The following is a 57671-nucleotide window of genomic DNA, read 5'->3' as shown; positions in this document are numbered from 1 at the left end:
CAAAATAACAAAAGAATGCTAGCTTAATTTTAAGCTAACATCCTTAATTTTATAATGAAGATATTTGTTACTGTACCATCCTCTGTAAATGATGTAATCCCTGTTCCATTAACATTTTAGGTTTAGTTTCATAAGTTTTTCACAGATTTGAGATCAATATAATTTCTTTATATGTAAAAAAAGAGGATATCTCTTCTAATTAAAAATTATTATAAGAAATCCTCTTTTCTACTTAATAAAAATTACTCTTCTATATCAACTTTTATAGCTAATTCTTCTAATTGAGCATCATCAGCTACTCCTGGAGCATTTGTCATTGGACATATAGCATTTTGATTTTTAGGGAATGCTATCACTTCTCTAATATTATCAGCTCCTGTAAGCAGCATCATTAATCTATCAAATCCAAATGCTAATCCAGCATGTGGTGGAACTCCATATTTAAACGCTTCTAGTAAGTATCCAAACTTATCATTAGCTTCTTCATCGCTTATTCCTATAGCATCAAACATTTTCTTTTGGATATCCGCATTAGATATTCTAACACTTCCTCCACCTAGTTCATATCCATTTAATACTATATCATAAGCTTTAGCTCTTAAATTAGTTTTATCTTCACCAGTTAATCCTTCTACGTCTTCATCTAATGGAGATGTGAATGGATGATGCATTGCTATCATTCTTCCTGTTTCTTCGTCTTTTTCGAATAATGGGAATTCAGTTACCCATAATAGGTTATATTTATTTTTATCCATTAAGTCAAGTTTTCTACCAACTTCAAGTCTTAATTGGCCTAATGCATCATAAACTACAGCATTTTTATCAGCTATAAATAATAATAAGTCTCCAGCTTCTGCTCCCATTTTTTCTAATATAGCGTTCATTTCTTCTTCTGAGAAGAATTTAGCTATTGGAGATTCTATTCCAGCTTCAGTTAATTTTATCCAAGCAAGACCCTTAGCTTTGTAAAGCTTAGCATGCTCTTCTAACTTCTTCATTCCTTTTTTTGAGAAGGCTTCAGCTCCACCTTTAACGTTTATACCTCTAACACTACCTTTTTCATCAGAAGCAGCATTAGCAAATACTCCGAATCCACATTCTTTAACTATGTCAGATATATTTACAAATTCTAATCCAAATCTAGTATCTGGTTTATCTGAACCAAATCTATCCATAGCTTCTTTATAAGTCATTCTTTGGATAGGTAATTGAACATCCACATCTAATACTTCTTTGAATATTTCTTGAAGCATTTTTTCCATGATTCCCATTACATCTTCTTCATCAACAAATGACATTTCACAGTCTATTTGAGTGAATTCTGGTTGTCTATCAGCTCTTAAATCTTCATCTCTGAAACATTTTACTATTTGGAAGTATCTATCCATACCACTTACCATTAATAATTGTTTAAATAATTGTGGTGATTGTGGTAATGCGTAGAATTTACCTGGATTAACTCTACTTGGTACTAAGTAATCCCTAGCACCTTCTGGAGATGGTTTTATTAAGAAAGGAGTTTCTATTTCTACAAAGTTGTTATCTGTTAAGTAATTTCTTACTATTTTAGCAACTTTACTTCTTAATATTAAATTATTTTGCATAGAAGGCTTTCTTAAATCTAAGAATCTATATTTTAATCTTAAATCTTCAGAAACATTATCATTATCTTTTATATATATTGGTGGAGTTTCTGATTTGCTTAAAATTCTAAGTTCAGTTGCTTCTATTTCTATATCTCCTGTTGCCATGTTAGGATTTTTAGATTGTCTTTCTCTAACTATACCTTTAACAGCAACAACATATTCTGAACCTAATTTTTCAGCTTTATTAAATGCTTCTTCACTTACATTTGTATCAAATATTATTTGGCTTATTCCTCTAACATCTCTTAAATCAACGAATACTAATCCACCTAAGTTTCTTTTCTTTTGTACCCATCCATTTAAAACTACTTCTTCACCCACATTGGCAATTCTTAAATCACCACAGTAATGAGTTCTCTTTAATCCTTTTAAGTTCTCCATATTTCCTCCTTCGTCATTTACGCACTAAAAGGTGAAAGATTGAATGATAATATTCATCTCTTTTCACCTTATATTCTATGTCAATTTTAATTATAATCTATTTTTTAACTCATTTACTAATTCACTAAGTTTTACAGTAGTTTGTTCTGATGTTTCCATGTTTTTAAGAGTTGCTGCATCATTAGCTAACTCGTCATCACCTATAACTATTGTATATTTAGCATTTATTTTATCTGAGTATTTAAATTGAGCTTTTAAGCTTTTTCCTAAGTGATCTATATCAGCGCTTATGTGATTATCTCTTAGTTCTTTTATTAAACCAAAACTCTTAGTTTTAGCTGTATCTCCTATTGTTGCTATGTATATATCTGTAGATTTTGGATTTTCTATTTCTATATTATTATTTTCTAAAGTTAATAATAATCTTTCTGCTCCAAGCCCAAATCCTATACCACTAATTCCTTTTGGCCCACCTAATTGTTCAACTAGACCATCATATCTTCCTCCGCCACAAACTGTACTTTGTGATCCTATATCATTTGATATTATTTCGAAAGCAGTTTTTCTGTAGTAGTCAAGTCCCCTAACTATAGTTTTATCAACTACAAACTTTATATCCATCTCTCTTAAGTATTCTTGTAATTTATCAAAATGATTTTCACAATCATCACATAAGTGATCTATCATGAAAGGTATGTCTGTTATATTTGCTTTACATGTAGGGTTTTTACAATCTATAACTCTCATTGGATTTTTGTCTTTTCGCTCTAAACAAGTTTCACATAATACATCTGATTTAGCATCTAAATATGCTTTTAAAGTTTTGTTATATTCTTCTCTACAAACAGGACATCCTACTGAGTTTATGTTTACTGACAAATCTTTAAGTCCTAATTCATTAAAGAATTGCACTGCTAAAGATATAACTTCTGCATCTATTGATGGTGTATCACTTCCTAGTGCCTCAATACCAAATTGGTGGAATTGTCTTTGCCTTCCTGCTTGTGGTCTTTCGTATCTAAAGCATGGAGTTATGTAAAATAATTTTGTTGGTTGTGTATCAGCATATAATTTATTTTCTATAAATGATCTGATAGTTCCAGCAGTCCCTTCTGGTTTTAAACTTATTTGTCTATCACCTTTATCAGTGAAAGTATACATTTCTTTTTGAACTATATCTGTTGTGTCACCAACACTTCTTGTGAAAACTTCTGTATGCTCAAATATAGGAGTTCTCATTTCTTCATATCCATATAATGCACATATTTCTCTGAATTTCTTCTCAACATAGTGCCATTTATAGACTTCCTTTGGTAATATATCTCTTGTTCCTCTTGGCGCTTTACTTAGCATTTTTCTCTACCTCCTCATACTTTCTTTTTATCATCTCGTCAATTCTTTGAATATATTGTTCTACATTCTTGACATTTTCTACCCTTTCAATCCTATCTTCATCAGGATATACAAATTTAGTTATAGAACCAGCCCCTAATGCATAATTACTTTGTTTTTCCTCCATAATTTGCATATTATAAATACATTCATAACCTTCTTTAGCATAACCTATATTTTCTAGATTACCTAGCATATGTTTTTGTCTGTACATATAATAAGGGTTTAATCCCATATCCTCTGCATATTCCTTAGCTAAATTAATCATTTTTACCATTTCTTCATACTGAGCAAGTTCATAATCTTCTAGATTTTCTTTTAGCTTTGATGTTCTTTTTACTGCTAAGGTATGAACAGTTAGACTTTCTGGAGATAGCTCTTTTATTTTATCTAAAGTATTTCTAACCATACTTAAATCTTCATCTACTAACCCTAGTATTATATCCATATTGATATTATCAAATCCGACTTCTCTAGCCAAATGGAATGTGTCAATTATATCTTGTATACTATGATTTCTACCTATTTTTTGTAAAGTTTCATCATTCATACTTTGTGGATTAATACTTATTCTGTCTACATTATTTTTCTTTAAGACTTCTAACATTTCTCTATTTATAGTATCAGGTCTTCCTGCCTCTACTGTAAACTCTTTGATTTCACTTAAATCAAATCTTTCAAATAGTCCTTTTATTAAAGTATCCATTTCATCAGGAGTTAAAGTAGTTGGAGTACCTCCACCAATATATAAAGTTTCTATTGATTTATTTTGTTCTTCTAATAACTTAGCTACACCTTCGACTTCTTCAAGTAATTTAGCTACATATGTAGGTTTTAATCCTCCAAATTGCTTTAAAGAGTTCGCAGGGAATGAACAATAATAACATCTTGTAGGGCAAAATGGAATACTCACATATAAAGATACTTTATTTTCATCTATTGGGTATATGAATTTTCGCTCTCTTCTTGCAATATCAAGAGCTAAATCAATTTTATCATCACTTATAAAATAATCTCTAGTTAATTTTTCTCTTATTTCTTCATCACTAAAATTATCATCAAGTAGTGAATGTACTATTTTTACAGGTCTTATACCTGTAAGTATTCCCCATGGTGGAGTAATCTTAAACTTCTTTTCTAGAATTTTGAACATACTCCTTTTTATAGTTTCCTTTATAACCTTTTTTTCTTCTCTCTTACTTAACCCCTCTAAGCTTCTATGTTCTACATGTTCATATATTACTCCATAATTTTCACAATAAACAGTTTTGGAAAAAATATTGTTATTATGAGAAAATAAAGTATTCTCTACAACCATCATGCAATCTCTTTCGTCAATGAATCTAAGCTCTGAAGTAAAAAGTTTAACTAGTTCGCTTACTTCATATTTAAAATCATGACCTTTTAATACAATACCTATCATTTTCTAGCTCCTTTTGAAATCCTCGCAAGTGTATTTATCTCATAAAAGGATTTGTCATTTTTTCTATTTTTAAAGTAGAATTTGGACCATGACCTGGATAAACCGTTATATCATCATCTTGATTTTGTAATCTTTTTAATGATTTTTCCATTTTTTTATAGTCACCGCCATAAAAATCTGTTCTTCCTATACTCCCCGCAAATAAAGTATCTCCTGTAAGCATATGTTTATCAATTTTTATACACATACTTCCTGGAGTATGCCCTGGAGTGTGAATAAATTTTAATTTCATATCTCCAACTTTTAATGTATCATTATCTTTAACATATATATCAGCATCTAATTCCACAGTATTTGAAGGAAGTGAAGCACTTAAATTTTTTCTTTTATCTATTAATATTTCTTTCTCTTCTTCATGGGCTACTATTTTAGCATTTGTTGCTTCTTTTAAAGTTAAAACATTTGTTATATGATCTCCATGACCATGAGTTAGTACAATATATTCTACATTTAAATTTTGTCTTTTTACAAAGTTCATTATATCAACAAGATTTACCCCTGGATCAACAACAATGCATTTTTTTGTATTTTCGTCTCCAACTACATAAGTATTTTCACCCATGCGACTTTCAACGATTTTTTCTAATATCATAGCTTCCCCCTCCTTAGAATTCTTTTCTTGATTCTAGTAATATAGTCACAGGTCCATCATTAGTTAAATCAACCATCATATGAGCTCCAAACTGTCCTGTGCCTACATTAATCCCTTGTTTTTTTATTTTTTCAACAAATTCTTCATATAAAGGATTTGCCACTTCTGGCCTTGCTGCATCAGAAAAGCTAGGTCTTCTACCTCTTCTTGCATCCCCATAAAGTGTAAATTGAGAAACGGCTAAAACTTCACCATCAACATCTTTTAATGATAAATTCATTTTTCCGTCTTCATCTTCAAATATTCTTAAATTAGTTACTTTATCTACCATATAATCAACATCTTTTGATGTATCATCATGAGTAACTCCAAGTAAAACCATTAGTCCTTGATTTATTTGTCCAACAACTTCTTCATCTACTGTTACTTTGGAAGATGAAACCTTTTGTACAACTGCTCTCATATTTTCCTCCTAATTTCTTACCCTGAAAACATCATCTACACCAGGTATAGACTTAATTTTTTTCATTAAATTTGTTAGTTCAGAAATATCATTTACTTCAATTAATAAGTTAATTTGAGTCATTTCGTCTTTTGATTTTCTTGCATTAATTCCATTTATATTAAGTTTTTGCATCGCTATTGTATGAATAACATCATTTAGCATACTTTTTCTATCTGTTCCAATAATTTTAATTTCGCCTTCAAATTTAGACTTTTTAGGAGCATCCCAACTTACATCTACAAGTCTTTTCTTGAAAAATTCATCGTTCATTTGGCAGTTTGGACAATCTGATCTATGTATCGCCACACCTCTACCCTTCGTAACATATCCTACTATTTCGTCTCCAGGTAATGGATTACAACATTTAGCAAATCTAACAAGTATATTATCTAGACCTTTTACTATAACCCCAGAACTACTCTTCTTTCTTTTTTCCTTGTATTCCTTGTCAGTTATATTATATTTTGATAAATCTTCATTTTCTTTTTGTCTATTTTCTTTTTCTTTTTTCTTTTCTTCTTTAAGGTAAAAATCTCTAACCTTTGGAACAACTTGGCTAACTACTATTCCGCCATATCCTATAGTTGCAATAAAATCTTCCAAGCTTGGTTGATTAAATTTCTTTGCTATTTGTTCCATAAACTTTTCTATAGAAGAGTCTTTTAAAGGAATACCATATTTTTTAAATTCTTTTTCTAATATTTCATATCCTCTTTCAATATTTTCTTCTCTTCTTTCTTTCTTAAAGAATTGTCTTATTCTATTTCTTGCATTTGGAGTTTTAACAATCTTTAACCAATCACGGCTCGGTCCATTTGAATTTGATGATGTAATGACTTCAACAATTTCCCCATTTTGCAATGTATAATCAATAGGAACTAGTCTACCATTTATTTTAGCTCCTACACATTTATTTCCTACCTTACTATGAACCCTGTATGCAAAATCTATTGGTGTAGATTCCGCTGGTAGCTCAATAACGTCCCCCTTAGGAGTAAATACATAAACTTGACTATTAAATACATCTTCTTTTAATGAATCTAAGAACTCTTGAGGATCTTTTACATCTTTTTCCCACTCCATCATTTGTCTTAGCCATTTTAATTTTTCTTCCATCTTTTCATCATTACTCATTGTACCTTCTTTATATTTCCAGTGAGCTGCTATACCATATTCGGCAATATTATGCATTTCATGAGTCCTAATTTGAATTTCTACAGGCTCACCTTCTGGTCCAATTACTGTAGTATGAAGAGATTGATACATATTAGCTTTAGGCATTGCTATATAGTCTTTAAATCTTCCTGGCATTGGTACCCATAAAGTATGAACCATACCGAGAACTGCATAACAATCCTTTATTGTATCTACGACTATTCTAACAGCAGTTAAATCAAAAATTTCTTCAAAAGTCTTATGCTTATTTTTCATTTTTCTATAAATGCTGTAAAAATGCTTTGGTCTTCCATAAACTTCACAATCTATATTAACTTCGTTAAACTTTTCTTGTAATAAATTTACTATTCTGCTTATATATTCTTCTCTTTGACTTCTTTTCATAGAAACTTTATCTACTAAGTCATAGTATCCATCTGGGTCTATATATCTTAGTGCTAAATCTTCCAATTCCCATTTAATTTTAGAGATTCCTAACCTATGAGCTATTCCACCATAGATTTCTAAAGTTTCTTTTGCTTTATATTTAGCCTTTTCTTCTGGCATATATTTTAGAGTTCTCATATTATGTAGTCTATCAGCTAACTTTATAAGAATTACCCTAATGTCTTTTGCCATGGCTAAAAACATTTTTCTTAAATTCTCAGCTTGCGTTTCTTCTTTTGATTGATATTTAATTTGACCAAGTTTTGTAACCCCATCAACTAAATCAGCAATCTCCTTACTAAACATTTCTTCTATATCATCATAAGTATAGTCCGTATCTTCTATCACATCATGTAAAAGTCCTGCTGATATAGTTTCTATATCAAGTTCCATATCTACAAGAATATTTGCAACAGCTATTGGATGAATTATATAAGGTTCACCTGATTTTCTTAGGATACCTTCATGGGCAGATTTTGCCAAATAGTAAGCTTTTTCTACAAGAGTAGTATCTGTATTAGGAGCATATTCTTTTATTTTATCTAGAATCTCCTGTAATTCCTTATCATGCATATAACCACCTATTCTCTAAAGTATAAATTTTATTATATATGAAAATAGTTGGTAAAAACCAACTATTATTATTGTCTAGTATTTTATAAGAGAATTAACATTATATTTTGCTAATTTTGCTCTTCCGTCTAAGTCTTCTAATTCTATTAAAAATTGCATTGAAACCACTTCTCCGCCTAGCTTTTCTATAAGTTTAGCTGCTGCTTCCATAGTTCCACCTGTAGCTAATAAATCATCTACTATTGCAACCTTTTGCCCTGGCTTAATAGCATCTTTGTGTATTTCTAGTCTATTAGAACCATACTCTAAATCATATTCATAACCTTCAACTTCCCATGGTAATTTCCCAGGTTTTCTAACTGGTATAAAACCAATTCCCATACCATAAGCAACCGGTGTTCCCATTAAGAATCCTCTTGCTTCTGGTCCTACAATTAAATCAACTTCCTTATCCTTTAAATCTGCTATTATTTCATCAATTGCAAATTTAAGTGCTTTACCATCTTGTAATAATGTTGTTATGTCTTTAAAGCTTATTCCTTCCTTTGGAAAATCTTCAATTACTCTTACTATTTGTTTTAAATCCATTTAAAACTCCTCCTAATGGCTTTTTACATACTCTTGTTTTAATTCTTTTAGATTATTAAGTATTACACTTTCATCCAAATTAAGCTTTTTATCAGGTTTTTCTAATAAATATATGGCTATAGTATTTTCTTCATAGTTAATTTCAAAATTCAATAAATTTAATTCTTTAAAAACTTTAAGTATTATAAATATTTTTAAAGGTAGAAGTTTAAATACTTTTTTTAATTCAGTTAGCTTTAATTGTAATTCTTTACTTACAAGCATTTGCTTATAAATATTGATAAATTCTTCTCTATTTGGAACTATATTATCCATAATGTTTTTTAAATATATTTTATCTTCACTACTATAATACTTAATAACAGATTTATTATTTAAAATGTTCTTATTTAGATTAGAATATTCTCCTTTATTATACAAAAAATCATAAAGAATAATACTATTATATCTTTTTAAGTCTATTTTATCAATATTAGGTGAAAATATAAGTTGTACTTTCTTATTTTTTTCATAAATATAATTATAATTTATACCATAGTCCAAATCTGTTAGTGAAACATCTGATAAAGCTCGGTAAAATCCATTTAATGTATTTGTTATAATCAATGTATCTTCTTTTATATAATCAAAAATATTTATATCTTTATCACCATCTATATTAATTGATAGATTCTCTTCACTTACATGAATATTATATAAACTATCACTATCCCTTGGACTTATCTTTTCAAGTAACTTAATTGATAAATTATTTGATATTACTGACTTAGGATGAGATAACCTTATATCTTTTAATAAAAATTGGACTTTGCGTTCATTGTTAAAATTATTTTCATCTATTTGAAATAAAACATCTATCTTATCGCCTTCTTGAAAATCATCAGCTAAATAAGCCATATTAAATCCTACACATTCATAAGATTTTTTATTTTCACAAATTAGTTTTAGGTGTTGTTTATTTTTTCCCATTTTATAAATATTAGTCAGTAATAAATCTCTCATAATAAATCTTGGTGATGGGTTGCTTAATCCAAAAGGTTCTAACTTATGTAAATCGTCTACTAATTCTAGTGTCGCACTGTCTTCTTCAAGTTCATATTCAACTTTTATATTTTCAATTAAATCTTCTTTACTTAAATTATAATCTGCTATTTCGTTTACTCTTCTTCTTAATTCTTCTATATTTTCTGCATTTAAAGCTAATCCTGCTGCCTGCTCATGTCCACCAAATTTATTCATTAAGTCTTTGCAACTTACTAATGCATCAAATATACTAAATCCTTTAATAGATCTTGCTGAACCAGTTGCTTCACCATCTTCTATAGTAAGTAATATTGTAGGTTTATAATATTTTTCTGTTAGCTTAGATGCAACTATTCCTATTATTCCATGTTGCCATCCTTCTTTCGCTACTACAAGTACCTTGTCATCTTTATACTTTTCATCACTTGCTAAAACATCTTCAGCCTCTTTATACATCTTACTTTCTATCATTTGTCTTTCAATATTTTTTGATTCCAATATATTTGCTATTTCTTTTGCTTCATCTTCCAAATCAGTAGTAAATAGTTGTACTCCTAAATATGAGTATCCTAGTCTACCAGAGGCATTAATTCTAGGGCCTACTGAATAACCTATGTGAGATGACCCTATTTTGCTAGTTTCAATACCACATACTTTAATCAGTTCTCTTAAACCTAAATTTTTGCCCTCTTTCATTAGTTTTAAACCATTTTTTACAATTATTCTATTTTCATCTATAAGTGGTACTATATCACATATTGTTGCTAGAGTTACTATTTCTAAATAATCAAACATAGATGTCTTAAACTCTTCTTCATCGGTTAAAGCTTGAATCATTTTAAATGCTACCCCGCATCCACAAAGCATGTCAAATGGATAATTACACTCTTCTTGTTTTGGATTTACTATTGCATAAGCATCAGGTATATCACTTTGGCACTCATGGTGATCTGTTATTATAACATCAATTCCAAGCTCATTAGCTAATTCTACCTCTTTAACTGATGTTATACCACAATCTACTGTTATAATAAGGTCACAGCCATCATCGTTTATTTTCTTTATTGCCTCTTCATTTATACCATATCCTTCTTCCAATCTATTTGGAATATAATATTTCACTGGAAAACCTATAGATTTAAAGTATATATATAGAATAGATGTAGAGGACACTCCGTCTACATCATAGTCACCATAAATATAAATTCGTTCTTTATTTTCAATAGCTTTCTTTATTCTATCTGTAGCCCTCTTCATATCCTTCATTAAAAAAGGATCTCTTAAATATTCTAAAGATGGATTCATAAAAATTTCTGCATTTTTTTCGTCATTTATACCTCTATTATTTAATATTTGGCTAATTTCCGAGGAAATATTTATTTTCTTACTCAAATCTGTCGTTTTAACTTTTCCTTTATGTTTTAATGTCCATTTTTTATTATATATCAAAAGCTCTCACCTCATATTTTCTTTGTACTTATACTTAAATATTATAATATTATTAACTTATATGCCATAATCTAATACTAAAAATTTTATCGCAATAAAAAGGAGCAATTCATATATTGCTCCTTTTTACTTTATATAATTATTATTTAAATTATAAATTACTTATGCTTTTTACCCATTTCTACATAATGTAAAGCTGATTTTTTTAGGCTTTCTTTTTCTTCATCAGTTAATTCCCTTATAACCTTTGCAGGTGATCCTAATAATAAAACTCCTGGTGGGAATTTTTTACCCGTTACCAAGCTACCTGCTCCAACCATAGTAAATTCTCCAATTTCTGCATTGTCAAGGATAGTTGAACCCATTCCAATTAAGCTGTAGTCACCTATTTTACATCCATGAATAATAGCCGCATGTCCTATAGTTACATGTTTGCCGATAACCGTTGCTTCTTCTTCTCCACAATGAACTATAGTTCCATCTTGTACATTTGAATTTTCTCCAACTATAATTGGACTATCATCACCTCTTAAAACTGCCTTATACCAAATACTTGCATTTTTTTCGACTATAACATTGCCTATTATGTCAGCAGTTTCTGCTACAAAAACAGAATCATCAATAGTAGGTTTTATCCCTTCAAACCCTTTTATCATTTCTATTCTCCTTCCAACATTAATTTTGCTTGAATCATTATAGAACATTCAGTTCTTTTCTTTTGCATTTCACAACCTAATTCATATGGTTTTCTAATATCATTATTAAAGTTTATTGCGTTAGCATGACATCCACCTGAACAGTAGAATTTATTCCAACATTTTTTACAATCTTCTTTAGAGTAAACATGAGCATCTCTAAACATATTACTTATTTCCTGAGGTATAACTATCTCCTCATCCATTATATTAGCTAATTTAAAATCATCATTTCCTACAAACTGATGACATGGGTATATGTCTCCATTTGGTGTTACTGCTAAGTATTCATTTCCAGCACCACAGCCAGTTATTCTTTTTATCACACATGGTCCTTGATTTAAGTCTATTACAAAATGGAAGAAAGTAAAATCATCACCATCTAACTTTCTTTTTGCATACTCTTTTGCTAATTTTTCGTATTCATTAAAGACTTTTTCCATGTCTTCTTCTCTTAATGCATATGGATTACTTTCATCTCCAACAACTGGCTCTACTGATGTTAATTCAAATCCTTCATCAGCAAAATGAAGTACATCTTCAGAGAAATCTAAGTTATCTCTAGTAAATGTCCCTCTAATATAATAGTATTTATCTTTATCTCTTTTTTCTACTAACTTTTTAAATTTAGGCATGATAACATCATAACTTCCCTTATCATTAACTGTCGGTCTCATGTTATCATTTATTTCTTTTCTTCCATCTAAACTTAATACTGCATTATGCATATTTTCATTTATATAATCAATCTTCTCATCATCTAATAATATTCCATTAGTAGTTATAGTAAATCTTATGTTTTTATTATTTTCTTTTTCAACTTTTCTACCATAAGCAACTAATTGTTTTACTACATCAAAGTTCATTAGTGGCTCTCCACCAAAGAAGTCTATTTCTAAATTTCTTCTATTCCCTGAATTAGCGATAAGATAATCTATGGCTCTTTTACCTGTTTCAAAGCTCATCATTTCTTTTTCTCCACCAAAATCACCTTGTGAAGCAAAGCAGTATTTACATTTTAAGTTGCAGTCATGTGAAACATGTAAACATAATGCTTTTACTACTTTTTTTCTATTTACAAAGCTTGGGTGAGTTTCATATGTATCTTCTGTAAATAAAAGACCTTCTTCTTTTAAAGATTTTACCTCTTCATACGCTTCTTCTATTTGTTCTTTAGTATAATCCTTATTTAAGGACTCTACTATTTCTTCCATAGATTTTTCTTCAAATAAATCTACAAGATTGTACGCAACATCATCTAATACATGAACACTTCCTCCGTTCACATCTAAAACAATATTGTATCCATCCATGGAAAATTTATGTATCATACTCATAATATGTCCTCCTAATTTTTAATACTCTTATTATATACCTATCATAAAATATATGTAAATTTTTTATAAAAATAATTTATATACAAACAAAGTGAGGGTATTACCTGTAATACCCCCACAATCTAGAATAATATTATTTAAATTATCTTTCACACTCTTGGTTTGCAACTGTACAAGAAGTTTTACAAGCAGATTGACAAGATGTTTGACATTCTCCACATCCACCTTTAACTGCACTTTCTTTTAACGTAGCATTTGATAAAGTTTTTATATGCTTTTTAGCCATTTTACTACCTCCTGTTTCTGATTAACTGCTAATAATTATACCATAATTTATCATATTTTGGAACTTATTTGAAGTTTACACCTAATACTCCGCCTATTCCTCCAGCTATGGAGACAAGTATTGCTTTATATAGTATTGTAATATCAAATATGTAATTTTCTTTAGCTAAGTAAAACATAATTATAAGTAATATTATGTAAGATATACCTACTATAAAACCATATATAAGTCCCTTTTCCTGTATATGTTTACAAGCATAAAACCCACCAAAAGCTGCTGAAATTGTGGTTATAAATGAGGTAACTATTGAAACTGAATCTGCAGATACACTAGTATAAGTCAATAATAAGTTATAAACTAATAAAACTATTAATGTGATTATGTAAGCATAGCCTAGCCCTTTTAATATATGTATTGTTTTGGTCATAAAAAAACCTCCCCTCGAAATATATATATTCCTTAGGGAGATTTAAAATTACTAATTATTAATTTTCTTTTTTCTCAACAGAAGCTATAGCCCATTTTTTAAATGGCATTTTAGTTCTATTTGGTCCTACTTCTAGAACAACAAACTCATCTTCAACTTTAGCTATAGTTGCTAACATTCCACCTATTGTAGTAACCATTTGTCCTACTTCTAGACTTGATCTTAATTGATCTAATTGTTTTTCTTTTTTTCTTTGAGGTCTTATGAATAAGAAATAGAAAATTGCAAATAACGCAACCATATAAACAATAGATATTATCATGTTTTTATCCATAGTTTTCACTCCTTCATATGTTTATTACTTCTTTAAATAAAAGTATAATAAACATTATAGCTCAATTTCATTATAATTAATACCCATATTTGGCGAAAAATTCATCTTTGAAGTCTAATAATCTATCTTCCATTATTGCTTGTCTTACATCTTCCATTAATTTAAGTAAAAATCTTAAGTTATGTGTAGATATAAGTCTAGCTGCAAGTATCTCATTTGCTTTAACTAAATGTCTTATATAAGCTTTTGTATAGTTTTTACAGCAATAGCAATCACACTCTGGATCAAGTGGAGTAAAGTCTCTTGCATATTTAGCATTTCTCACTACAACTTTACCTTGACTAGTCATCGCAGTACCATTTCTCGCTATACGAGTAGGAAGTACACAGTCAAACATGTCTATTCCTCTTATTACACCTTCTAATAAATCATCTGGTGAACCAACACCCATTAGGTATCTTGGTTTATCTTCTGGCATTAGAGGTACTGTATAGTCAAGAACTTCATACATTAAAGGTTTAGGTTCTCCAACACTAAGTCCACCAACTGCATATCCTGGTAAATCTAACTCTAAAATTTCTCTAGCTGATTGCTCTCTTAAATCTTTGTACATACCACCTTGGATTATTCCAAATAATGCTTGGTTTTCTGTATTTTTATGAGCTTCTTTACATCTCTTTAACCATCTAGTAGTTCTTTCTAATGAATTTTTAACATATTCTCTATCCGCTGGATATGGAGCACATTCATCAAATGCCATCATTATATCTGAACCTAAGGCATTTTGTATTTCCATAGCTTTTTCTGGAGATATGAAATGTTTAGATCCATCTATATGTGATCTGAAGTGAACTCCTTCTTCAGTTATTTTTCTAAGTGGTCCTAGAGAAAATACTTGGAACCCACCACTATCTGTTAATATTGGTCTATCCCAGTTCATAAATTTATGAAGCCCACCTGCTTCTTTCACTAAGTCGTGACCAGGTCTCATATATAAGTGATATGTATTACTTAATATTATTTGAGATCCTATTTCTTTTAATTCTTCTGGTGTCATTGCCTTTACTGTTGCTTGAGTTCCAACAGGCATAAATATTGGTGTTTCTATAACTCCATGCGGAGTGTGTAATCTACCAAGTCTTGCACCACTTTGTTTACAAGTTTTTATAAGTTCATATCTTATTGCACTCATGTTTATTCTCCTTAATACTGTCATTATATTCTTAAAATAGAAACTTAACTATTAATCAGTTCTGTATCTTGTTTTTCTACTGAAGTTAATACATCTTTATTTGATGTTCTAGAATTATATACTCTACTCAAACTTATAGATTTTTCATCTGATGACATTAAATACTTTCTTATAGCAAATAATGCAGCAATTGCTATCACTCCTAAAAGTAAGTCTATCATTCCTGATGCTTTTGGAAGTAATATAAGCTTTCTTGCTATGGCATATAATAATACTTCTACTAGAACCCCCGGTATATGTAAGGACAGCATAACTACTAATTCAACACCTATTACTAACAACAAAGCCTCTGCTAAAAAACCATTTAACTGGCTATATTTCACTGGATGGCTGAAATCAACAATATATGCTTGATAAACGCTCCTTACTAAATCCATCATCCCCAATAATACAAGGATTAATATTACTATAGATAATGCTGTTTCAAAATTCTTTGATAGTTTCAATAATCGCTTGTCATGTTTTTCAATCATAATATATCCCCTTTATTATTATTTTATAAACATTGCATCCCCAAAACTAAAGAATCTATAATGATTTTCTACTGCACATTTATATGCATTTAATACATTTTCTTTTCCAGCAAGAGCACTTACTAACATTATTAGTGTTGACTCTGGCAAATGGAAGTTTGTAATTAGGTTATCTACAACTTTAAACTTATATCCTGGATAAATAAATATTTTTGTCCATCCTGATGCTGCTTTCATTCTTCCATTTTCATCAGCTACAGATTCTATAGTTCTAGTACTTGTTGTACCCACTGTTATTACTCTATTACCATTTTCTTTTGCCTTATTAATTTTATCTGCTGCTTCCTGTGTAACCATATAATACTCAGAATGCATATCATGTTCTAAAACATCATCTACTTTTACAGGTCTGAAAGTACCAAGTCCAACATGTAGAGTTACAAAAGCTAAGTCTACACCCTTGTCCTTAATCTTTTGTAGTAATTCATCCGTAAAATGTAAACCTGCTGTCGGTGCTGCTGCTGATCCATTATGCTTAGAATAAACTGTTTGATATCTTTCTCGTTCTTCTAATCTTTCTGTTATATATGGTGGTAGTGGCATATTTCCTAGCTCATCTAAAACTTCTTCAAAAATACCTTCATACTCAAATTTTACAATTCTAGCTCCATCATCGCCCATTCCAACAACTTCAGCTATAAGTTTTCCCTCACCAAATGAAAATCTTGTACCTATTTTAGCTCTTTTACCTGGTTTAACTAAAGTTTCCCAAGTATCATCTTCATTTCTTTTTAAAAGTAAAAACTCTATTTTTCCACCAGTTCCTTCTTTAGAACCAATTAGTCTTGCAGGAATAACTCTTGTATCGTTCAATACAAGACAATCTCCTGGATTTAAATAATCTATTATGTCTTTAAAAATTTTATGACTTACTTCACCTGTTTCTTTGTCTAGTACCATTAACTTAGAACTTGATCTGTCCAAAATAGGTACTTGAGCAATTAATTCTTCTGGTAAATCAAAATAAAAATCGCTTGTTTTCAATGTTAAACGTCCTTTCAAAAATATATTACCTTAAACATACAATTACCATGATAACAAAAAATCCAATTTTTTTCTACTATAAGAATTCGTACATTTATATGTGTAATACTATTATTCTACTTTTCTGGATAATTTATATTTAAATGTTTATAAGCATTTGGCATAGCTATTCTTCCTCTTGGACTTCTATTGATAAAACCAAGTTGAAGTAGATATGGCTCGTAAACATCTTCTATTGTATTTCTATCTTCTCCTATAGAAGATGCCAAGGTATCCAATCCTACAGGTCCACCTTTAAATTTATTTATTATTGTTAATAATAATTTTTCATCCACATAGTCTAATCCTAAACTATCTACACCTATCATTTCTAAAGCTTGGTCTGCAACCTCTGATGTTATATTCCCGTCCGCCCTAACCTGTGCATAATCTCTAACTCTTTTTAGCAGTCTATTGGCTATCCTTGGTGTTCCTCTAGAACGTCTGGCAATTTCCATTGCTCCTCTATGTTCAATTTCTGCACCTAATATATTAGCCGATCTTATTACTATATTTGTTAATTCATCAACTGTATAGTAGTCAAGTTTGCATATAACTCCAAATCTATCTCTAAGTGGGTTTGTAAGCATACCTGCTCTTGTTGTCGCTCCAATAAGGGTAAACTTAGGTAAATCAAGTCTTATACTTCTGGCAGATGGACCCTTACCTATGATTATATCTATACAATAATCTTCCATGGCAGGGTATAGAACTTCTTCTACACTTCTATTTATTCTGTGTATTTCATCTATAAATAGTACATCATTTTCATTTAAATTTGTTAATATTGCTGCCAAATCGCCTGCTCTTTCTATAGCTGGACCTGATGTTATTCTTAGGTTAACACCCATTTCACTGGCTATAATACTTGCCAGAGTAGTTTTACCAAGACCAGGAGGCCCATATAGGAGAACATGATCTAGTGGTTCATTTCTACTCTTTGCAGCTTCAATAAATATAGATAATTGTTCTTTAGCTTTTTCTTGTCCTAAATAATCTGCTAAAAATTTAGGTCTTAAATTATTTTCTATATCCACATCATCATTTTGCATGCTTGATGTAATTATTCTATCTTCATCTTCAAATCCGTACAATTAACTTCCCCCTTCCTTTATTATCTTAAAGATTTGCTCATTAAATAACTTAATGATTTTTTAATAATATCCTCTGTATTTAATCCATCTTTTTTACATTTTTGTACAGCGTCTTTTGATTCTTGTAAAGAATATCCTAATGCTACTAATGCATCAACTGCTTCGTCTTGTGAAACTACGATTGGCTGACTAGTTAATAATGTTGCCTCAAATTCCACATTATTTTTGTCTATTTTATCCTTAAGCTCTAACACTATTCTTTCTGCTGTCTTTTTACCTACTCCTGGAGCTTTTGATAATTTTGCTATATCTTCGCTTAGTATATATGCTCCAATTTGTTTTGGTGAAGCAAAAGATAAAATTCCAAGCCCTACTTTTGGTCCTATTTTTGAGATAGATGTAAGTAGTTCAAACATTCTTAATTCTTCTTTATCATAAAATCCACAAAGGCTCATATCATCTTCTTTTACTATGAGTTTTGTATAAATTTTACACTCATGTCCTAATTGTACTTTCATTATAGTATTAGCCGAAGCATTTATTTTATATCCTATTCCATTGTTATCAATAACAACATGATCTAAACTAATTTCTTCTATAATTCCCTTTATGTAGCTATACATAATTTTCTCCTTTTATTTCATACCTATATTTTTTAATGTCTTTTCTAATTTATTCGCATGTGCATGACATATTGCCACAGCTAATGCATCGGCAACATCATCAGGTTTTGGTATTTCTTTTAAGTTCAGCATTGAAGTAACCATTTGCTGTACTTGATATTTATCCGCCCTTCCGTATCCAACTACACCTTGTTTAACTTGTAATGGTGTATATTCATAAATTGGCTTATCATTATGTGAGCATCCCAGTAAAATTACTCCTCTAGCTTGAGCTACTGTAATTGCTGTTTTTACATTTTTATTGAAAAATAACTCCTCTACTCCAACTTCATCTATATTATAATTTTTTATTAAAAGGTCTATGCCTTTATAAATTCTCTCTAATCTTTTTGTTGTGTTCATAGTTGATGGAGTAGTTATTGCACCATAATCAATAACTCTAAATTTATTATTTTTATATTCAATTATTCCATAACCTACTATAGCTATTCCTGGATCTATTCCTAATATTATCATAAAACTCAAAACCTCCTATGAAGCTTTATACAAAACTTATGTTCTTTAATATTATACCATATGATTGCAAAGTTAGAGTAATATGAAGCATTATAAAAATTTCCATATAAGTTTTCATTGCCTAAAAACTAGACTAAATCATTTTTAAAAAAATTAAATACCCTCATATAAAATTTTATATAAGGGTATTTAATATTTTTATGTAAAGGTATTAAGGATTAGCTTTCAAAGTTTTCTAATCTTGTATAAGCGTCATCTTCACTATTTACTAATATTCCTGATGATAATTCCTCTTGTACTGATTTTGGAAGAGAGTCTACAGATATATCAGTTTTCTCTAATTCTGTTTTTACTCCGTCCTTATCATATTTATATACATATACAAATCCATCTTTTTCTTCTATTGAATATTTATTTGCTTTTGAAGGTTCTTTTGCTTGTGCATTACATAAAATAATTTCATATTGATTCATACTTGCTATTTCTTTATTTGGATATTTCTCTTTAAAATAAGACACTATTTCATCTTTGCTTTTATCTAATAAATCCTTTGGTATGGTCCCAAGCATCTTTGGACTTTCATAAGTACCGCTGCCTGTTATTTGTCCCTGTACCCAAATTTCACAATCCTTATTAAGATTAAATACTTCTTTTGATTCTGTTTTTGCTTGAAGAGATTGTCTAGCTTGTTGGGTCTCTCTAACTTGTATACCAATACCTACTCCACAAGCTAAAACAATTACTCCTAGTAATACTAAAGTTGGTACTTTCCATGAAAATTCTTTTTTCTTTTCGAACATAAAATAACCTCCTTACTTACGTTATTTTTTATATGATGTATTTCCTTCATATTTTAGGAAAAAATAGTAACTTTTATTAAGATATTTTTGTCTCATTTGCCTAGTTTTATACATATTATAGAGTAATATTTTATTTTTAATATTTGGAGGCGATTTCATTGGACGAAAACAACAAAAATTTGGTTAATAGATTAGACTTTATAGAGTTTAAACAAAATATAATTTTTTTAAAACCTCCCCAACATAGCACACAACTTTTCTATGACCTTACATTAGAAGACTTTTTAAAAATTAGAGATTTTACTAAAGAATATTCATTAACAATAGAAAGTGATAAACTTGCTTCTTTGAGTGATTTTGAAAAGAAATTAATTAATATTTGGCAACCGGCAAAATCTTACCCTTTATCAGCATCTTTGATTGCTCGAGTTTTGATGGGAAAAAATTTATATGCTAAGTTAATATCTTAAATAGTTTTCTTAATTTAATAAGTGTAATTTTTTAAGCCATCTCTTAAACTAAGTCTTGGCTTTTATTTCTATTTTTTGACTTTTATTTCTATAAAATCAAAAAATATACTATGTAAATTATTCAATTTTTAAATTTTTAATATCATATTTTTTGTAAATTTAGTCCATACTAATTATTGATTAATTAAAAGGAGGTTTATTATTATGACACTAGTAGGTTGTAATGTTAATAACTGCGCTCACAATACCAATGGTACTTGTTACGCAAATAAAGTATCCGTAAATGGCAAAAAAGCAAGAACTAGTAACAATACTTGTTGTAGTTCTTTTGTAAGTGAGTCTAATTTTAGTAACTTTTCTAATAATGCTTTAGATGGTAGTCAATGTAATTCTCTAAGTTGTAACGTAAAAACATGTGTAAATAATGCAGGTAATATTTGTGCACTGAGAGATGTTGCTATAACATCTAATGCAGATAGTGCAAACTTATCATCAGAAACATATTGTGGAAGCTTTAGATGTAAGTAATTAAAATAATCTTTACATAGAAAAAGATTGGAACCTAAGTTCCAATCTTTTTAATCTTCCATTAAATCTTTATATAAATCTTTATCTTCTCTATTCAAATAAACATACTTAGTGATTATTTTTTCATCATCTTCATATTTATCTAGCACTTTTATTGTATGATCCTCAGTTGCCACTGTAATAACCTCATTTTCATACTCATCAAACATATTATTAATAACTCTTCTCAATTCTCTCATACTTCCGTCAAACAATTCTAAAGAGTCTATACTCAAATAGTGTTCTCTTATTCCTCCCTCAAATGTAGTCATTATAAAATATACCTTTTTACAATACTCACAAGATGCTATTACTTTCTCATTTCTTAATATGTAAGCACCTGTCATTCTTTGTTCTGGTTTCATTTTAAGCTCTGATTCACTAACTTCTTTAAATAAAACTTTTAACTTTTCTTCTTCCTTGCAATCACATATTTTTCTTTTTAAATCCGCTTGTGTTAAATACTTTGTAACAGTAACCATATTTATTATCTCCTATATTTTTATTCAGAAAAATAAAGGCACTAAGCCTTTATTAAAAATTTTATCTACATATACAAGGCATTACTACTTCTCCATAAATACATATTCCGATACTTCTAAATCTACCTCTCTATTATTCTTAATTAGTTTTGTTAAAAAGTTTTCTGATTTAATAATTGATATAGCATCATAATAGTTATAGTTTCTTGTTATGTTTTCTTTTATTTGAGGATATTTTTCTTCTATAAAATTTACTTTTCCTACTTCGTATTTATCTCCATTTATATCTGATAAATGTTTTAAATTAAATCTATATGTACTTCCACATTTAGAACAAACAGCTATAATATCACTGTTAATTTCCTTAGTAGATTCATTTTTATTTTCAACCATATTCGCATAGCAATATAATATTCTATATTTTTTACATTCTGAACATTTACATATCTTCTTGTCTAAATCATTATTGTAAATATATTTTGGTGTGTACAACATAAGTTTTACCCCTTTCTATTTTCCCATGATTTTAATTTCATACTCATAACCTGTGTATATGTAGCTCTTTATAGATGTAAAAAATTCACTTTGCTTATGTCGTTTTCCCTTTTATAATATTGTATCATCATCTTTCATATTTTTAGGAATATTTTGTAATTTTTTTATTATTTTTATTCATAAAAAAACTAGATATTTATTATATCTAGCTTTTTACATTATAAATTCATTAATATTTACTTTTATCATTATTTCTTTCCTCTTCTTTAATTTTATTATGGCAATATATACACTCTTCTTTTACTTCTTGCCAGCACATTTTATGATAAATATTATTACAATTTTCACATACAGTCAAATCTTCTTCACTCATTATCTTACCCCCACATACACAGCACTTATTGTTTTTTATCTCTTTCATATAATCCCACCTTCCCTAATTAAATTATAATCTTATTATTAAATATTTATTAATATTTATTTCATTTTTAACACAAAAAAATACCTCAAACTGCAAATTGCTAATCTAAGGTATTTTTATTATTACTCTAAATATACTTCATTATATTATTATACGAAATATTATTCTTGTTCCCAGTTATGGAAGACATTTTGTACATCGTCATCATCTTCAAGTAAATCTATTAATTTTTCCATAGATTTAACTTGAGCTTCATCAGATAATATAGTTGTAGTTTGAGGCACTAATTTAACGTCAGCAGATACAAATTCATATCCTTTTTCTAATAATGCATCTCTAACAGCATTGAAGTCTTCTGGAGTTGTTACAACTTCGAATCCATCTTCTTCTGTTATTATATCGTCTGCTCCAGCTTCTAAAGCATCATCCATAAGTTGATCTTCTGTTATACCTTCAGCAGCTATTAATATTTGTCCTTTTCTATCGAACATAAATCCAACACAACCAGTAGTTCCTAAGTTACCACCATTTTTATCGAAGTAGTATCTTATATTACCAGCAGTTCTGTTTTTATTGTCAGTTAATGTTTCAACTATAACAGCTACTCCACCTGGTCCATATCCTTCATATGTGTTTTTGAAGTAGTCTTCACCTGCACCTGCACCAGCACCTTTTGCTATAGCTCTATTTATATTATCATTTGGCATATTGTCAGCTTTAGCTTTATCTATAGCTGTTTTTAAAGCTGCATTGTATTCTGGATCTCCTCCACCTTCTTTAGCTGCAACAGTTATAGCTCTTGCATGCTTAGTGAATATCGCTCCTCTTTTTGCATCTTGTTTACCTTTTCTATTGATAATGTTACCTATACGACCCATAGTTCCACTCCTTATTTCTTATGTGTTTTCCACATTAAAATTAAATCTTATTAACACCGTAAATTTTAACATAAAAAATCAAATTAGTAAATGTATGTACTTATTATTGGATTTTTTTATATGTAGTTTATTCAAATATTGGTGGCTTAGAGGCAACTTGTCTCTTATGTTCACTTATTCTATGAAGTCTATCTATTATTTCTAAGTCCTTTTCTGGAACTTCATCTCTTTTACCTTCAACAACTTTATCTATCATATTATAAGTTGTTCCCATTTCATTTTCATCAGTTTGACCTTCCCATAGTCCTGCTGATGGAGCTTTGTTTATTACATCTTCATGTACTCCAAGTTCTTTTGCCCATTCATAAACCTCAGCTTTTGTTAAATTTGCAATAGGTACTAAGTCAACTCCACCATCTCCATATTTTGTAAAGTAACCAGTATGTATTTCTGCTGCATTATCCGTTCCTACAACTAAATATCCAAGATCATTAGCAACAGTATATAATGTACACATTCTAACTCTAGCTCTTAAGTTTGAATCTGCCGTTCTTTCTCCTTCTGGATTAAATAAGTTTTTTTCTTTTAATGCATCTAGAGCTGCATTTCTAATTGCTACTTGTGGCTCACTTAAGTCAAGATCTATATAATCAATTCCGCACCCATTAATTACTTTAAGTGCATCTTCTCTATCCTTTGGATTACTGTTTATGCTCATTATAACACCTATAGAATTGTCCGGACATGCTCTTTTTATAAGGTTAGCAACTACTGCTGAATCTATACCTCCAGAAACTCCAACAACTAATCCTTTACAATTAGCTTCTTTTACTTTTTCTCTTAGCCATTCAACAGTTTTTTCAATTTGTTCAGTTCTCTTCATAATTTTACCCCTTTCACCAAATATTTTTAAATCTATTATATCATATATCTTTATTATATTTTGTATACATTATCTCAAATAATCTTTTAACAGAATTTCATTATTTATTAAATAAAATTTCTCTTTTGGTAAAAACTAATTTAAAGTAGGTGAATTTGTATGAAAAAACAATCCTCCCCTTTTAACCTTAAAAATTCTATAATCGGTTTATTTACTGGATTTATCAATGGTGTTTTTGGCTCTGGTGGCGGAACCTTATTAGTACCAATACTAAACAATATTTTAGAAGTTGAAGAACATAAATCCCACGCTACTGCTCTTGCAGTAATTATATTTTTATCTACAACTAGCTCAATCATCTACATATCAAAGGGTACCTTCGATATGAATTTAACTGCACAAGCAGCTTTTGGTAGTATTATTGGTGGGATTATTGGTGCTAAACTTCTATGCAAGGTAAATGGAAAATTTTTAAGGATTGGATTTGGAATAGTAATGATAATTGCAGCATGTAGGATGGTGTTTTAATGCTTGTTGGTATAATTGGATTTTTTGCTGGAATTATTGGTGGAATGGGAATGGGTGGTGGAACTATATTAATTCCTGCCCTGGTCTTGTTTGCAAGTATAGATCCTAAGTTAGCCCAAAGTATAAACTTGATTTCATCCATACCAATGACTATTGCAGCATTAATTATCCATATAAAAAACAAAAATGTAGAGTTTGAGTTAGTACTTCCCATAGCAATCTTTGGTATAGCAGCTGCTGTAGGAGGCTCTTTATTAGCTGAGTATCTAAACTCACAAATACTTCGAAAAGCTTTTGGAGTATTTTTATTTTTCATAGGATTATATGAAATAAAAAAAGGCATTTATGATAACAACAATAAATAAAAAATTTACTTTGCTAAACTTAATAATTAGAAATTAAAAAGGTACTATATCCTTCAAAAGATCTAGTACCTAAAGTTTCATTTTAGCTCTTTTTCCAATTGAGATACCATGGCAAAATCTTTTATTGCTTCATCATAATTTCCAATATTACAATAGGCATCCCCTCTATTTTGATATGCTCTCAAGTCATCTGGGTCTATTTCTATAGACTTTGTAAAATCAGATATAGCATTATCATATTGTTTCAGTTCATAATATGCTAAACCTCTATAATAATACGAAATAGAACTCTGAAGTAAATTCAATGAAGAAGTAAAATCATCTATAGATTCCTCATATTCCTTAAGCTCTAAATTCACCATCCCTCTTACATCATAGATTCTAAATTCTTCAGTGTTATATGTCAAAGCAGTAGTTAAATCTTCTTTTGCACCTTGCAAATCTCTCATTAATGATTTAGAAGTTCCTCTATTATAATAAATATTTTCATCTTTATAATCTAATTCAATAGCTTTTGTAAAATCTTTTATTGCTTCTTCATATTTCTGTAAATTATCTAAAGCCAAACCTCTTTTATAATATGCCTTTGCATTTTGATCATTTAAATATATCACTTCATTAAGATCTTTTATTGCCTCTTCATAATTGTCTACTTTTAAATTTGCTAGAGCTCTACCATAATAAGCTTGCTCATATTCACTATTTATCTCTAAGGATATGGTGAAATATTCCATAGCTTCGTAGTATTCTTCTAATAAATAATAAGAGAATCCTGCATAATAATATACATCTTCAAAATCTTGGTTAATATCAATTGCTTTTTTATAATCTTCCAATGCTTCCTCATGCTTTTCCAAAAGTGAATAAGCAATTCCTCGATTATAATATAACCTATCATCAAATTTCTCCAACTCTATAGCTTTTGTAAAATCTTCTATTGCCTCTTCATATCTAGTTATTCTACTATAGTTTCTTCCTCTATTATAATAAGCACTAATATCATTTTCGTCCAAATCTAAAGCCTTTGTATAAGACTCTATAGCTTTTGTATATTTTTTCAACCTAGAGTAACAAATCCCCATATTGTAGTAAACAACTTCATACTTTTCATCAATATCTATGGCCTTTTTATAATTTTGTATAGCCTCATAATAATAACCTTGTCTAGATAAGCAAACACCCTTACCCCTATATGCTTCTTTATAGTTATTATCAATTTGAATAGTTTTATCAAAATCTTTTATTGCTTCTTCATACTTTTCAAACTTCACATATAAATTTCCTCTGAAATAATATCCAATAGGTTCATCTTCATATTTTTCAATAATTTTATTTATATAATATATTTTTTCATTATTTTCTCTTTCTATGTTCACATGATTTAAAATATCTTGAATAAATAATTTCTTTTCTAACTCATTTACCTTCTCACTTAATTCTTCTATCTTCATATCTTTCTTTTTTTCAGTAGAGTACTTATTACGTTTTCTTTTATTAATTTTTGTGACTATCATTATGATAAAATACATTAATAAATTGCATAAAATAATCAATCCTATATTTTTTAACATAGCTCCCCCCAGTAATGTATTTTTGAGCAACGGAGTTGCCTAAAGCAGTAGCGAAGGCATCTCGTTTGAGTAACGGATTTATCCAAATTGGTAACGAGAATATATTGTTGACGATATGCTTCTCAATTTTGGCGATATAAGCGGATCGAATTTTCCATTTTTAATTAGTTCACTGCCCCCTGTTATTAACTAATTTAAAGAATTAATTGACCATCCTTTTCAGATAGATAATATTCATCTCCCAAACTTACATCTGCTGTTCCACTTGTTATGTCAATTATTCTATCCTTTAGAGATTCAACATCCTCAACTTTTGAGTATACTATTATTTCAACATCATCTGAATATATAGTATCCTTAACTGTAAAACCAAGATTCATTATTTCATTCTGTATTTTACCAAGTTGAGTATATTCAATTTTAATCTTTACTTCAGTATATTTAACTTTTTCAATAACAATACCTGCTTCTATACCTACTTTGGCACCTTTAGTATAAGCACGAACTAACCCTCCAGCGCCAAGTTTTATTCCTCCAAAATACCTTGTTACAACAACTACTACATCTCTTAAATCTTCCTTTTTTATTACTTCTAAAGTAGGAATACCTGCTGTTCCTTGAGGTTCACCATCATCACTATATCTTTGTATATTCATATTTTCACCAACAGTATATGCCCATACATTATGAGTGGCATCCTTATGTTTTTTCTTTATTTCATTAACAAATTCTATAGCTTCTTCTTCAGTTTTTATAGGTTTTGCATATCCTATAAATGTTGATTTTTCAACTATATATTCATCTACTCCAAACTTATGTAATGTTTTATAGCTACTCATAAATTCCTCCTGTATTACAAAAAAGAAAGGGATTTACCCTTTCTTAAATTTTCTTATTTAATTATATTATATTTTATTTTGCAATTTCTGCATTATTTTTCTTTTCTTCTTTATATTTTTTATATGAAACATCAACTAAGGCTTTTTCTTTATTATGAGATAACATATCCATAGCATCTTTTATCTTGTAGAAACCACCATCTACAAAATCTTCTCTTATTATGTACTCTGGGTTTTCAGCTTCCATGACATACCAAACTATTGCATTACAAACTTGTTGTTGTCTACTTCTTGAGAAAAATTCATACATAGTATCTCCTGCCACTACTAATGGGCACGCATCTACACCTGTTTCATTTTTAACTCTACCTACAGCGCTATCTGCTGCTAATTGCCCTTCAAGAATTTTTCCTTTTGGTAATGTCCATTCATGTCTATCATTTTTCAGTAAAAGTACTTTATTTGCGTAAAAAACAACTCCACCTGCACAACGTCTTACTATCATTTTAAAACCCCTCCTATTAACCTTTGAATTATTTTTCATTACATTTTGTTAAATTGCGGAGATAAATCTCTGATAACAATTAATTATTAAGTTGTATGTTGCTGATACTACTAAAAACTTTCTTTCTCAAGAGCTTCGATTGCTTCTTCATAAGCTCTTAATACATATTCTTTTTCATGATTACTTTGCATTACTAATTTTCTTAAAATTTTTAAACTATTATTGTTGCCAACTACAGATAAAGCTTTTGCACAATACTGTCTAGTTTGTGGATTAGAATCATATAATCCTTTTTCTAAGCATGGTCTACTTTGTGGTGACTGGATTTTTCTAATAGCTGAATATGTAATCCTTCTAACATCTGAATGTCTATGCATTGTTAGAGAGTGTAATAAATCTAAATATTTTTCCTCTTTTAATTCCCCAGTGGTCCATATTAAAATTATTAAATCTTCAGCATTTTTTTCTAATCTGATTCTTTTGTAAAGTTCTCTTTTGAACTTTAACATCCTATCGTCATCTAAACCTAATTCGTCAATAAAATCAAGTCTTTCAGATTTATCTAGCTCTAAGTACTTATCCAGTATATCTTTAGAACTTTCTAGTTTATTCTTAGACATTGACTTTATCTCTAGTTTTGCCCTAATTAGTTGATCCTTTACTTCCATTGTAGATATGTTTCTAATTTTACTTATTTGTGGTACCGTTTTGGACTCTTTATAAAGAAGATAGGTAATAAAATAATCTTCAAGTTGGTCTATATTATTCCAATCTATATTCATTTTATTACTCAATTTATTTTATATAGTCCTTATATATATTATAATCTTCTTCATCTAAATTTACATCAACAGAAATACCATTTTCTTCATAATTAAAATCATTAACATTATATTTATCTTTTATTTTACTAAATATATCTCCTCTTTCATAAGGAAGTATAAGATTTACTTTGTAAGTATCTTTCATTAAGGCTTCTTCAATTAGTTTTAATAATTTATCCATATTTATTCCTTTTTTTGCAGAAATATATACTTTATCTTTTTGATTTTTTGGATAAATATCAAGTTCTAGCTTATCAACCTTGTTATATACTATGATTGTTTTCTTATCACCAACATCTAAATCTTTTAAAACAGATTCTGTTGTTTGTTTTTGAAGTTCGTAACTGCTGTTAGTTGCATCAATAACATGAAGTATTAAATCTGCATATTGTACCTCTTCTAGTGTAGCTTTGAAAGCATCTACTAAGTCATGCGGAAGTTTACTTACAAATCCAACTGTATCTACAACTAAGAAGTCTCTTTTATTAGGTAGTGTCGCTTTTCTTAAAGTAACATCTAGTGTAGCAAATAGCATATTTTTTACAAATACTTCTTTTTCTTCTTCATAATCTTTATGTGTTTTTATTAATTCGTTTAATAGAGTTGATTTTCCTGCATTTGTATATCCAACTAATGCAACTATTGGCATATTTGATTTCATTCTTTGAACTCTTTGAGTCTCTCTATTCTTTGATACTTCTTTTAATTCTCTTCTTATGTCTGCTATTTTATTTAATATAATTCTTTTGTCTATTTCTAATTTTTGTTCCCCTGGTCCTCTTGTTCCAATCCCTGCACCAGTTCTACTCATTTCTCCACCCATACCATAAAGTCTTGGCATTCTATATCTAAGCTGAGCAAGTTCAACTTGTAGCTTACCTTCTTTACTTAGAGCTCTTTGAGCAAATATATCTAATATAAGCGTAGTTCTATCTATAACTTTTCTACCTACAGCTTCTTCTAAGTTTCTTATATGAGCTCCCGATAATTCATCATTGAATATTACCATTGTAGCATCAGTAGCTTCACAGTATGCTCTAAGTTCTTCTACTTTACCTTTTCCAACATAGTATGCTGCATCAACAGCCGGTCTATTTTGAATTAAGCTTCCCACAACTTCTGCACCAGCAGCTTTCGTTAATTCCTTTAATTCTTCCATAGACTCATTTATATCTATGTCGTCTATCTTTTTCACATTAGTCGTTATATTAAGTCCTATTAGTAAGGCTCTTTCTTGCTGTTTTTCCATTCTTACACCTCTTTTATCTTAATGTATGTATATGTTAAAAAATATTTTCTTTGCTATATTTTTTATTTTTTCTAAATATTAATTTTTTATAATTATACCATTAAAGTTAATATTTAGTATAATTAAATTATTAATAGCAGGAGGTTTACCTTATGAGTGAAAATTATAAATTCTTTAATCACAAGGAATGCGAATACTTTCCTTGTCATAAAACAAGTGACCCTGATAATTTCAATTGTTTGTTTTGTTATTGTCCCCTTTATGCTTTAAAAGATAAATGTGGTGGCAATTTTAAGTATACTGATAAAGGTATAAAGGATTGTAGTAAATGCACTCTTCCTCATAGAAGAGATAACTATGATTATATTATGGGAAAATTTCAAGATATTATTAAAATAACTAAAAAAGATGATTAATAAAAAAGGAGATATTAATATCTCCTTTTTTATATTATATAGAATATTTATTTTTCTGCTTTTTTTACTGCATTAAATATATTGCTATAAAATTTGTTGTTATATTTAGATGCTATATGTAACCCATCTCCACTATGATTTAGTAAGTAGCCATCATTATCTATAAATCCTGACGTAGTGTTTATAAATACAGCATTGTCTACTTTTTTGCAGTGAGACTCTATAACACTATTTAGGCCTGATATCTTTTGATTAAATGAATAAGGATTTGCACTTTTAAACGCTCTTCCCACTGGGAAAATCTTTTGCACATAAATAGTCTTATCTGGATATCTTTCAGATAATTTATTAATTAAAATCTTAACATCAGTTCTATTTGACTCATATCCTGCACCATTTACTCCTATTAATAAAACAACTCCATCTACCTTTGAGTTTTTAGGCATACTTGATACTTTATCTATCCAATATCCTGGCATACTTCCACTCTTAGCATGTATATATACATTTTTATTTTTAGATGCTATAGTATCTTTCATAAGATATGTGAATGAATCTCCTACAAACAAGAAATTATTTAAATCTGTTCTTTCTTTATTAAGATCTATATAAGAAGTTTCAACATATCCATAATCACCATTATATTTAATTCTATACCATCCATTACTTTCTATTTTTGTAATATCTACTTTATTTCCTTTTGATAAAGTTCCTATTTTAGTAGATTCTAGAGAGGATTTTTTCATAACATCTACTGATGATATATTTATAGTACCAGTTTTTATAATTACCTCTTCAGAGTTTGAATTTGATGAATTAATTGCTTTAACATTTTTTACATATTTTCCAATAATATACCCATATGTATTCTTATATTTGATTTTATACCAACCATTTGAAAGCTTAACAATTATTTGTAATTTACTTCCTTTTTTTAATGACCCTATTTTAGAATAGGATGTTGATCCACCCTTTCTTACATTCAAACCACCAGTTGTAGTACCCGTATATTTAACTTTTGTAGCTTTTGATGTTGTGCTTGAGCTTGATGAGTTAGTTGATGTGATTTTTATATATTTTGCACTAACATATCCGTAAGTCTTCTTATACTTGATTCTATACCATCCACTAGAAGTTTTACCTTCTACTTGAACCTTATCACCTTTAGATAAAGAACCTATCTTCGAATATTTAGTTCCAGCTCCTTTTCTAATATTTAAAGACTTCGTATTTACTACTCCCTTTTGTGTAGTTTTTGAACTTTTTTCAACTTGACTAGTGATTACTGTATCCTTTTTATTTAAGGCTTGTACTTCTAGTGGTAAAAAATTAGCACTCAAAATTAGTGCAATTGCTAGTAATTTAACCGTAACACCATTTACTTTATTCTTTATCATATTCCCTCCATATTACCTCCAATTTGATTTGTACAATGTTAAAAATATTATCGTTCTTATAAGATTTTATAATATTTCATCTCTGTATTCTACAATATATTGAATAATTTTAACTTTTTTACATATAATATATATTCTCATTCCAATAAATCCATATAAATTATAAGACCATGATTTGGCAATTTTACCAAATCATGGTCTTATAATTTATTTTAATCTTTTATTTAACACTCTATAACTTATTTGTAGCAAAATGCTTACTATAAGTACTATTGCTAAAATCAATATCCCTATGTGGAAAAATATATCCTGTGGCAACATATTAATCACTGGATCTATTCTAGGATCAAATATCCAATAATCATTAGAAAATACTGCCTCATGGAATTTTATAAAGAAATAATTAAAATTAATAACAAGTGGTATTGTTGCAATTATTGGCAATAATATTGTAATTATTGATGTAGCATTTAAAAAATTTATATTTTTATTTTTAATACTTAAAATTACTCCCAATAAAGAAATTATTCCACTTATGTAAAACACACTTTTAATAACTTGAAATATATTTCTTACTTCTTCAAAATGAATTTTTCCTTCTTCAGAATATTTAATTGTAGGCAAGTTAAATTCCCCAACATTTGCATTTAAATTATAGTCAATTAAGTAATCGTAGTTTAGTTTAATTTCCTCTTCACTAAATCCACTCATAGCACTTATGTTTAATTTTTTCACATCATAATAATATAAACTTTTACACTTTAAAGCTAATATTACTGAACCACTGATTATAAAAATAGCCAATGAAAATGAAATCAAGATATTTAATAATCTTTTCATTTATAATCCCCTTAAAATAAATTTTTTATTTCCCTTTATATTTTTTAAGCAACGATATATAAATATACCGTTGCTCATATTCTAAAAATTAAATTTATACTATTTTAGTAGTGAAATCTTCTATATTCCATACATCATCTACTATGTCACTGTAAAATTCAGGTTCATGACAAACTAATAAAACAGTTCCTTTGAACTCTTTTATAGCTTTCTTTAGCTCATCCTTAGCCTCCACATCTAGGTGGTTAGTAGGCTCATCAAGTACTAAGAAGTTTATATCTTTAAGCATTAATTTACAAAGTCTAACCTTAGCAGCTTCTCCTCCACTAAGAACTCTAACTTGAGAAGTTATGTGCTCATTTGAAAGGCCACATTTAGCTAAAGCTTGTCTTACTTCATAGTTTGTTAATACTGGATATTCATTCCATACATCATCTAAAGCAGTGTTGTAATTATCCTTTGAAGACTCTTGCTCGAAATATCCTACTTCTAAATAATCTCCTAATTGTACTGATCCATCAAATGGTTTTTGTATTCCAAGTAATGTTCTCAGTAATGTAGACTTACCTATACCATTCATACCTTTAAGAGCTATTTTTTGCCCTCTTTCTAGTTGAAAGTTTAATGGTTTAGTTAAAGGATCATTGTAACCTAATACTAAGTTATCTGTTTGGAATATAAATCTAGAAGCCGCTCTAGCATTTCTAAAATCAAATGTTGGTTTTATTTTTTCCTTTGGTCTTTCTAAAATTTCCATCTTATCAAGTATTTTTTGTCTAGAGTTTGCCATACCACGTGTGGCAACTCTTGCTTTATTTCTTTGTACGAAATCTTCAAGCTTTCTTCTTTCTTCAACTTGCTTTTCATAAGCACTTTCTTCCTGTCTTTTCTTAATTTCATTAAGTCTTACAAACTCATCGTAGTTGCCTTTGTATCTAGTAAGCTCTGCATTTTCTATATGATAAATTACATTACAAGTATCATTTATAAATGGAACATCATGTGATACTAAGATAAAGCTGTTTTCGTATTCTTGAAGATATCTAGTAAGCCATACTATATGTTCCTCATCTAAATGGTTAGTAGGCTCGTCAAGGATAAGTATTGTTGGACTTTCTAAAAGTAATTTAGTTAAGAGTACTTTTGTTCTTTGTCCTCCACTTAAATCATCAACATCTCTATCTAATCCAACTTCTCCAAGACCTAGTCCGTTAGCTACTTCTTGGATTTTTGCATCTATTGTATAAAATCCACTATTTTCTAATATTGTTTGGATTTCAGCCGTTTCTTCAAGAAGTTTAGTCATCTCCTCATCACTTGCTTCACCCATTTTGTCATACATAGCAAGCATTTCTTGCTCTAGTTCAAACATATGCTTAAAAGCACCTCTAAGAATATCTTTTATTGTATTTCCTTTTTCAAGAACTGAATGCTGATCTAAATAACCAACAGTCGCTCTTGAAGACCATTTTATATTTCCTGCGTCTGGCATAAGTTTTTTTGTTATTATATTTAAAAAACTAGATTTACCTTCACCATTTGCACCAACTAGTGCTATATGTTCACCTTTTTTAAGTCTAAAAGATACATTTTCTAGTATAACTCTAGCCCCGAATCCATGACTGACATTTTCTACTACAAGCATTTTCACACCTCTTCATAAATTTTTTGTCTATAATATCTATACTATTATATTTCATTTTTATAAAAATGTATATTTATTATTTTTACCTTTTTTCAATAAGCAAAATATGATTATATAAAGAAAAAGAGTCATCTTAAAATTTTAAGTTGGCTCTTTTATTAATTAGTTATATTTATCCTTTTTCCTTATCATTTCTAAGTCATCATAAAACATTAGCATACATCCCGCTGTACTTCTCTGAGCAAGATTGAGGGCATTAAATGCTACAAGGTAGAATTTTGTTTTATCATCATTTATGCCTTTGTACATATAATCAAAATTTAAAGCACTTCTAGAGTTAAAATCTATATAGTCACTCACACTATTATAAACTAAAGGTCCTTCCTTTGTTTTGAATCGTTTTACTTTTCTATAATTTAATTTCACATAAGTTTCAAATTGTTTATGACTATCTAACAATTTTCTTTTAGCATGTTGAGGTATTGTCACATCTTGTATTACGTGACACATTGCACCAAAATAAGCCATTCCATTTTCATAATCATTTTTACTGATAAAGTGTAGTGCATTTTTATAGTAAGTATTTGCTAAAGTCATAGCATTTGTTGTATGACCATACATGCCCTTTTTATCTTCAGGATTATAAAAATGAAAATATGATTTGAAATCTTGGTCAGCCCATACTAATCCTTTATTTATATAGGGTTCAAAATTTTTATAAAACTGTGCTTGTTTATTATACCTGTCTTCTCTTAGTACATCTAACGCGCTGTTTTGAATAAATAAATGTACTTCACAGTTTGTATTTATAATTTTCTTTTTAATAGGATTTATTACTCTAAAGGTTTGAGATATTAGTCTACCACAAACTTTTTCTACACGATTATTCATTTATATCACCACTTTAATTAGTCTGAAAATACTCTTCTACTCCGTCAGCAATACTTTGCATCATTTTTCTTTGATATTCTTTATTAGACATCATCTCATCTTCATTATAATTACTCATAAATCCCATTTCTACCAATACTACTGGTACTTTGGACCAATTGAATCCTGTTAAGTCATCTCTTTCAAAGATTCCATTAACTTTAAATCCGCCATTGTCCATTTTACTTTTTATTAAATTAGCACATTCATAACTAGCTTCAAAGATTGATGATGTATATTTACCTTTTTGCGATGGAATTAAAATGGATGCACCTGTTATTGATGTATCGTCAGAACCATCCGCGTGGATTCTAATCACCATATTTGCATTCTTATTATTAGCAAATGTAGCTCTTTCTAAATTACTTATATTTACATCATGACTTTCTCTAGTCATAATAACTTCAAAACCTTTACTTATTAATATATGTTTTAAAACTTCAGATGCTTCTAAATTCAAAATATATTCTGGTTTTTTTGTACTTATACCGACTGTACCAGAAGAAACTCTAGCTTTTTGGTATGGTGATCCAGGTCCTACAGGTTCACTTTTCCAATCTCCCTTGGCTTGGTGACCTGGATCTATACAAATTAAATATTTTTCAGCTTTCTCTTTCTCCTTTGTATCTTCCTTTTTAGTTGAATTTTTACTTTTGTCATCTATTTTTAACCCCGTTATTATAGATGCACTGTTTTTATATAAGTTTTTCATCGGGTCAGAGTTGCCAATAAAGATTATCCCTAAAATCATTATAATAATAAGTGATACTTTATAAAGTTTCATAAGCCTTCCTTTCTTTTTCTATAATATTTTAATATAAATTATTATTTCCTACTTTTGATTGGCTTATTTATCTTCATAGTTTTTTATTTTCTATGTTTAACATATATATTTATATATCTAGTTTTGGAGGTGATTATAAATCTCTATTCAGAGATTAAATAAATGAGTGAAACAAAAAATAATCCAAATAGAAAAAAGAAGTCTAAAAAAAGAAGTAACTGCCAAAAAGAAAACATTAACAATAACTCCAAAGCTCAAAAAAGTTCTGCTTATAGTAATACTCAATCAAGTCAATCTAGCAGTAGTAAAAATACACACTCTAAACTTTGTTGTTTTAGCTCAGTCGACTATATTGTTCTAGCTTCAACTCTAGCTATTGCTTTGGGTGAAGAATTATCTTCAACAGATTTAGGAATATTATCTACCTTTTTTGCTGTTTTGTCTGATGAATTAGCATTAATACAAAGTGTAAACAATTGCAATAATAATACTAATAATCCAGTCTTTACTCCTCCTGTCGCTGATGTTGCAGTAACTTCCTCAAAAAATGACGGTAATAATGGTAAAAAAATCATAAAAAAAAAGAAATAAAAACATATCTTACAATAAAATTACATGTTTTTATTTCTTTTATTTTTTTGTCGTTTAAATTTAGCCATTTTAAATTATCCCTTGTTTTTTTTTGAAATCTTCGCCCTTGTTGAAACTCATTTCCAAGGATTAAAACTCCTATACTGAGCAAGATAATATTAAAGCACCAACATGAACTCATGACAGAAAGAAGGTGTTTTATATTTTAAATAAAATTTTTAAAGATGAAATTGCTTCATCAAAAATAAAAAATAGAATAAATGGTTTAGTTTTAATATTTTTTTATGTTTTTCTATATTTTTTCTCAAATAATTTTATTTATTCACAATCTTTAGAAAAAAATGATTGTGAATACTTAATACCTATGGGAAATATATTACAAATTGATGCAGAATTAAAAAATATCATTGTTAGAAATGAAATTGATAATTGTCCATTAAAAATAGGTGATTCTATTTTAAAGGTAGAAAATAATGATATTACTTCTTATGAAGATTTTAGTTATGCTATTTCTTCATTAAATAGAGATGATGATGCTTCAGTCTTAATAAGAAGAGAAAATTCAGTTTTTTGTTTAAAATGTGATAAAAATGCCTTAGAAAAAATTAATTTTAATAACTTCATATCAGGTTTTGCTACTTTAACTTATATTAATCCTAATACAAATGAATTTGGTGCTGTAGCTCACTCTATTAATATAGGAACTACAAGAAAAATTCCTATAAAAAAAGGTTGTATTTCATTAACAAACAATTTAAATATTAAGAAATCTTGTAAAGGTAATGTAGGATGTATAAATGCCACAAAAAACAATGTAATTGGTGAATTTGATGATAATACTACTTTTGGCATTAAAGGTGTAATTAATAATATGGATTTATCTAATTACAAAAAGTATAAAGTGGCAGAAGTAGATGAAGTTAAATTAGGAAAAGCTCAAATTATCTTACAAAACAAAAGCAACGTATGTAAAAAATATAATGTTGAAATAATTAATATTGAGAAACAAAGAAAGCCTGACTCAAAAGGAATTAAAATTAAAATTACCGACCCTCAGCTTTTAAAAGAAACTGGTGGTATTGTACAAGGAATGAGTGGAACTCCAATAGTACAAGGTAACAAAATAGTTGGTGCTGTATCTCATGCTTTAGAAAATAATCCTACTGTAGGATATGGTGTTTATATTAAATGGATGTTAGAAGAACCTCAATAAAAAAAAGAACTGCTTTTTGTACTAAGACCTAAAAGTTGGACTTAACACTGGAATGATAATTTTCATCCCAGTGTTATTTATTTAATTGTACAAAGTTGAATTATGTTTAATTCTATAAGTAACAGGACTATTCCAATTTAATTTTTCCTTAATTCGATCATTATTATAATAGTTGAAAAATTTTCCATAGGAGAATTATCAAGACAAGTACTTTTTCTAGACATACTTTGAAAAATTTTATTTACTTTAAGAAGTTCTGTATATCTATTCATTTGATATACCCATCCTTGATCAGAATGAAATGTTCTTCTATAAGGGCAATCTTTTGTAATATTAATAGCTTTAAGTAGTGCATCTTCAATAGGTTCAAAAGTTGGTTTTAGTGATAAATTAAATGATAAAATTATTTTTTCTTTCTAAAACATCTTCGCCGAAGGTAGTATATAAGTTAACCCACCTTCTAACTTGAGATTCATTTTGGATATTATATTTAGCTGCTACATGTTTATATCCTCCTTCTCCATTTAAATAAGATTTTACTACTTGCAGTTTAAAACTATAATTATATTTTGTCATGCAAAACACACCAATCATTAGATTTTTGGTCCAACAATTGGGGTGCAGTACATTTAGTAGTTCTTTTTTATTTCTCAAATTTTTTTTTCATATCTTTTTAAATCTTTAATAAATAGTTAATACTAAGAATATAAACTAAAATAATAAATAAATATTTTTTAATTATTTTGTGAGAATATAACTATTAACATAATTTAATATTTTACTTAAAAATCAAATATTTTACTAATTATTGCATAAAATTAATAATTTTACTTTATTATTTATACATTATAAAGGTATAATTATATTGTGTCTTTTACTTGAACTGAGGTCTGTATAAAGGAAATTTTGTAAAAATCCTTAAATATGTTATAATTATTCATTAAAATAAGGAGGTTAATCTTATGGGAAGAGATAATCGTGATGATAAAAATAAAATCAAGAGAAGAAAAGTAAGCTCTTCAGATAAAAGAACTACATCTCAATCCTCGAGTAGATCGAGTAATTCTAGTAGCTCTAGTAGTAAAAGAAAAACTTCTAACAAAAAAAGCTCTGGAAGATTTAAAGGTGTTAAAACAGTAGCTCTAGTATTTTTAGTACTTTTAGTTGTAGGTGTGGCAGCTGGATCTGGTATTGTATTTGCTTCACTTCGAAATACTGAGACTATTAATAAAGCTTACTTAGATAAGAAAACATACCAAACAACAGAAATTTTATATGCTGATGGTAATTTATTAGCAAAAGCACAAACTTCTAACAAGAAGGAACCTATAGATGATTTAAGTGGTATAAGTATAAATTTACAACATGCTCTAGTTGCAGCAGAAGATGAGCGTTTTTATGAACACAATGGTGTAGACATTAAAGGTCTAGCACGTTCTGTATTGAGCACTCTTATGGGTAATAAACAAGGTGGTTCAACAATACCAATGCAGGTTTCAAAGATGTTAATTACATCTCAAGAACAAAGTATTACTCGTAAGATAAAAGATATTTACTATGCTTTTGAAATGAGTAAAACAGTATCTAAAGAAGATATTTTACTTGCTTATTTAAACAACTTCTATGCAGGTAGAGGTCTATATGGTGCTGAGGCTGCATCTCAAGGATATTTCAGCAAAAAAGCAAAAGATTTAACTCCTGGTGAAGCTGCTTTATTAATGGCTTCTACTAATAATCCAAGTAAATATTCACCTTATACAACAGACAAGTTAAACGGTTCTGAAACTAAGGAAGATTTAGAAAACAAATTGTTATTCTATACTAACACTGCAGATGATGATTTAGATGAACCAACTGAAATAGAATTACAAATGATTGATAAGCTATACTCTTGGCGTTTAATTGATTATGACACATATATTCAATTAAAGAAAAAAACTATTGTTGTTAGAAAAGCAGTACCAAGAGAAGCTGCTAAAGAAAAACAAAAAGCTATTTTAGCAAAAATGCTAAGACTTGGATATATTACACAAGAACAATATGATAAAGAAGTAGCTACTCCAATTGAAATAAAGCTACCAAAAGCTAAGGAAACTGTTGTTTCTTCTGTAGAAGATTATGTTTACTCTGAAGTAGTGGATTCTTTAATGGAGCAAGGCTACACTAAAGAAGAAGCACAAAATATGTACTATAATGGTGGACTTAGAATCTACACAACTATAGATTCTGGTATGCAAAAAAACCTAGAAACACAATATAATAATAGAGATAATTTCCCTGGTTCTAGAGATAGTGGTGATGGAATAGTTCAACCTCAATCAGCCATGGTAATATTAGATTACAGAACTGGTCAAATTAAATCATTAATAGGTGGTAGATATGTTAAAGGTAAGAGAACTCTAAACAGGGCAACTACACCAAAACAACCTGGTTCAACTATAAAACCTTTATCAGTTTATACTCCTGCTATAGATACTTTAGAAACTACACAATCTAATGCATTTAGTGATGCAAGAGGCGGATATAAATTCGATAAAAACAAAACATGGAATCCGAAAACTACTACTGCTGGATCTGGTATGATGAGTGTGCGTAAAGCTTTAGCCCTGTCATCAAATACTATTGCAGTAAAAGTTGCTGAGACATTAGGAGATTCGTATTCTGAGGCTACTGATGTAATGATGGATTACCTTAAAAACTTTGGTATAACTACATTATTAGATAGTAAAACAAAAGAAGAAAGTTATACAGATAGATACTTCCCTTCTTTAGTTTTAGGTGGTATGGTTTATGGTATATCTCCACTAGAAATGGCAGCTGCTTATGGTACTTTAGCTAATGGTGGTACTTATATAGAACCTACAGTATTCACTACTATTACAACTTTTGATGGTAATTTACTAGTAAAAGCTAATCCACAAGAAAACAGAGTTGTAAGCGAAGATGTAGCTTATGTTGTAACTGATATGCTTCAAGCTGTTGTTAAAGAAGGAACTGGTAAAAGAGCAGCTATAGAAAATATGGCTGTTGCAGGTAAAACTGGTACTACTAACGATGCCTTAGATGCATGGTTTGTTGGTTATACTCCATACTATGTTGGTGCAACATATATAGGCGACGATGCTGGAACAGGAGAAAAAAGGCAAAGTGTTATGGGCACAAGTTCTACAGCAGCTTCACTTTGGTCAAGTGTTATGACTCCTATTCATAAAAACTTAACACCTGTAGAAAAGTTTACTAAGCCTGATGGCGTTTACTTTACTAAAATAAATCCAGTAGATGGTGGAACTTCATCTTATGGTGTAAATGCTGCATTTATTGAAGGAACATATCCTCAACGTGCAACTACTCAAGCTCCTCCAGTTCAAAATAATAAACCTGAGGAAGAGCAACCAAATACTGATGATGCTGGAGATGGTGATACCCCTCCAGAAGAAGACAATACAGAAACACCAGAAGAGCCAACACCTCCTGAAGATACAGGTGGTAATAACAATGGCGGCAATAATAATGGTGGTAATAACAATGGTGGAGGAAATGAGAATAACTCAGGAGATACACCAGTAGATAATCCAGTAGAAAATACCGAACAAATTAATGAATAAATAAACCAATAAAAAAACTTCCTTATTAATAAGGAAGTTTTTTTATCAAGGTTTTGTCTTAGGATTAAATATTACAGATATTATATATCCAAAGAATATTGCAGCTGCCACTCCTCCAGCTGTAGCAATTACTCCTCCTGTAAATATTCCTAAAAATCCATCTGTTTCTATTCCTTTCATTACACCTTTTGCTAAAGAATATCCAAAACCTATTATAGGTACTGTGGCACCTGATGCACCAAATTTAACTATAGGTTCATATATTCCTAAAAATGTTAAAATAGCTCCTAGACTTACATAAGTAACCATTACATAAGGCGTCTGCATCTTGAAGTAATCCATCATTATCTGAGCTATCACACATATTAGACCACCAACTATAAATACTTTTATATAATCTAATAACATAAGCCATGCCTCCTATTCATTTACAATTACTACTCCATGAGCTACTGATGGTATAGTTTGCTTTTGAAGCGTACTTGTTGGAGATAATAAAGCACCTGTCGATACCAACATAACTTTATTAAATTCTTTTTTAATCAATTTATCGTATATATACGAACAAAATACTGTAGCTGAACATCCACATCCACTGCCTCCGCAGTGTACATCTTGTTCTTCTAAATCAAAAATTTCTACACCACAGTCTGTGTATACTTTAGATATATCTAATTTCATTTCTTTTAATAAATCTATAACTATTTGTTTTCCCAATTTACCCAAGTCTCCAGTAGCTATAATATCAAAACTATTAGGATCGTCTTTTGTATCTTGGAAATATGAATATATGGTATCTATTGCTGCTGGAGCCATAGCTGCACCCATATTATTTCCATCATCAATCCCCTTATCTATAACCTTTCCGGGTATAATATATTTTATTTTAGGTCCTTTACCTTCTTTAGTTAATAAAACACCACCAGCACCTGTAACTGTCCATTGCGCTGTCATAGGTTTTTGATTTCCCAATTCTAGTGGAAATCTAAATTGTCTCTCAGCTGTACAATAATGGCTAGATGTTCCACATAGCACATATTTAGCATATTCTCCATCTATGGCCATTGATCCTAGACACATTCCCTCAGCCATTGTAGAACACGCCCCATATATTCCAAAAAACGGCACACCCAATTCTCTAGCTGCAAATGATGCTGGAAATAATTGATTTATTAAATCACCTCCAAAGAGAAAATCTACATCTTCCAATTTTTTATTTACTTTTTTTACGTTCATTTCCATAACTGTCTGTACCATTTTACTCTCCGCCAATTCCCAAGTTTTCTCACCATATAAGTCATCAGATAAAATTAAATCAAATTTATCTTTTAAAGGTCCTTGTCCTTCTTTAGGCCCTACTATGGATGATGCAGCAATAATAGTAGGCATATTATTTAATCTTATAGTTCTTTTTCCAATTCTTTTTTTATTCATAATTTCACATCCTTCAAATATTAATTTCTAGTTTATTAAAAAATTAATTTAATGAAATAATATAGTAGTCCGCATATTATGGATGATGAAATTCCATATACTAATACCGGCCCTGCTATTTTAAATAAATTTGCGCCTACACCTGTTACATATCCTTCTTTTTTGAATTCCATAGCAGGAGATACAATTGAGTTCGCAAATCCTGTTATAGGGATAATTGATCCAGCTCCAGCTCTTTTTCCTATAAGGTCATACACTCCTAAACCTGTAAGTAATGCTCCTAGGAAAATTAATGTCATTGATGTGGCAGAAGATGCTGCTAGCTTATCTAAATTAATAATCTTCATATAAAAATCATTAATACCTTGGCCAATACAACAAATTAATCCTCCTACTAAAAAGGCCATAATACTATTTTTTAAATAAGTTGGTTTAGGGCTCATTTTTTCTACATATTGTTTATATTCATTTTTATCTGGTTGCATATCAGGCATATACTTTCCCTCCAATTTTTATAAAGAATTAAATGCAATATATATTTATTATTTGAAAAAAAGTAAAAAATAAACTAAATATTTATATATATTAAAAGAGTTCCTTTGATTACTCAAAAGAACTCTTTAGTATTTAAATTAACTTATATAAGATTTTAATTTTAATAAGACTTTTTTCTCTATTCTCGAAACTTGAACTTGAGATATTTTCAAGATTTCTCCAATCTCACTTTGAGTCTTATCTTCAAAATATCTAAGCATAATTATCTGTCTTTCTCTTTTTTCTAATCGTCCTAACACTTCTTTTAATAATATATTATCTACTACTTTTTCTTCATTATTTTCTTCTTTTAAACTAATTTTATCTATTAAGCAAATTGGAGAACCTTCTTCTTCATGTATTACTCCATGTAAATACTCTACAGAAAAATTTGCCTCTATTGCCATTACTAACTCTTCTTTTTCTACCTCTAATTCTTTTGCTATTTCCTCAACAGTAGGCTCTCTACCAAATTTCTTTGTTAATACTTCTCCTTGTGCTTTTGCTTTTATTGCTAATTGTTTAAGAGATCTAGACACTTTTACCATTCCATCATCTCTTAGGTATCTTTTTATTTCTCCAAGAATCATAGGTACAGCATATGTAGAAAACTTAACATTAAATGTTGGATCAAACTTATATATAGCTTTTATTAATCCTATAGAGCCTAATTGATATAAGTCATCTCTCTCATATCCTATATTAGAAAATTTAGATACAACACTTCTGACTAACCCCAAGTTGTTTGATATGAGCACTTCCTTAGCTTCTTCGTCACCATTTTGAGCTTTTTCTAGTAATTCTAAGGTTTCTTCATGACTAAGTAAGTGTCTTTTTTCTTCTTTTTTAGCAACTACACTCATATTCAAACCTCTATTCTTTTTTGACTTTATTTAGGTAATTCTATAGTTTTAGCCATCACTACCTTAGTTCCTTCACCCTTTATAGAAACAACATCTAAGCTATCCATAAAACTTTCCATAAACGAAAATCCCATACCTGATCTTTCAAGCTCAGGCTTAGATGTGTACATAGGTTGCATTGCTTGCTCTACATCTTCTATACCATTTCCTCTATCTTCTACAACTACTTTTACTGTTCTATCATCTATTTGACATCTTAAATAAACAAATTTTGATTCGTCTTCATCATATCCATGTATAATGGCATTTGTTACTGCTTCTGATACAGCAGTTTTAATATCTGAGAGCTCCTCTAAAGTTGGATCTAATTTTGCTGCAAAAGATGCAACTATTACCCTAGATAAACTTTCATTTTCTGACTTTGCTGAAAACTTAACCTCCAAAATATTACTCATTCTAAAAGTTCCCCCTTTTAATTAAGAATTTATTGCATCTTCAAAGGTATCGTAAATATTAATAATTTTGCTCATTCCAGATAAGTTAAATAACTTTTTCACTCTAGAACTCATATTTATAACAGATACTCTACCACCATGGTTGACTATTTTTTTATATCGTCCAATTATTACTCCTATTCCAGAAGAATCCATAAAGTTTACATATTGAAAATCAAATATTATATAATCTATTTGTTTCTTCATTAAAATTGTATCTACTTCTTCTCTAACATCTCTAGCAACATGGTGATCCAATTCTGTAGATAAAATTTCAACTAATAAGGTTTTTTCTTCAAGATAGCATTTAATCATATATTTTCCCCCCTTATGAATGATTTACAACTTAATCAATTCTAGTAAAGTCTTTTGTATCCTTCAAAGAAATTTAACTAGTTTTGTTATATTATGTATATAAATAATATCAAAAATAGCATAACAACCTATTATTACCTATATGTTATATATTTCCATAATTTACTTGTTATATTCTTATAATTTGTATTTTTTTATAAAAATACAAATTTACTTCGCTCATATAGCCAAAGGCTTCGACCGTTATTCAATTCTCAAAGTTTGAAATTATATGTTATTCATGATCAGATAACATATAATTTCATTCAATATAAATAAAAAAGTGCCTAAAAAGTATTAAAATACTTTTAGACACTTGTTACTTACACTAAAGCCATTAAATTTAAAATTGATAGACATTTTCTCCAATTCTAGCCGTTGTGATTTTGGTATGAATTTTTTATACAACCATTTTACCCTATCTAAATTCGCAGTGGTTGCTCTGCTACACACTATATCCTGATTACGTCATTACTTAATAAATTTTAGCAGTTATATCACACTCAAGTAAATTATCTACTATATTTATTGCTGAATTATTTGATATAATTAATTCCTTTATTGTTTGTAAATTAAAGTATAATTAAAAAATTAAGCATGTGATACTTTCACAAATTTTATCACAACTTTTTTCCATATGATTCCTATTATAAGTGATTGTACTGGTATCATAAGAGCAGCTTTCATTATACGAGTTGGCAATAATGCTAAATAGCCTTTCCCCATCATTATAGATAGCCAATAAGTGTCTAATCCTAAATTTAAAACAAGACATACAGTTAAAACTGCACCTATTATTCTAGGCCATGTTTTTGGTTTATTATATAAAAATACACCATATACTATTCCTGTTAAAAATGCTGTTAATGTAAAGCCTGGGAAAAATGCTCCCGAGGGAAATAATGCAACACCTAAAAGATCTCCTATTGTATATGCTATACCAGCACTTAATGGTCCATACATCATTGCTATTATTGCAATTGGTAAAAAACCAAATCCTATTCTAACTATTGGTGTTTGTATAGAACAGAATCTTGTCAAAATAACTTCTATTGCTATTAACAAACTTATTTGTATTAATTTTTTTACATCAAATTTCTTATTCATAAATTTCCTCCTAATTCTAGCTAGACACACAAATAAGTGATCCATGTGTACGGAGGTATTAAAAATGATAATTACTTTATTTCCTTGTACTGCTACTTATCATTAATTTAATATAGTCTATCTTCTTAATTTAAATAACTATCAGGCTTTAATCAAACATAAAAGTGTTATATTTGATTAAAATAAGTAAAATAATTTGTTTCTATAATTACCACAATACTTATGATTAAATTTGTAATGCCAATAGAATTGAATTTTAAAGTGAATTGATATATCCTCTTTTAATGTCTTTCTTCTAGTGTCATCAACATGTGTATACTTTATGTATACATACAAATAGAAAAGATTTCATATTATGATAATTATGTTAACATCTCATATAAATTATATCATAAATTCATAAGGTTTGTACTGTAAATTACATACTTATTATCTACCAAAGTTATCCTTATTTTTATACAAAAAAAGTAACTTAATCTATTGGATTAAGTTACTTTCATTTATATTATTTTCTTCTTGAATTAGCTTTTTCTATATTAATTTTATTACCTTTAATTTTTATATTTTTCATTTTATCTAAAACTTTTTTTGCATTTTCTTTTGGAACTTCTACAAATGTATATTTATCATATATATCTATAGTTCCAACTAATTTACCTGGTATTCCAGCTTCTCCTGCTATAGCACCAACTACATCTTTAGCTTGTACTCTTTGATTTTTACCAACATTGATAAATAATCTCACCATTCCAGCTTCAGCACTTCTACCACGCTTTCTATCGCCTCTATCTCTATCTTTACGGTCTCTTCTTCCAGATCCATCTCTGTAGTTTGAAGTTTCTTCTACTATTTCTTGTTTTTCTTCATCACCTAGTGCAAGTTTAACAAGAGCAGCTGCTATTTCTATAGCTTCTAATCCTTCTTCTTCACAAAGATTTTCTAACCATTGAGTTTGTTTAGATAAGTTGCTTTCTTTTATAGTTTCTTTAACTTGTTTGAAGAATGCAGTTACTTTCTTTTCTTCAACATCAGCTATAGTTGGTATATCATGTCTAACTAATTTAGATTTAGTATATCTCTCAATATCTTTCATTTTTCTAACTTCTTTTCCAAATACGAATGAGAATGATATACCTTCTCTACCTGCTCTACCAGTTCTACCGATTCTGTGTACATAGTATTCTTCGTCTTGTGGAAGGTCATAGTTAAATACTGCTTCAACATCATCAACATCTATACCTCTAGCTGCAACGTCTGTAGCAACAAGTATATCTATTGTTCCTTGTCTAAATTTGTCCATTACTATATCTCTTTGAGTTTGCTTTAAATCTCCGTGAAGTGCATCTGCAAAGTATCCTCTAGCTTGTAATTCACTTACTAACTCATCAGAACCTCTTTTTGTATTACAGAATACAACTGATAATTTAGGATTGTATACATCTATTAATCTACATAATACTTCTAATTTATTAGCTCTTCTTGTTTCTATATAGTATTGTTTTATATTTGGCACAGTTAATTCTTTTCTTACTATTTTTATTAACTGAGGATCCTCTTGATATTTTTTAGTTAATTCTAATATAGGTTTTGACATTGTTGCTGAGAAGAAAGTCGTTTGTCTTTCAGCTGGAGTTTGTTCTAATATTAATTCGATATCTTCTCTGAATCCCATATCTAACATTTCATCTGCTTCATCAAGAACCAACATTTTAACTTCGTCCATTTTTAAAGTTCTACGATTTATATGATCTATAACACGCCCTGGTGTCCCTATAACAACTTGTACTCCGCTCTTTAATGATTTTATTTGTCTATCTATTGGTTGTCCGCCGTAAACTGGAAGTGTTTTTATACCACTTTTATATTTTCCTAATTTCTTCATTTCACTAGAAACTTGAATCGCAAGTTCTCTTGTAGGACATAATACTACTGCCTGTACACTTTTTTTATTAGGGTCTACCATATCTAATACTGGTATAGAGAAAGCTGCCGTCTTTCCCGTTCCTGTTTGAGCTTGACCTATAACATCTTTTCCTGTTAAGATTACTGGTATAGATTGAGCCTGAATTGGAGATGGCTCCTCAAATCCTAGTTCCGCTACTGATCTCTTTATCTCATCACTAATTGGTAAATCTTCAAATTTTATTATATTCATAAATTATTTATTTCCTTTCCGTTATCATAAATATTAACTTTTCTATTATATAGTTTATTTCAATATTATGCAATTATATTTTTACCCAAAAAAAAGGTCCTATTCAGTTAATCACTTATTTTCGCAATTATCTAAATAAAACCTTATATAAATATGTATAATTTTTTTTGTTTAAGCTAAGTATGTAAAGTATATAGTAGTTATATAAATTATGTAAGTAATTAGTAATATCAAACCTTGTAATCTATATATTTTGCTACTTTTAATTGTGGGTAATATTAAAGTTAATAAAAGAATCGTCATAAATACAAAATCTACCCTTATATTTTGAGCTAATATGGGTAAATCATTTATTAATGATGATATTCCTATAACAGAAGTTATATTTAGTATATTAGCTCCTAATATGTTTCCTACTGATATTCCATGGTGTTTTTTTCTTATTGCAGTTAAAGAAGATACTAACTCTGGCAGTGATGTTCCCAATGCAATCACTGTTAAACTGATTACCCCTTGTGGAATTCCTATAAAACTAGCAAGCTTTACTCCATTATCTACTAGTAACTTAGAACCTACAACCATCATTATTAACCCAAGGATAAATAATACACAAGTTTTGAAACTTTCATGTTTACTCGATTTCATACTGTTGCCTGAATCACCTTCCAAGTTTCTAGAAACATTGACCCTATTTTTTCCTGATACACTTTTTATATTTGAATACATATAAAAAGAAAGTATTACGATTAATAGTAATCCATCACCTTGAGTAATAGTTCCATTACTGCCTAAAATCATTAAACCTAGTACAGAAAGTAATAATATGGCTGATTTAGAAAAAAACATGTTTTTATCAACTTTAAAAGGGCTGATAAATGCCACTAATCCTAAAATCAATCCTGTATTACATATTATAGATCCAACAGCATTACCTAAACTCATTGTTGTATGATTATCTATTGATGCAAAAACTGAAACAGTTAACTCTGGTAATGTAGTTGCAAAGCTCACTATAGTAGCCCCCAAAATTAACTCTGATATTCCAGTCTTTTTACCAATTTGTACTGTACACTCTATAAATATGTCTGCACCTTTAGTTATTAAAAGAAATCCAATCAAAAACAAAATTATAACTACAGTCATGTTATTCCCTCCTATATTTATAGCTATTCAGAATTACAATGTTTATTCATTATAAATTTATATATTTTTTACAATTTTATGAAAAATGATGTTTAAATGATAATCTAGGGGGTATCTATTTAGTATAAGAAAACAGATATAATTCACTTATAAATACGATAAATATTACTCACAAATTTTTGTATACAATATACTGTGTTTATGCTAGAATATATTTGTTGTTACTTATAAATTACAACATTAATTAATTATTTACATTTTAAATAGTAATAATCACTTTTAGGAGGATATCTTAATGAACGCATGGCAAGGTTTTAAAACTGGAAGATGGACTAAAGAAATAGACGTTAGAGGATTTATCCAAGCTAACTACACTCCATATGAAGGAGATGCTTCATTCTTAGCTGGAGCTACTCAAAACACAAAAGACTTATGGGCTGAAGCAATGGAATTATTCAAAAAAGAAAGAGAAAATGGTGGAACTCTTGATGTTGACACTAAAACTGTTTCTGCAATAGATGCTTACGCACCAGGTTATTTAGATAAAGATAAAGAAACTGTTGTTGGTTTCCAAACTGATGCACCTTTAAAAAGAGCTATAATGCCTGAAGGTGGTATAAGAATGGTTGAGACTTCTTGTGAAGCTTATGGATTCAAATGTGATCCACAAGTAAGTGAAATATTCACTAAATACAGAAAAACTCATAACCAAGGTGTATTCGACGCTTATACTGCTGAAATGAGAGCTGCTAGAAGATCTGGTATAATAACAGGACTTCCAGATGCTTACGGAAGAGGTAGAATAATAGGTGACTACAGAAGAGTTGCTTTATACGGTGTTGATAGATTAATAGAAGATAAAAACGCTCAAAAAGATTCTTTAGACGTTTCTTCAATGACAGAAGATGTAATAAGATTAAGAGAAGAAATATCTGATCAAATAAAAGCTTTACAAGCATTAAAAAGAATGGCTGAATCTTATGGATTCGATATATCTGGACCAGCTACTAACTCAAGAGAAGCTGTACAATGGTTATACTTTGCTTACTTAGCAGCTATAAAAGACCAAAATGGTGCTGCTATGTCAATAGGTAGAACTTCTACATTCCTAGATATATACTTCGAAAGAGATTTAAAAGCTGGAACTATAACTGAAGAAGAAGTTCAAGAATTAATGGACCACTTCGTTATGAAATTAAGAATGGTTAAATTCTTAAGAACTCCAGATTACAACGACTTATTCTCTGGTGACCCAACTTGGGTAACAGAATCAATCGGTGGACAAGGTATAGATGGTAGAACATTAGTAACTAAAAACTCATTCAGGGTTTTAAATACTCTTTATACTATAGGGCCATCTCCAGAACCAAACTTAACAGTACTTTGGTCAAAAGACTTCCCACAAGGATTCAAAGATTTCTGTTCTAAAGTGTCTATAGATACAAGTTCAGTTCAATACGAAAATGACGACTTAATGAGACCTTACTGGGGAGATGATTACGGAATAGCTTGTTGTGTATCTGCAATGAGAATTGGTAAACAAATGCAATTCTTCGGAGCTAGAGTAAACATGGCTAAAACTTTACTATACGCTATAAACGGTGGTGTTGATGAAAAATCTGGTGTTCAAGTAGGACCAAGATTTGAACCAATAACTTCTGAATACTTAGATTACAATGAAGTAATGGAAAGATTTGAAGCTTGTACAGATTGGTTAGCTAACCTTTATGTAAATACTTTAAATGTAATCCACTATATGCATGACAAATACTCTTATGAAGCATTAGAAATGGCTTTACATGATAGAGATGTATTCAGAACTATGGCTTGTGGTATGGCTGGTCTTTCAGTTACTGCTGACTCATTATCTGCTATAAAACATGCTAAAGTTAAAACTATAAGAAACGAAGCTGGTGTAGCTGTTGACTTCGAAATTGAAGGAGATTTCCCTAAATACGGAAACAACGATGATAGAGTTGATGATATAGCTGTATACTTAGTAGAAAGCTTCATGAACAAAGTAAGAAAACACAAAACTTACAGAGATTCAGTTCATACTCAATCTATATTAACAATAACTTCAAACGTTGTTTACGGTAAGAAAACTGGTAACACTCCATGTGGTAGAAGAGCTGGTGCTCCATTTGCTCCAGGAGCAAACCCAATGCACGGAAGAGATACTAACGGAGCTTTAGCTTCATTAGCATCAGTTGCTAAATTACCATACGAGCATTCTCAAGATGGTATATCTAATACTTTCTCTATAGTACCAGGTGCTTTAGGAAAAGATATGTCTGAGAGAATAACTAACTTATCAGCAATGATGGACGGATACTTCGGAGATGGAGCTCATCACTTAAACGTTAACGTATTTGATAGAGCTACTTTAGAAGATGCTATGGAACATCCAGAAAAATATCCTCAATTAACTATAAGAGTTTCAGGATACGCTGTTAACTTCATCAAATTAACTAAAGAACAACAATTAGATGTTATAAACAGAACATTCCACGGAAAAATGGCTTAAGCTTAATTGATAAAATACAAGTAAAAAGACTAAATTCATTTTTAGTCTTTTTATTTTACCCTTTTCCTATAAAAAATCAATTTTTTTTGGAAATAATAATTAAAAACTTAACATAAATAATCAAAAAACTTTAAAAGCTAAGATATAAAACATATGAAATGCCCTTATTTTATAGATTTATTTATACAGTTAATCTATAATCTTCTTAATTTTAAATTTTATATAGATATTCTTTATCTTTTTTAGTTTTAATCATATAATTACGAGGTGCAATATGACTACAGGAAGAATTCACTCAATAGAAACATTTGGAACAGTAGATGGACCAGGAATAAGAAGTATCTTATTTTTCCAAGGATGTCCATTAAGATGTAAATACTGCCATAACAGAGATACTTGGAATGTTAAAGATGGAACTGAATATACAGCTGAAGAATTAATAGACAACGTATCTAGATACTCTTCTTACTGGAGATCATCTGGGGGTGGAATAACGGCATCTGGTGGAGAAGCTACTTTACAAGCAGATTTCCTTGCTGAATTATTCGCAATAGCTAAAGAAAGAGATATTCATACTTGTTTAGATACTTCTGGATTTGTTGATATAGAAAAAATCGATAAAGTTTTAGACAATACTGACTTAGTATTACTTGATATAAAACATATGAATGAAGAAGAAGCTAAAAACCTAACAGGTGTAGGAATAGAAAAAACATTAAAGTTAGCAAGACATTTAGATGAAAGAAACATACCTATTTGGTTAAGACATGTTTTAGTTCCTGGTATAACAGATAGTGAAGAAAACTTATCTCAAATAGGTGAGTTAGCTGCTTCTCTAAACAATATAGATAGACTAGAAATCTTACCATATCACACTATGGGTGTTCATAAATGGGAGAACATGGGCCTTGACTATGAATTAAAAGATGTTAGAGATGCTGATGCTGATGATGTAGCTAGAGCTGCTGAAATCATAGAAAAACACGGAGTTAAAGTATTCAATAATAAAAAATAATATTTGTTGAAAAATTAGCTTTATAAATAATTCTATAAAATATGAAAGAAGCCTTATTTAATAAGGCTTCTTTTTTAATTTAATATTTAACTCATTACTATCACTATAAAATTTTAACTTCACATATTAACTAATAATAGTCTCAGTATAGTATAATATATTTATTACATAGCATAAAATCAACATACTTTTTTGCAAAAATTAATATATAAACCTATCATAAAAACATAATATTTAATAATAGTAAACACGAATATATTTGTCTAAAAATAAATCTATTTGTACTCCCTATTTATAATTTTTATATACTTTTAATTTTAATACAGTGTTCCGCTATAACCTGCTTTATGTATAAACATGCTACTTGGTGCTTGAACACTTACACTTGCAGGACCTCATGATAAAGACACGCTAGCTATATTTAGCCAATATAAATCTTGTATGTATAAAAGTGAAATAAAATTATCCAGTTCTGATATAGGAATATTACGATTAGGACGCAAAGAAAAATGAGCAACTCCATAATTAACTAATCTAAATTCTTTTGCTTCAGGTGTATACATATGGTATGCAGTACCATATCTGCTACATTCTGAGGGTCTAGTAAATTTATGAATAAATTCCCCATCAACACGATATAATGATAACGCATGCCCTCCATCCAAAATATTCCATACTCCCCCTATAGAAAAAGTAAAAGTATCATTATTAATTAACTATTCAAAGGGCATATTTTTCCATTTAAAAGAAGCAAAACCTTATACTCTTCCCATTTGGCGATTATCAAATGAATAGATATTAAACTTTAATTTTTCTTTAGGTATATTTCGTGATTCAATTTTATTCGTAGGAATACTTACTATTTTTTGATTCGAATCTTTAAATTCAATATCATCATCTAAAGCTCTCATTTCCTTAAATGTATTATATATTTCTAACTTTGTTGAATTATTCATTTTTTCTAATTCATCCATTGGTATACCTGTACTTAATATAAAATCTGTAGCTAACTCTAAAATTTGTTCAGTATTATCTTTAACCTTACTTGATTCAGCATTGACAGTTAATATGTTTGAACAACAAATTACTTGTAACAATAATTAATTGCATAATAAATTTTATTTTTTCATTAGTTATATACTCCTTTATATTTTTAATGTAGTGTACTATCAAATAGTGGAATAGGAAAGTAATAGTTCAATTGATTTCTCTTAAAAGTTTGGTTTGTTATTGATATCTTTTGACTTTCAATTTGCACTTTTCCAAAATTAAACTCATTATATGGAAAAATATTTACGATTATTTGATCATTATTGTTTAAAGTCGAAATATGGTTATCTTTTATATGTTTGGGCTTTACTTTAAATGATAGTTCTAATATACATTTTTTATCATACATTGGCTTTACTAAATCACCAATTAAATCTATATTAGCACCATTTTTAGTAACCTCGCTGAAATGGTAAGTTTGTTCTACCTTACTTGTTTTTTCATCTTTAACAAAAACACTAGCACTATTATCACATAAATTTTCATACTTATCATCATTTAGCGAGTATGATACTATTATATTATTTTTGAATAAATTAAACTTATCCTTGATTTTAACTCGTATTTTTACGTCATATACATCTGACTCATCACTAATATTTGATACTAAGGACACATCAAAATCATCTAGCTCTTTATTAGGTCCATTGCAATAAAAAAATAATACTATAATAATTGTTATTAATAAACACAAAATAATTATTTTTTTGGTACTATTTTAGGCCAATTTATATTATTTCCAAATGCCAAATACCAAAACATCTACTCATAATGTTTTATAAGTTAATATTATCATATACATTTCTTTTTTACAGTATACTTTTTTACATTAAAAGTATAGTATAGTAGTACTACTTTTTAAAATTCTATTACTTCTACTTCCATATTATCTATAGCATCTTGAATTAATTGTTCCACATCTAATGCTTTTTCTGAATCCTCTATTTTTTCTAATCTTGGCTTAGTTACAGGCTTCTTAGGAGCAAATACTGAACAACAGTCTTCTTCTGGTATTATAGATGTTTCAAAAGTATCTATTTTCTTAGCTATATCTATTATTTCAGTTTTGTCCATAGCTATAAGTGGTCTAAATACTGGTAAGCTAACTGATGCATTTGTACAAGTTAATCCTTGTATAGTTTGAGAAGCAACTTGTCCTATACTTTCTCCAGTTATTAAAGCATCACAGTTTCTTTGTATTCCTACTCTTTCAGCTATTCTCATCATAAATCTTCTTGATATTATTGTCATTTCTTCATCTCTACAATTTAATCCTACAGCTTTTTGTATTTCAAGCAAGTTAATTTTGTGAAGTCTTACTTTACCAACATATTTAGCTAATATTCTTGCTAAGTCTTTTACTTTCTCTTGTGATTTTTCACTTGTAAAAGGATATGTGTGGAAATGTATAGCTTCTACTTCCATACCTCTCTTAGCAACCATCCATGTTGCAACTGGCGAATCTATTCCTCCTGATAGTAAAGACATTGCTTTACCATTTGTTCCTATTGGAAGTCCACCGTATCCCGCTACAGTGTCACTATAAACTACCACATTGCTTTCTCTAAGTTCACATTTTATTTTAACTTCTGGTTTATTTATATCAACTTTTATCTTATCTCCAACCTTAGATAATAAGTATCCACCTATATCTATACTCATATCTTGAGAAGTTAATCTAAATGATTTATCTCCTCTTCTACTCTCTACTTTAAATGATTTAGCTCCATTAGCTATTTTTTCTTCTAAAACTACAAGAGCAGTTTCTTTTAATTGTGTATAAGCCGCTTCTACATCTTCCTCGTTATTTCTAAGGACTTTAACTGCTGGACATACTCCAACTACACCAAATACTTTCTTAACCTCTTCACATATTTCATCATACTCGTAGTCACCTAAATCTACATATACTCTTCCATATTCTTTGTACACGTTAAATTTATCTATTGGCTTTAACATATTTTTTATATTTTTTATTAATTTATTTTCAAATATATATCTATTTTTACCTTTAACACCTATTTCTCCGTATTTTACTATAATTGAATTGTACATATTCCACCTCTTATTATCGTCTTTTTATTATTGTTCTCAAGTCATTTATTGAATCTTTTAACACTTTTACAGTTTCTAAAATTTCTTCTTCTTTGTTAAAATCAGATAAACTGAATCTTACTGCACCCTCTATTTCATCTGGCTTAAGTTTTATTGCATTTAATACATGACTTCCCTTTTTCTTAGAAGAACACGCTGATCCTGTAGATACATAAATATTTTTTTGTTCTAAGAAATGAAGTAAAACTTCTCCTCTTATATTTTCAAAAGAAACATTTAATATGTGACAAACTCCATCCTCTGGCGAATTTACTTTTACACCTTCTATATTTTTTAATATTTCCTCTTTTAATAATACTTTTAGACTTTGTATTTTTTCAATTTTACTATCTAAATCTTTATTCATTATTTCTACTGCTTTTCCTAAACCATAAATTCCAGGTACATTTTCTGTTCCTGATCTTACACTAGATTCTTGTCCTCCACCAGTAATAATAGGTTTTAGTTTGCTATTTTCCTTGATATACATAAATCCTATTCCTTTTGGTCCATGGAACTTATGAGCACTTACTGTCATAAAATCAATATTATATCTAGTTGGTCTAAATTTAATTTTTGTGTAAGATTGAACACAATCCACATGGAAGTATACCTTTTGTTCTAAAGTTTTTAAATATTTTCCTATTTCTTCGATAGGTTGGATACTACCAATCTCATTATTAACGTGCATTGTAGAAATTAATATAGTAGAAGGTTTTATTGCTTTTTTCACATCCTCTATATTTATTTTCCCACTTTCATCAACTTCTAATAACGTTATTTCAAATCCTTCTTTTTCTAAATCAGTAAGAGTCGCTAACACTGAAGGATGTTCTATATTAGTAGAAATTATATGATTTTTTGTTTTTCTAAAATTGTAAGCAACACCTCTAATAATAGTATTATTAGATTCCGTTCCTCCTGATGTAAAAAATATTTCTTTATCTTTTACACCCAAACTTCTTGCTATATCTTGTCTTATTCCTTTAATTTTTCTATCTACTTCTATTCCTTTTTTATGTAATGAAGAAGGATTTCCGTATTCTGTAGTAAGGGCTTTCACCATTTCTTCTACTACCTCTTCATAAGGTTTTGTAGTTGCGCTATTATCTAAATAAATTTCCATTTACTACACCGTCCTATTATATTTTTTATTAATATATCAATCAATTACGTAACTTAATTAATTTGTCAAAAATATTAGCATTTTTTATTATACCATTTTTATACCTATTTTTTAATGTTATAC

The 57671-nt window shown here is 29.0% G+C and carries 60 protein-coding genes and 1 pseudogene; 10 read left to right on the top strand and 51 right to left on the bottom strand.

Translation table 11 applies throughout. From position 1 onward, the window contains the following. Positions 1-242 precede the first annotated feature (242 nt). The 20 genes from aspS to QX51_RS08305 form a co-directional block, all read right to left on the bottom strand. Positions 243-2027: an aspartate--tRNA ligase gene (aspS, locus tag QX51_RS08395; protein ID WP_039679465.1), complete on the bottom strand. Its 1785-nt coding sequence runs from the start codon at positions 2025-2027 to the stop codon at positions 243-245. Positions 2028-2117: 90 nt separating this feature from the next. Continuing rightward, positions 2118-3380 carry a histidine--tRNA ligase gene (gene hisS / locus QX51_RS08390; RefSeq protein WP_039679464.1) on the bottom strand — a complete coding sequence of 421 codons (1263 nt, stop codon included), beginning with the start codon at positions 3378-3380 and terminating at the stop codon, positions 2118-2120. Then, entirely contained in the window at positions 3370-4842 is a 1473-nt protein-coding gene (gene hemZ, locus QX51_RS08385; protein ID WP_039679463.1) for a coproporphyrinogen dehydrogenase HemZ, read from the bottom strand. The genes hisS and hemZ overlap by 11 nt, the downstream gene beginning before the upstream one ends. Before the next feature lie 34 nt (positions 4843-4876). Next, the gene (locus QX51_RS08380) at positions 4877-5494 is read right to left on the bottom strand and encodes an MBL fold metallo-hydrolase (protein ID WP_039679462.1); all 618 of its coding nucleotides are present in this window, start codon (positions 5492-5494) and stop codon (positions 4877-4879) included. Between the two features lie 13 nt (positions 5495-5507). Next, entirely contained in the window at positions 5508-5957 is a 450-nt protein-coding gene (gene dtd, locus QX51_RS08375; RefSeq protein ID WP_039679461.1) for a D-aminoacyl-tRNA deacylase, read from the bottom strand. Between the two features lie 9 nt (positions 5958-5966). After that, on the bottom strand, positions 5967-8174 hold the full coding sequence (locus QX51_RS08370; protein ID WP_039679460.1) for a RelA/SpoT family protein: 2208 nt from the start codon (positions 8172-8174) through the stop codon (positions 5967-5969). 75 nt (positions 8175-8249) lie between these two features. Further along, a complete protein-coding gene (locus QX51_RS08365; RefSeq protein ID WP_039679459.1) occupies positions 8250-8762 on the bottom strand; it encodes an adenine phosphoribosyltransferase in 513 nt (170 codons plus the stop codon). A gap of 12 nt (positions 8763-8774) precedes the next feature. Then, positions 8775-11234: a single-stranded-DNA-specific exonuclease RecJ gene (recJ, locus tag QX51_RS08360; RefSeq protein ID WP_039679458.1), complete on the bottom strand. Its 2460-nt coding sequence runs from the start codon at positions 11232-11234 to the stop codon at positions 8775-8777. Positions 11235-11392: 158 nt separating this feature from the next. Beyond that, positions 11393-11890 (bottom strand): gamma carbonic anhydrase family protein, encoded by a 498-nt coding sequence (locus QX51_RS08355; protein WP_039679457.1) that lies wholly within the window; start codon positions 11888-11890, stop codon positions 11393-11395. Between the two features lie 2 nt (positions 11891-11892). Beyond that, positions 11893-13266, bottom strand: coding sequence for a thioether cross-link-forming SCIFF peptide maturase (gene scfB / locus QX51_RS08350; protein WP_039679456.1), 1374 nt, complete (start codon positions 13264-13266; stop codon positions 11893-11895). 142 nt (positions 13267-13408) lie between these two features. Further along, entirely contained in the window at positions 13409-13552 is a 144-nt protein-coding gene (scfA, locus tag QX51_RS19950; RefSeq protein ID WP_074079436.1) for a six-cysteine ranthipeptide SCIFF, read from the bottom strand. A 64-nt stretch (positions 13553-13616) separates the two neighbouring features. After that, positions 13617-13979, bottom strand: a complete 363-nt coding sequence (locus tag QX51_RS08345) for a TIGR04086 family membrane protein (protein ID WP_039679455.1) — start codon at positions 13977-13979, stop codon at positions 13617-13619. Positions 13980-14037: 58 nt separating this feature from the next. After that, on the bottom strand, positions 14038-14313 hold the full coding sequence (gene yajC, locus QX51_RS08340) for a preprotein translocase subunit YajC (RefSeq protein WP_039679454.1): 276 nt from the start codon (positions 14311-14313) through the stop codon (positions 14038-14040). Positions 14314-14389: 76 nt separating this feature from the next. After that, a complete protein-coding gene (tgt, locus tag QX51_RS08335) occupies positions 14390-15505 on the bottom strand; it encodes a tRNA guanosine(34) transglycosylase Tgt (protein WP_039679453.1) in 1116 nt (371 codons plus the stop codon). 44 nt (positions 15506-15549) lie between these two features. Continuing rightward, on the bottom strand, positions 15550-16038 hold the full coding sequence (locus QX51_RS08330) for a phosphate-starvation-inducible PsiE family protein (protein WP_039679452.1): 489 nt from the start codon (positions 16036-16038) through the stop codon (positions 15550-15552). A gap of 18 nt (positions 16039-16056) precedes the next feature. After that, a complete protein-coding gene (gene queA, locus QX51_RS08325) occupies positions 16057-17082 on the bottom strand; it encodes a tRNA preQ1(34) S-adenosylmethionine ribosyltransferase-isomerase QueA (RefSeq protein WP_039679451.1) in 1026 nt (341 codons plus the stop codon). Positions 17083-17198: 116 nt separating this feature from the next. Beyond that, the gene (gene ruvB, locus QX51_RS08320) at positions 17199-18215 is read right to left on the bottom strand and encodes a Holliday junction branch migration DNA helicase RuvB (RefSeq protein ID WP_139045019.1); all 1017 of its coding nucleotides are present in this window, start codon (positions 18213-18215) and stop codon (positions 17199-17201) included. Positions 18216-18235: 20 nt separating this feature from the next. Further along, positions 18236-18838 carry a Holliday junction branch migration protein RuvA gene (gene ruvA, locus QX51_RS08315; RefSeq protein ID WP_039679450.1) on the bottom strand — a complete coding sequence of 201 codons (603 nt, stop codon included), beginning with the start codon at positions 18836-18838 and terminating at the stop codon, positions 18236-18238. Positions 18839-18850: 12 nt separating this feature from the next. Beyond that, the gene (ruvC, locus tag QX51_RS08310; RefSeq protein WP_039679449.1) at positions 18851-19354 is read right to left on the bottom strand and encodes a crossover junction endodeoxyribonuclease RuvC; all 504 of its coding nucleotides are present in this window, start codon (positions 19352-19354) and stop codon (positions 18851-18853) included. Between the two features lie 218 nt (positions 19355-19572). Beyond that, positions 19573-20154, bottom strand: coding sequence for a hypothetical protein (locus tag QX51_RS08305; protein WP_039679448.1), 582 nt, complete (start codon positions 20152-20154; stop codon positions 19573-19575). Between the two features lie 158 nt (positions 20155-20312). Between QX51_RS08305 and QX51_RS08300 the strand changes: the two genes are divergently transcribed. After that, positions 20313-20624 carry a hypothetical protein gene (locus QX51_RS08300; protein ID WP_039679447.1) on the top strand — a complete coding sequence of 104 codons (312 nt, stop codon included), beginning with the start codon at positions 20313-20315 and terminating at the stop codon, positions 20622-20624. 204 nt (positions 20625-20828) lie between these two features. Further along, entirely contained in the window at positions 20829-21152 is a 324-nt protein-coding gene (locus QX51_RS08295) for a DUF1540 domain-containing protein (protein ID WP_039679446.1), read from the top strand. Between the two features lie 50 nt (positions 21153-21202). Here QX51_RS08295 and QX51_RS08290 read toward each other — a convergent pair whose 3' ends face one another. The 5 genes from QX51_RS08290 to nadE form a co-directional block, all read right to left on the bottom strand. Next, on the bottom strand, positions 21203-21673 hold the full coding sequence (locus QX51_RS08290) for a hypothetical protein (protein ID WP_039679445.1): 471 nt from the start codon (positions 21671-21673) through the stop codon (positions 21203-21205). A gap of 84 nt (positions 21674-21757) precedes the next feature. Further along, entirely contained in the window at positions 21758-22168 is a 411-nt protein-coding gene (locus tag QX51_RS08285; RefSeq protein ID WP_039679444.1) for a hypothetical protein, read from the bottom strand. A gap of 229 nt (positions 22169-22397) precedes the next feature. Beyond that, positions 22398-22589: an RING finger protein gene (locus QX51_RS08280; RefSeq protein WP_039679443.1), complete on the bottom strand. Its 192-nt coding sequence runs from the start codon at positions 22587-22589 to the stop codon at positions 22398-22400. Between the two features lie 161 nt (positions 22590-22750). Continuing rightward, positions 22751-23467 carry a YebC/PmpR family DNA-binding transcriptional regulator gene (locus QX51_RS08275; RefSeq protein ID WP_039679442.1) on the bottom strand — a complete coding sequence of 239 codons (717 nt, stop codon included), beginning with the start codon at positions 23465-23467 and terminating at the stop codon, positions 22751-22753. Between the two features lie 127 nt (positions 23468-23594). Then, positions 23595-24350: an NAD(+) synthase gene (gene nadE / locus QX51_RS08270; RefSeq protein WP_039679441.1), complete on the bottom strand. Its 756-nt coding sequence runs from the start codon at positions 24348-24350 to the stop codon at positions 23595-23597. Positions 24351-24509: 159 nt separating this feature from the next. Between nadE and QX51_RS08265 the strand changes: the two genes are divergently transcribed. Beyond that, positions 24510-24878 (top strand): sulfite exporter TauE/SafE family protein, encoded by a 369-nt coding sequence (locus tag QX51_RS08265; RefSeq protein ID WP_039679440.1) that lies wholly within the window; start codon positions 24510-24512, stop codon positions 24876-24878. After that, on the top strand, positions 24878-25243 hold the full coding sequence (locus QX51_RS08260; RefSeq protein ID WP_039679439.1) for a sulfite exporter TauE/SafE family protein: 366 nt from the start codon (positions 24878-24880) through the stop codon (positions 25241-25243). The genes QX51_RS08265 and QX51_RS08260 overlap by 1 nt, the downstream gene beginning before the upstream one ends. 77 nt (positions 25244-25320) lie before the next feature. On the opposite strand, the gene QX51_RS08255 is transcribed toward QX51_RS08260, so the two are convergent. The 5 genes from QX51_RS08255 to hflX all read right to left on the bottom strand — a co-directional run bounded on the left by QX51_RS08255 (position 25321) and on the right by hflX (position 30231). Then, positions 25321-26814, bottom strand: coding sequence for a tetratricopeptide repeat protein (locus QX51_RS08255; protein WP_039679438.1), 1494 nt, complete (start codon positions 26812-26814; stop codon positions 25321-25323). A gap of 194 nt (positions 26815-27008) precedes the next feature. Further along, a complete protein-coding gene (locus tag QX51_RS08250; RefSeq protein WP_039679437.1) occupies positions 27009-27653 on the bottom strand; it encodes a YigZ family protein in 645 nt (214 codons plus the stop codon). A 73-nt stretch (positions 27654-27726) separates the two neighbouring features. Continuing rightward, positions 27727-28158 (bottom strand): NUDIX domain-containing protein, encoded by a 432-nt coding sequence (locus QX51_RS08245; RefSeq protein ID WP_039679436.1) that lies wholly within the window; start codon positions 28156-28158, stop codon positions 27727-27729. Between the two features lie 110 nt (positions 28159-28268). After that, positions 28269-28952, bottom strand: a complete 684-nt coding sequence (locus QX51_RS08240; RefSeq protein WP_242842709.1) for a HEAT repeat domain-containing protein — start codon at positions 28950-28952, stop codon at positions 28269-28271. Between the two features lies 1 nt (position 28953). Continuing rightward, entirely contained in the window at positions 28954-30231 is a 1278-nt protein-coding gene (hflX, locus tag QX51_RS08235) for a GTPase HflX (protein WP_039679434.1), read from the bottom strand. A 152-nt stretch (positions 30232-30383) separates the two neighbouring features. Between hflX and QX51_RS08230 the strand changes: the two genes are divergently transcribed. After that, positions 30384-30647 carry a cysteine-rich small domain-containing protein gene (locus QX51_RS08230; protein ID WP_039679433.1) on the top strand — a complete coding sequence of 88 codons (264 nt, stop codon included), beginning with the start codon at positions 30384-30386 and terminating at the stop codon, positions 30645-30647. A gap of 47 nt (positions 30648-30694) precedes the next feature. Here the strand turns inward: QX51_RS08230 and QX51_RS08225 are convergent, their stop codons facing one another. The 5 genes from QX51_RS08225 to QX51_RS08205 form a co-directional block, all read right to left on the bottom strand. Beyond that, positions 30695-32044 (bottom strand): SGNH/GDSL hydrolase family protein, encoded by a 1350-nt coding sequence (locus QX51_RS08225; protein WP_039679432.1) that lies wholly within the window; start codon positions 32042-32044, stop codon positions 30695-30697. Between the two features lie 207 nt (positions 32045-32251). Then, positions 32252-32884, bottom strand: a complete 633-nt coding sequence (locus tag QX51_RS08220) for a TIGR01906 family membrane protein (protein ID WP_039679431.1) — start codon at positions 32882-32884, stop codon at positions 32252-32254. Positions 32885-32978: 94 nt separating this feature from the next. Further along, on the bottom strand, positions 32979-34535 hold the full coding sequence (locus tag QX51_RS08215; protein WP_320649534.1) for an ABC-F family ATP-binding cassette domain-containing protein: 1557 nt from the start codon (positions 34533-34535) through the stop codon (positions 32979-32981). A gap of 156 nt (positions 34536-34691) precedes the next feature. Then, positions 34692-35420 carry a zinc dependent phospholipase C family protein gene (locus QX51_RS08210; protein ID WP_039679429.1) on the bottom strand — a complete coding sequence of 243 codons (729 nt, stop codon included), beginning with the start codon at positions 35418-35420 and terminating at the stop codon, positions 34692-34694. 13 nt (positions 35421-35433) lie between these two features. Continuing rightward, positions 35434-36243 carry an N-acetylmuramoyl-L-alanine amidase gene (locus tag QX51_RS08205; RefSeq protein WP_039679428.1) on the bottom strand — a complete coding sequence of 270 codons (810 nt, stop codon included), beginning with the start codon at positions 36241-36243 and terminating at the stop codon, positions 35434-35436. A 162-nt stretch (positions 36244-36405) separates the two neighbouring features. On the opposite strand from QX51_RS08205, the gene QX51_RS08200 reads away from it, so the two are divergent. Together QX51_RS08200 and QX51_RS08195 are read left to right on the top strand one after the other, a co-directional pair. After that, positions 36406-36834: a hypothetical protein gene (locus tag QX51_RS08200; protein ID WP_039679427.1), complete on the top strand. Its 429-nt coding sequence runs from the start codon at positions 36406-36408 to the stop codon at positions 36832-36834. 364 nt (positions 36835-37198) lie between these two features. Beyond that, positions 37199-38047: a SpoIVB peptidase S55 domain-containing protein gene (locus QX51_RS08195; RefSeq protein ID WP_242842708.1), complete on the top strand. Its 849-nt coding sequence runs from the start codon at positions 37199-37201 to the stop codon at positions 38045-38047. 81 nt (positions 38048-38128) lie between these two features. On the opposite strand, the pseudogene QX51_RS21175 reads toward QX51_RS08195, so the two are convergent. After that, positions 38129-38451: pseudogene (locus tag QX51_RS21175) on the bottom strand (IS3 family transposase); the annotation flags it as partial. Continuing rightward, on the bottom strand, positions 38438-38623 hold the full coding sequence (locus QX51_RS08185; protein ID WP_039679425.1) for a helix-turn-helix domain-containing protein: 186 nt from the start codon (positions 38621-38623) through the stop codon (positions 38438-38440). The gene QX51_RS08185 and the pseudogene QX51_RS21175, both read right to left, overlap by 14 nt. Positions 38624-39009: 386 nt before the next feature. Here QX51_RS08185 and QX51_RS08180 point away from each other — a divergent pair, with 386 nt between their 5' ends. After that, on the top strand, positions 39010-41652 hold the full coding sequence (locus QX51_RS08180; RefSeq protein WP_039679424.1) for a transglycosylase domain-containing protein: 2643 nt from the start codon (positions 39010-39012) through the stop codon (positions 41650-41652). 45 nt (positions 41653-41697) lie between these two features. Here the strand turns inward: QX51_RS08180 and spoVAE are convergent, their stop codons facing one another. The 9 genes from spoVAE to QX51_RS08135 form a co-directional block, all read right to left on the bottom strand. Beyond that, the gene (gene spoVAE, locus QX51_RS08175; protein ID WP_039679423.1) at positions 41698-42060 is read right to left on the bottom strand and encodes a stage V sporulation protein AE; all 363 of its coding nucleotides are present in this window, start codon (positions 42058-42060) and stop codon (positions 41698-41700) included. A gap of 12 nt (positions 42061-42072) precedes the next feature. Beyond that, positions 42073-43086, bottom strand: coding sequence for a stage V sporulation protein AD (gene spoVAD / locus QX51_RS08170; protein ID WP_039679422.1), 1014 nt, complete (start codon positions 43084-43086; stop codon positions 42073-42075). A 35-nt stretch (positions 43087-43121) separates the two neighbouring features. Next, positions 43122-43580, bottom strand: coding sequence for a stage V sporulation protein AC (spoVAC, locus tag QX51_RS08165; protein WP_039679421.1), 459 nt, complete (start codon positions 43578-43580; stop codon positions 43122-43124). A 138-nt stretch (positions 43581-43718) separates the two neighbouring features. Beyond that, complete coding sequence (gene sigF / locus QX51_RS08160) at positions 43719-44483, bottom strand: RNA polymerase sporulation sigma factor SigF (protein WP_039679420.1); 765 nt, start codon at positions 44481-44483, stop codon at positions 43719-43721. 26 nt (positions 44484-44509) lie between these two features. Then, positions 44510-44938 carry an anti-sigma F factor gene (gene spoIIAB / locus QX51_RS08155; RefSeq protein WP_039679419.1) on the bottom strand — a complete coding sequence of 143 codons (429 nt, stop codon included), beginning with the start codon at positions 44936-44938 and terminating at the stop codon, positions 44510-44512. Between the two features lie 21 nt (positions 44939-44959). Then, positions 44960-45292, bottom strand: coding sequence for an anti-sigma F factor antagonist (gene spoIIAA, locus QX51_RS08150; RefSeq protein ID WP_039679418.1), 333 nt, complete (start codon positions 45290-45292; stop codon positions 44960-44962). Between the two features lie 630 nt (positions 45293-45922). Beyond that, the gene (locus QX51_RS08145; protein ID WP_039679417.1) at positions 45923-46438 is read right to left on the bottom strand and encodes a folate family ECF transporter S component; all 516 of its coding nucleotides are present in this window, start codon (positions 46436-46438) and stop codon (positions 45923-45925) included. A gap of 505 nt (positions 46439-46943) precedes the next feature. Then, positions 46944-48593, bottom strand: a complete 1650-nt coding sequence (locus tag QX51_RS08140) for a DEAD/DEAH box helicase (protein ID WP_039679416.1) — start codon at positions 48591-48593, stop codon at positions 46944-46946. A 171-nt stretch (positions 48594-48764) separates the two neighbouring features. Then, a complete protein-coding gene (locus QX51_RS08135) occupies positions 48765-49736 on the bottom strand; it encodes a calcium/sodium antiporter (RefSeq protein WP_039679415.1) in 972 nt (323 codons plus the stop codon). 295 nt (positions 49737-50031) lie between these two features. Between QX51_RS08135 and pflB the strand changes: the two genes are divergently transcribed. Both pflB and pflA read left to right on the top strand, forming a co-directional pair. Beyond that, a complete protein-coding gene (gene pflB, locus QX51_RS08130) occupies positions 50032-52263 on the top strand; it encodes a formate C-acetyltransferase (RefSeq protein WP_039679414.1) in 2232 nt (743 codons plus the stop codon). Between the two features lie 274 nt (positions 52264-52537). Next, positions 52538-53278: a pyruvate formate-lyase-activating protein gene (gene pflA / locus QX51_RS08125; RefSeq protein ID WP_039679413.1), complete on the top strand. Its 741-nt coding sequence runs from the start codon at positions 52538-52540 to the stop codon at positions 53276-53278. A gap of 395 nt (positions 53279-53673) precedes the next feature. Here pflA and QX51_RS08120 read toward each other — a convergent pair whose 3' ends face one another. The 5 genes from QX51_RS08120 to QX51_RS08100 form a co-directional block, all read right to left on the bottom strand. Continuing rightward, on the bottom strand, positions 53674-53943 hold the full coding sequence (locus QX51_RS08120) for a hypothetical protein (RefSeq protein WP_039679412.1): 270 nt from the start codon (positions 53941-53943) through the stop codon (positions 53674-53676). A 93-nt stretch (positions 53944-54036) separates the two neighbouring features. Further along, entirely contained in the window at positions 54037-54375 is a 339-nt protein-coding gene (locus tag QX51_RS08115; RefSeq protein WP_039679411.1) for a hypothetical protein, read from the bottom strand. A gap of 56 nt (positions 54376-54431) precedes the next feature. Further along, positions 54432-55022, bottom strand: coding sequence for a hypothetical protein (locus QX51_RS08110; RefSeq protein WP_039679410.1), 591 nt, complete (start codon positions 55020-55022; stop codon positions 54432-54434). A gap of 164 nt (positions 55023-55186) precedes the next feature. Continuing rightward, positions 55187-56383, bottom strand: a complete 1197-nt coding sequence (thiI, locus tag QX51_RS08105; protein WP_039679409.1) for a tRNA uracil 4-sulfurtransferase ThiI — start codon at positions 56381-56383, stop codon at positions 55187-55189. Between the two features lie 13 nt (positions 56384-56396). Beyond that, positions 56397-57548: a cysteine desulfurase family protein gene (locus QX51_RS08100; protein WP_039679408.1), complete on the bottom strand. Its 1152-nt coding sequence runs from the start codon at positions 57546-57548 to the stop codon at positions 56397-56399. Positions 57549-57671 lie beyond the last annotated feature (123 nt).

The organism is Terrisporobacter othiniensis (assembly GCF_000808015.1).
Lineage (GTDB): Bacteria > Bacillota > Clostridia > Peptostreptococcales > Peptostreptococcaceae > Terrisporobacter > Terrisporobacter muris.
This window is presented reverse-complemented; position numbering and strand designations above follow the sequence as displayed.

Excerpts from the sequence above, each read along its gene's own strand:
- spoIIAA (WP_039679418.1), bottom strand. The coding sequence starts at position 45,292 with ATGATTAAATGCTATCTTGAAGAAAAAACCTTATTAGTTGAAATTTTA.
- QX51_RS08200 (WP_039679427.1), top strand. The coding sequence starts at position 36,406 with ATGAGTGAAACAAAAAATAATCCAAATAGAAAAAAGAAGTCTAAAAAA.
- QX51_RS08280 (WP_039679443.1), bottom strand. The coding sequence starts at position 22,589 with ATGAAAGAGATAAAAAACAATAAGTGCTGTGTATGTGGGGGTAAGATA.
- pflB (WP_039679414.1), top strand. The coding sequence starts at position 50,032 with ATGAACGCATGGCAAGGTTTTAAAACTGGAAGATGGACTAAAGAAATA.
- QX51_RS08260 (WP_039679439.1), top strand. The coding sequence starts at position 24,878 with ATGCTTGTTGGTATAATTGGATTTTTTGCTGGAATTATTGGTGGAATG.
- QX51_RS08330 (WP_039679452.1), bottom strand. The coding sequence starts at position 16,038 with ATGATTGAAAAACATGACAAGCGATTATTGAAACTATCAAAGAATTTT.
- tgt (WP_039679453.1), bottom strand. The coding sequence starts at position 15,505 with ATGAGTGCAATAAGATATGAACTTATAAAAACTTGTAAACAAAGTGGT.
- QX51_RS08275 (WP_039679442.1), bottom strand. The coding sequence starts at position 23,467 with ATGGGTCGTATAGGTAACATTATCAATAGAAAAGGTAAACAAGATGCA.
- QX51_RS08180 (WP_039679424.1), top strand. The coding sequence starts at position 39,010 with ATGGGAAGAGATAATCGTGATGATAAAAATAAAATCAAGAGAAGAAAA.
- thiI (WP_039679409.1), bottom strand. The coding sequence starts at position 56,383 with ATGTACAATTCAATTATAGTAAAATACGGAGAAATAGGTGTTAAAGGT.
- nadE (WP_039679441.1), bottom strand. The coding sequence starts at position 24,350 with ATGAAGAGAACTGAACAAATTGAAAAAACTGTTGAATGGCTAAGAGAA.
- QX51_RS08140 (WP_039679416.1), bottom strand. The coding sequence starts at position 48,593 with ATGAATATAATAAAATTTGAAGATTTACCAATTAGTGATGAGATAAAG.
- hisS (WP_039679464.1), bottom strand. The coding sequence starts at position 3,380 with ATGCTAAGTAAAGCGCCAAGAGGAACAAGAGATATATTACCAAAGGAA.
- QX51_RS08265 (WP_039679440.1), top strand. The coding sequence starts at position 24,510 with ATGAAAAAACAATCCTCCCCTTTTAACCTTAAAAATTCTATAATCGGT.
- sigF (WP_039679420.1), bottom strand. The coding sequence starts at position 44,483 with ATGAGTGTAGTTGCTAAAAAAGAAGAAAAAAGACACTTACTTAGTCAT.
- QX51_RS08245 (WP_039679436.1), bottom strand. The coding sequence starts at position 28,158 with ATGATAGTAAGACGTTGTGCAGGTGGAGTTGTTTTTTACGCAAATAAA.
- QX51_RS08345 (WP_039679455.1), bottom strand. The coding sequence starts at position 13,979 with ATGACCAAAACAATACATATATTAAAAGGGCTAGGCTATGCTTACATA.
- pflA (WP_039679413.1), top strand. The coding sequence starts at position 52,538 with ATGACTACAGGAAGAATTCACTCAATAGAAACATTTGGAACAGTAGAT.
- QX51_RS08355 (WP_039679457.1), bottom strand. The coding sequence starts at position 11,890 with ATGATAAAAGGGTTTGAAGGGATAAAACCTACTATTGATGATTCTGTT.
- spoVAE (WP_039679423.1), bottom strand. The coding sequence starts at position 42,060 with ATGTTATTAGATTATATAAAAGTATTTATAGTTGGTGGTCTAATATGT.
- QX51_RS08370 (WP_039679460.1), bottom strand. The coding sequence starts at position 8,174 with ATGCATGATAAGGAATTACAGGAGATTCTAGATAAAATAAAAGAATAT.
- aspS (WP_039679465.1), bottom strand. The coding sequence starts at position 2,027 with ATGGAGAACTTAAAAGGATTAAAGAGAACTCATTACTGTGGTGATTTA.
- spoVAD (WP_039679422.1), bottom strand. The coding sequence starts at position 43,086 with ATGAATAAAAAAAGAATTGGAAAAAGAACTATAAGATTAAATAATATG.
- QX51_RS08225 (WP_039679432.1), bottom strand. The coding sequence starts at position 32,044 with ATGATAAAGAATAAAGTAAATGGTGTTACGGTTAAATTACTAGCAATT.
- QX51_RS08205 (WP_039679428.1), bottom strand. The coding sequence starts at position 36,243 with ATGAAACTTTATAAAGTATCACTTATTATTATAATGATTTTAGGGATA.
- spoIIAB (WP_039679419.1), bottom strand. The coding sequence starts at position 44,938 with ATGAGTAATATTTTGGAGGTTAAGTTTTCAGCAAAGTCAGAAAATGAA.
- ruvC (WP_039679449.1), bottom strand. The coding sequence starts at position 19,354 with ATGATAATATTAGGAATAGATCCAGGAATAGCTATAGTAGGTTATGGA.
- QX51_RS08295 (WP_039679446.1), top strand. The coding sequence starts at position 20,829 with ATGACACTAGTAGGTTGTAATGTTAATAACTGCGCTCACAATACCAAT.
- dtd (WP_039679461.1), bottom strand. The coding sequence starts at position 5,957 with ATGAGAGCAGTTGTACAAAAGGTTTCATCTTCCAAAGTAACAGTAGAT.
- QX51_RS08100 (WP_039679408.1), bottom strand. The coding sequence starts at position 57,548 with ATGGAAATTTATTTAGATAATAGCGCAACTACAAAACCTTATGAAGAG.
- yajC (WP_039679454.1), bottom strand. The coding sequence starts at position 14,313 with ATGGATAAAAACATGATAATATCTATTGTTTATATGGTTGCGTTATTT.
- hflX (WP_039679434.1), bottom strand. The coding sequence starts at position 30,231 with ATGGAAAAACAGCAAGAAAGAGCCTTACTAATAGGACTTAATATAACG.
- QX51_RS08255 (WP_039679438.1), bottom strand. The coding sequence starts at position 26,814 with ATGTTAAAAAATATAGGATTGATTATTTTATGCAATTTATTAATGTAT.
- QX51_RS08285 (WP_039679444.1), bottom strand. The coding sequence starts at position 22,168 with ATGTTGTACACACCAAAATATATTTACAATAATGATTTAGACAAGAAG.
- ruvA (WP_039679450.1), bottom strand. The coding sequence starts at position 18,838 with ATGTATAGCTACATAAAGGGAATTATAGAAGAAATTAGTTTAGATCAT.
- QX51_RS08135 (WP_039679415.1), bottom strand. The coding sequence starts at position 49,736 with ATGACTGTAGTTATAATTTTGTTTTTGATTGGATTTCTTTTAATAACT.
- QX51_RS08145 (WP_039679417.1), bottom strand. The coding sequence starts at position 46,438 with ATGAATAAGAAATTTGATGTAAAAAAATTAATACAAATAAGTTTGTTA.
- QX51_RS08380 (WP_039679462.1), bottom strand. The coding sequence starts at position 5,494 with ATGATATTAGAAAAAATCGTTGAAAGTCGCATGGGTGAAAATACTTAT.
- scfA (WP_074079436.1), bottom strand. The coding sequence starts at position 13,552 with ATGGCTAAAAAGCATATAAAAACTTTATCAAATGCTACGTTAAAAGAA.
- QX51_RS08290 (WP_039679445.1), bottom strand. The coding sequence starts at position 21,673 with ATGGTTACTGTTACAAAGTATTTAACACAAGCGGATTTAAAAAGAAAA.
- scfB (WP_039679456.1), bottom strand. The coding sequence starts at position 13,266 with ATGAGTATGATACATAAATTTTCCATGGATGGATACAATATTGTTTTA.
- QX51_RS08185 (WP_039679425.1), bottom strand. The coding sequence starts at position 38,623 with ATGACAAAATATAATTATAGTTTTAAACTGCAAGTAGTAAAATCTTAT.
- QX51_RS08195 (WP_242842708.1), top strand. The coding sequence starts at position 37,199 with ATGGGAAATATATTACAAATTGATGCAGAATTAAAAAATATCATTGTT.
- hemZ (WP_039679463.1), bottom strand. The coding sequence starts at position 4,842 with ATGATAGGTATTGTATTAAAAGGTCATGATTTTAAATATGAAGTAAGC.
- QX51_RS08210 (WP_039679429.1), bottom strand. The coding sequence starts at position 35,420 with ATGAATAATCGTGTAGAAAAAGTTTGTGGTAGACTAATATCTCAAACC.
- QX51_RS08365 (WP_039679459.1), bottom strand. The coding sequence starts at position 8,762 with ATGGATTTAAAACAAATAGTAAGAGTAATTGAAGATTTTCCAAAGGAA.
- QX51_RS08305 (WP_039679448.1), bottom strand. The coding sequence starts at position 20,154 with ATGTTCGAAAAGAAAAAAGAATTTTCATGGAAAGTACCAACTTTAGTA.
- QX51_RS08250 (WP_039679437.1), bottom strand. The coding sequence starts at position 27,653 with ATGAGTAGCTATAAAACATTACATAAGTTTGGAGTAGATGAATATATA.
- QX51_RS08220 (WP_039679431.1), bottom strand. The coding sequence starts at position 32,884 with ATGAAAAGATTATTAAATATCTTGATTTCATTTTCATTGGCTATTTTT.
- QX51_RS08230 (WP_039679433.1), top strand. The coding sequence starts at position 30,384 with ATGAGTGAAAATTATAAATTCTTTAATCACAAGGAATGCGAATACTTT.
- spoVAC (WP_039679421.1), bottom strand. The coding sequence starts at position 43,580 with ATGCCTGATATGCAACCAGATAAAAATGAATATAAACAATATGTAGAA.